Annotated in this window: 58 protein-coding genes (1 of these 58 running past the window's edge); 38 read left to right on the top strand and 20 right to left on the bottom strand. The window is 67.5% G+C overall.

The annotated features are described in order from the left end of the window. From ACWDXS_RS29895 to ACWDXS_RS29820, 16 genes are all read left to right on the top strand, one after another. Positions 1–890 carry the 3' portion of a ketosynthase chain-length factor gene (locus ACWDXS_RS29895; protein WP_449970822.1) on the top strand. 355 nt of this gene lie to the left of the window's left edge, so only the last 890 of its 1,245 coding nucleotides appear in the window; the start codon falls outside the window, past its left edge; its stop codon occupies positions 888–890. Then, the gene (locus ACWDXS_RS29890; RefSeq protein WP_378992514.1) at positions 887–1,144 is read left to right on the top strand and encodes an acyl carrier protein; all 258 of its coding nucleotides are present in this window, start codon (positions 887–889) and stop codon (positions 1,142–1,144) included. Before ACWDXS_RS29895 ends, ACWDXS_RS29890 begins: the two co-directional genes overlap by 4 nt. An 11-nt stretch (positions 1,145–1,155) precedes the next feature. Further along, positions 1,156–1,932 carry a 3-oxoacyl-ACP reductase FabG gene (gene fabG / locus ACWDXS_RS29885; RefSeq protein WP_378992513.1) on the top strand — a complete coding sequence of 259 codons (777 nt, stop codon included), beginning with the start codon at positions 1,156–1,158 and terminating at the stop codon, positions 1,930–1,932. A 13-nt stretch (positions 1,933–1,945) separates the two neighbouring features. Then, entirely contained in the window at positions 1,946–2,896 is a 951-nt protein-coding gene (locus ACWDXS_RS29880; RefSeq protein WP_379312635.1) for an aromatase/cyclase, read from the top strand. Beyond that, positions 2,893–3,750: an alpha/beta hydrolase gene (locus tag ACWDXS_RS29875; RefSeq protein ID WP_449970817.1), complete on the top strand. Its 858-nt coding sequence runs from the start codon at positions 2,893–2,895 to the stop codon at positions 3,748–3,750. Before ACWDXS_RS29880 ends, ACWDXS_RS29875 begins: the two co-directional genes overlap by 4 nt. A 16-nt stretch (positions 3,751–3,766) precedes the next feature. Then, entirely contained in the window at positions 3,767–5,350 is a 1,584-nt protein-coding gene (locus ACWDXS_RS29870) for an acyl-CoA carboxylase subunit beta (RefSeq protein ID WP_378992510.1), read from the top strand. A gap of 9 nt (positions 5,351–5,359) precedes the next feature. Continuing rightward, a complete protein-coding gene (locus tag ACWDXS_RS29865) occupies positions 5,360–5,527 on the top strand; it encodes a hypothetical protein (RefSeq protein WP_379312633.1) in 168 nt (55 codons plus the stop codon). Positions 5,528–5,530: 3 nt separating this feature from the next. Further along, a complete protein-coding gene (locus tag ACWDXS_RS29860; protein ID WP_378992506.1) occupies positions 5,531–5,923 on the top strand; it encodes a lipocalin-like domain-containing protein in 393 nt (130 codons plus the stop codon). Then, entirely contained in the window at positions 5,907–6,659 is a 753-nt protein-coding gene (locus ACWDXS_RS29855) for an SDR family NAD(P)-dependent oxidoreductase (RefSeq protein ID WP_378992504.1), read from the top strand. The genes ACWDXS_RS29860 and ACWDXS_RS29855 overlap by 17 nt, the downstream gene beginning before the upstream one ends. Beyond that, positions 6,652–8,193, top strand: a complete 1,542-nt coding sequence (locus ACWDXS_RS29850; RefSeq protein WP_378992503.1) for a phytoene desaturase family protein — start codon at positions 6,652–6,654, stop codon at positions 8,191–8,193. Before ACWDXS_RS29855 ends, ACWDXS_RS29850 begins: the two co-directional genes overlap by 8 nt. Then, complete coding sequence (locus ACWDXS_RS29845) at positions 8,193–8,744, top strand: pyridoxamine 5'-phosphate oxidase family protein (RefSeq protein ID WP_378992502.1); 552 nt, start codon at positions 8,193–8,195, stop codon at positions 8,742–8,744. Before ACWDXS_RS29850 ends, ACWDXS_RS29845 begins: the two co-directional genes overlap by 1 nt. A 65-nt stretch (positions 8,745–8,809) precedes the next feature. Further along, positions 8,810–9,778 carry an alpha/beta hydrolase gene (locus ACWDXS_RS29840; RefSeq protein WP_449970812.1) on the top strand — a complete coding sequence of 323 codons (969 nt, stop codon included), beginning with the start codon at positions 8,810–8,812 and terminating at the stop codon, positions 9,776–9,778. A gap of 39 nt (positions 9,779–9,817) precedes the next feature. Then, positions 9,818–10,354: a bifunctional adenosylcobinamide kinase/adenosylcobinamide-phosphate guanylyltransferase gene (locus tag ACWDXS_RS29835; protein WP_379312625.1), complete on the top strand. Its 537-nt coding sequence runs from the start codon at positions 9,818–9,820 to the stop codon at positions 10,352–10,354. Between the two features lie 39 nt (positions 10,355–10,393). Further along, complete coding sequence (gene cobT, locus ACWDXS_RS29830; protein ID WP_387447689.1) at positions 10,394–11,509, top strand: nicotinate-nucleotide--dimethylbenzimidazole phosphoribosyltransferase; 1,116 nt, start codon at positions 10,394–10,396, stop codon at positions 11,507–11,509. Beyond that, positions 11,506–12,255 (top strand): adenosylcobinamide-GDP ribazoletransferase, encoded by a 750-nt coding sequence (locus tag ACWDXS_RS29825; RefSeq protein WP_387447645.1) that lies wholly within the window; start codon positions 11,506–11,508, stop codon positions 12,253–12,255. Before cobT ends, ACWDXS_RS29825 begins: the two co-directional genes overlap by 4 nt. A gap of 133 nt (positions 12,256–12,388) precedes the next feature. Beyond that, positions 12,389–13,102, top strand: coding sequence for an MBL fold metallo-hydrolase (locus tag ACWDXS_RS29820; protein WP_378636506.1), 714 nt, complete (start codon positions 12,389–12,391; stop codon positions 13,100–13,102). Between the two features lie 61 nt (positions 13,103–13,163). Here ACWDXS_RS29820 and ACWDXS_RS29815 read toward each other — a convergent pair whose 3' ends face one another. Both ACWDXS_RS29815 and gcvT read right to left on the bottom strand, forming a co-directional pair. Further along, entirely contained in the window at positions 13,164–14,261 is a 1,098-nt protein-coding gene (locus ACWDXS_RS29815; RefSeq protein WP_378992497.1) for a branched-chain amino acid aminotransferase, read from the bottom strand. A gap of 55 nt (positions 14,262–14,316) precedes the next feature. Continuing rightward, complete coding sequence (gene gcvT / locus ACWDXS_RS29810) at positions 14,317–15,417, bottom strand: glycine cleavage system aminomethyltransferase GcvT (protein ID WP_378992496.1); 1,101 nt, start codon at positions 15,415–15,417, stop codon at positions 14,317–14,319. Positions 15,418–15,674: 257 nt separating this feature from the next. Between gcvT and ACWDXS_RS29805 the strand changes: the two genes are divergently transcribed. Both ACWDXS_RS29805 and ACWDXS_RS29800 read left to right on the top strand, forming a co-directional pair. Further along, positions 15,675–17,276: a bifunctional phosphatase PAP2/diacylglycerol kinase family protein gene (locus ACWDXS_RS29805; RefSeq protein WP_449970807.1), complete on the top strand. Its 1,602-nt coding sequence runs from the start codon at positions 15,675–15,677 to the stop codon at positions 17,274–17,276. 83 nt (positions 17,277–17,359) lie between these two features. Beyond that, a complete protein-coding gene (locus ACWDXS_RS29800) occupies positions 17,360–18,016 on the top strand; it encodes a nucleotidyltransferase domain-containing protein (RefSeq protein WP_449970805.1) in 657 nt (218 codons plus the stop codon). A 72-nt stretch (positions 18,017–18,088) separates the two neighbouring features. Here the strand turns inward: ACWDXS_RS29800 and ACWDXS_RS29795 are convergent, their stop codons facing one another. Further along, positions 18,089–19,123 (bottom strand): hypothetical protein, encoded by a 1,035-nt coding sequence (locus ACWDXS_RS29795; RefSeq protein WP_449970804.1) that lies wholly within the window; start codon positions 19,121–19,123, stop codon positions 18,089–18,091. A 114-nt stretch (positions 19,124–19,237) separates the two neighbouring features. On the opposite strand from ACWDXS_RS29795, the gene ACWDXS_RS29790 reads away from it, so the two are divergent. Beyond that, positions 19,238–19,486 carry a hypothetical protein gene (locus ACWDXS_RS29790; protein WP_378992491.1) on the top strand — a complete coding sequence of 83 codons (249 nt, stop codon included), beginning with the start codon at positions 19,238–19,240 and terminating at the stop codon, positions 19,484–19,486. Between the two features lie 54 nt (positions 19,487–19,540). Here the strand turns inward: ACWDXS_RS29790 and ACWDXS_RS29785 are convergent, their stop codons facing one another. Together ACWDXS_RS29785 and msrA are read right to left on the bottom strand one after the other, a co-directional pair. Next, positions 19,541–20,677 carry a hypothetical protein gene (locus ACWDXS_RS29785; RefSeq protein ID WP_449970800.1) on the bottom strand — a complete coding sequence of 379 codons (1,137 nt, stop codon included), beginning with the start codon at positions 20,675–20,677 and terminating at the stop codon, positions 19,541–19,543. A gap of 108 nt (positions 20,678–20,785) precedes the next feature. After that, positions 20,786–21,301, bottom strand: a complete 516-nt coding sequence (gene msrA, locus ACWDXS_RS29780; RefSeq protein ID WP_378992487.1) for a peptide-methionine (S)-S-oxide reductase MsrA — start codon at positions 21,299–21,301, stop codon at positions 20,786–20,788. Positions 21,302–21,473: 172 nt separating this feature from the next. Between msrA and ACWDXS_RS29775 the strand changes: the two genes are divergently transcribed. The 4 genes from ACWDXS_RS29775 to ACWDXS_RS29760 all read left to right on the top strand — a co-directional run bounded on the left by ACWDXS_RS29775 (position 21,474) and on the right by ACWDXS_RS29760 (position 26,167). Next, entirely contained in the window at positions 21,474–21,938 is a 465-nt protein-coding gene (locus ACWDXS_RS29775; protein WP_449970796.1) for a carboxypeptidase-like regulatory domain-containing protein, read from the top strand. Positions 21,939–22,052: 114 nt separating this feature from the next. Next, on the top strand, positions 22,053–24,008 hold the full coding sequence (locus ACWDXS_RS29770) for a GMC family oxidoreductase (protein WP_449970793.1): 1,956 nt from the start codon (positions 22,053–22,055) through the stop codon (positions 24,006–24,008). Between the two features lie 95 nt (positions 24,009–24,103). Beyond that, a complete protein-coding gene (locus ACWDXS_RS29765; RefSeq protein ID WP_378992484.1) occupies positions 24,104–24,571 on the top strand; it encodes a MarR family winged helix-turn-helix transcriptional regulator in 468 nt (155 codons plus the stop codon). Positions 24,572–24,703: 132 nt separating this feature from the next. Beyond that, on the top strand, positions 24,704–26,167 hold the full coding sequence (locus ACWDXS_RS29760) for an MFS transporter (RefSeq protein WP_378992482.1): 1,464 nt from the start codon (positions 24,704–24,706) through the stop codon (positions 26,165–26,167). Positions 26,168–26,176: 9 nt separating this feature from the next. Here the strand turns inward: ACWDXS_RS29760 and ACWDXS_RS29755 are convergent, their stop codons facing one another. The 6 genes from ACWDXS_RS29755 to ACWDXS_RS29730 form a co-directional block, all read right to left on the bottom strand. Continuing rightward, the gene (locus ACWDXS_RS29755) at positions 26,177–26,551 is read right to left on the bottom strand and encodes a DUF742 domain-containing protein (protein WP_379312956.1); all 375 of its coding nucleotides are present in this window, start codon (positions 26,549–26,551) and stop codon (positions 26,177–26,179) included. Further along, complete coding sequence (locus tag ACWDXS_RS29750; RefSeq protein ID WP_449970788.1) at positions 26,548–28,527, bottom strand: sensor histidine kinase; 1,980 nt, start codon at positions 28,525–28,527, stop codon at positions 26,548–26,550. Before ACWDXS_RS29750 ends, ACWDXS_RS29755 begins: the two co-directional genes overlap by 4 nt. 188 nt (positions 28,528–28,715) lie before the next feature. Continuing rightward, on the bottom strand, positions 28,716–30,020 hold the full coding sequence (locus tag ACWDXS_RS29745; RefSeq protein ID WP_449970785.1) for an AAA domain-containing protein: 1,305 nt from the start codon (positions 30,018–30,020) through the stop codon (positions 28,716–28,718). Next, the gene (locus tag ACWDXS_RS29740) at positions 30,017–31,498 is read right to left on the bottom strand and encodes a hypothetical protein (protein ID WP_449970783.1); all 1,482 of its coding nucleotides are present in this window, start codon (positions 31,496–31,498) and stop codon (positions 30,017–30,019) included. Before ACWDXS_RS29740 ends, ACWDXS_RS29745 begins: the two co-directional genes overlap by 4 nt. Next, positions 31,495–32,580, bottom strand: coding sequence for a hypothetical protein (locus ACWDXS_RS29735; RefSeq protein WP_379312959.1), 1,086 nt, complete (start codon positions 32,578–32,580; stop codon positions 31,495–31,497). The genes ACWDXS_RS29740 and ACWDXS_RS29735 overlap by 4 nt, the downstream gene beginning before the upstream one ends. Further along, positions 32,577–33,362 carry a hypothetical protein gene (locus ACWDXS_RS29730; protein ID WP_387447657.1) on the bottom strand — a complete coding sequence of 262 codons (786 nt, stop codon included), beginning with the start codon at positions 33,360–33,362 and terminating at the stop codon, positions 32,577–32,579. The genes ACWDXS_RS29735 and ACWDXS_RS29730 overlap by 4 nt, the downstream gene beginning before the upstream one ends. Positions 33,363–33,499: 137 nt before the next feature. Here ACWDXS_RS29730 and ACWDXS_RS29725 point away from each other — a divergent pair, with 137 nt between their 5' ends. Beyond that, complete coding sequence (locus tag ACWDXS_RS29725) at positions 33,500–35,008, top strand: leucyl aminopeptidase (RefSeq protein ID WP_378992469.1); 1,509 nt, start codon at positions 33,500–33,502, stop codon at positions 35,006–35,008. On the opposite strand, the gene ACWDXS_RS29720 is transcribed toward ACWDXS_RS29725, so the two are convergent. After that, complete coding sequence (locus ACWDXS_RS29720; protein ID WP_378992467.1) at positions 35,009–35,359, bottom strand: oxidoreductase; 351 nt, start codon at positions 35,357–35,359, stop codon at positions 35,009–35,011. 232 nt (positions 35,360–35,591) lie between these two features. Between ACWDXS_RS29720 and sucB the strand changes: the two genes are divergently transcribed. From sucB to ppnP, 6 genes are read left to right on the top strand one after another with little or no spacing between them, the layout of a single operon-like run. Then, positions 35,592–37,355: a 2-oxoglutarate dehydrogenase, E2 component, dihydrolipoamide succinyltransferase gene (gene sucB / locus ACWDXS_RS29715; RefSeq protein WP_378992465.1), complete on the top strand. Its 1,764-nt coding sequence runs from the start codon at positions 35,592–35,594 to the stop codon at positions 37,353–37,355. A gap of 11 nt (positions 37,356–37,366) precedes the next feature. Continuing rightward, positions 37,367–38,260, top strand: coding sequence for a TIGR01777 family oxidoreductase (locus ACWDXS_RS29710; protein WP_449970776.1), 894 nt, complete (start codon positions 37,367–37,369; stop codon positions 38,258–38,260). Positions 38,261–38,264: 4 nt separating this feature from the next. Then, positions 38,265–38,768 carry a GNAT family N-acetyltransferase gene (locus ACWDXS_RS29705; RefSeq protein WP_378992463.1) on the top strand — a complete coding sequence of 168 codons (504 nt, stop codon included), beginning with the start codon at positions 38,265–38,267 and terminating at the stop codon, positions 38,766–38,768. Positions 38,769–38,812: 44 nt separating this feature from the next. Beyond that, complete coding sequence (gene lipB, locus ACWDXS_RS29700; RefSeq protein WP_378992462.1) at positions 38,813–39,562, top strand: lipoyl(octanoyl) transferase LipB; 750 nt, start codon at positions 38,813–38,815, stop codon at positions 39,560–39,562. Next, entirely contained in the window at positions 39,559–40,581 is a 1,023-nt protein-coding gene (lipA, locus tag ACWDXS_RS29695) for a lipoyl synthase (RefSeq protein WP_358127197.1), read from the top strand. The genes lipB and lipA overlap by 4 nt, the downstream gene beginning before the upstream one ends. A 38-nt stretch (positions 40,582–40,619) precedes the next feature. Next, a complete protein-coding gene (gene ppnP, locus ACWDXS_RS29690; protein ID WP_378712674.1) occupies positions 40,620–40,931 on the top strand; it encodes a pyrimidine/purine nucleoside phosphorylase in 312 nt (103 codons plus the stop codon). Between the two features lie 47 nt (positions 40,932–40,978). On the opposite strand, the gene ACWDXS_RS29685 is transcribed toward ppnP, so the two are convergent. From ACWDXS_RS29685 to ACWDXS_RS29675, 3 genes are all read right to left on the bottom strand, one after another. Next, positions 40,979–41,512, bottom strand: a complete 534-nt coding sequence (locus tag ACWDXS_RS29685; RefSeq protein ID WP_378992460.1) for a hypothetical protein — start codon at positions 41,510–41,512, stop codon at positions 40,979–40,981. 80 nt (positions 41,513–41,592) lie between these two features. Continuing rightward, positions 41,593–42,333, bottom strand: a complete 741-nt coding sequence (locus tag ACWDXS_RS29680) for a glucose 1-dehydrogenase (RefSeq protein ID WP_449970769.1) — start codon at positions 42,331–42,333, stop codon at positions 41,593–41,595. 33 nt (positions 42,334–42,366) lie between these two features. Next, positions 42,367–42,780, bottom strand: coding sequence for a DUF5360 family protein (locus ACWDXS_RS29675; RefSeq protein WP_449970766.1), 414 nt, complete (start codon positions 42,778–42,780; stop codon positions 42,367–42,369). 60 nt (positions 42,781–42,840) lie between these two features. On the opposite strand from ACWDXS_RS29675, the gene ACWDXS_RS29670 reads away from it, so the two are divergent. Then, entirely contained in the window at positions 42,841–43,428 is a 588-nt protein-coding gene (locus ACWDXS_RS29670; RefSeq protein WP_449970763.1) for a TetR/AcrR family transcriptional regulator, read from the top strand. Between the two features lie 10 nt (positions 43,429–43,438). Here the strand turns inward: ACWDXS_RS29670 and ACWDXS_RS29665 are convergent, their stop codons facing one another. After that, complete coding sequence (locus ACWDXS_RS29665) at positions 43,439–44,065, bottom strand: hypothetical protein (RefSeq protein WP_379315913.1); 627 nt, start codon at positions 44,063–44,065, stop codon at positions 43,439–43,441. A gap of 475 nt (positions 44,066–44,540) precedes the next feature. Between ACWDXS_RS29665 and ACWDXS_RS29660 the strand changes: the two genes are divergently transcribed. Beyond that, the gene (locus tag ACWDXS_RS29660) at positions 44,541–45,959 is read left to right on the top strand and encodes a WGR domain-containing protein (RefSeq protein WP_378992456.1); all 1,419 of its coding nucleotides are present in this window, start codon (positions 44,541–44,543) and stop codon (positions 45,957–45,959) included. A gap of 250 nt (positions 45,960–46,209) precedes the next feature. Here the strand turns inward: ACWDXS_RS29660 and ACWDXS_RS29655 are convergent, their stop codons facing one another. Then, positions 46,210–46,923, bottom strand: a complete 714-nt coding sequence (locus ACWDXS_RS29655; RefSeq protein WP_449970758.1) for a TetR/AcrR family transcriptional regulator — start codon at positions 46,921–46,923, stop codon at positions 46,210–46,212. A 103-nt stretch (positions 46,924–47,026) separates the two neighbouring features. Here ACWDXS_RS29655 and ACWDXS_RS29650 point away from each other — a divergent pair, with 103 nt between their 5' ends. From ACWDXS_RS29650 to ACWDXS_RS29635, 4 genes are all read left to right on the top strand, one after another. Next, a complete protein-coding gene (locus tag ACWDXS_RS29650) occupies positions 47,027–47,242 on the top strand; it encodes a hypothetical protein (protein ID WP_449970755.1) in 216 nt (71 codons plus the stop codon). Continuing rightward, positions 47,239–48,726, top strand: a complete 1,488-nt coding sequence (locus tag ACWDXS_RS29645) for a hypothetical protein (protein ID WP_449970752.1) — start codon at positions 47,239–47,241, stop codon at positions 48,724–48,726. The genes ACWDXS_RS29650 and ACWDXS_RS29645 overlap by 4 nt, the downstream gene beginning before the upstream one ends. Before the next feature lie 83 nt (positions 48,727–48,809). After that, the gene (locus ACWDXS_RS29640) at positions 48,810–49,121 is read left to right on the top strand and encodes a hypothetical protein (RefSeq protein WP_449970749.1); all 312 of its coding nucleotides are present in this window, start codon (positions 48,810–48,812) and stop codon (positions 49,119–49,121) included. A gap of 5 nt (positions 49,122–49,126) precedes the next feature. After that, a complete protein-coding gene (locus ACWDXS_RS29635) occupies positions 49,127–50,911 on the top strand; it encodes a M91 family zinc metallopeptidase (protein WP_449970746.1) in 1,785 nt (594 codons plus the stop codon). 818 nt (positions 50,912–51,729) lie between these two features. On the opposite strand, the gene ACWDXS_RS29630 is transcribed toward ACWDXS_RS29635, so the two are convergent. The 3 genes from ACWDXS_RS29630 to ACWDXS_RS29620 all read right to left on the bottom strand — a co-directional run bounded on the left by ACWDXS_RS29630 (position 51,730) and on the right by ACWDXS_RS29620 (position 54,903). Beyond that, complete coding sequence (locus ACWDXS_RS29630; protein WP_449970743.1) at positions 51,730–52,434, bottom strand: 2'-5' RNA ligase family protein; 705 nt, start codon at positions 52,432–52,434, stop codon at positions 51,730–51,732. A 268-nt stretch (positions 52,435–52,702) separates the two neighbouring features. Further along, entirely contained in the window at positions 52,703–53,593 is an 891-nt protein-coding gene (locus ACWDXS_RS29625) for a phosphotransferase family protein (RefSeq protein WP_449970740.1), read from the bottom strand. Beyond that, positions 53,590–54,903: an XRE family transcriptional regulator gene (locus ACWDXS_RS29620; RefSeq protein ID WP_449970737.1), complete on the bottom strand. Its 1,314-nt coding sequence runs from the start codon at positions 54,901–54,903 to the stop codon at positions 53,590–53,592. The genes ACWDXS_RS29625 and ACWDXS_RS29620 overlap by 4 nt, the downstream gene beginning before the upstream one ends. Before the next feature lie 215 nt (positions 54,904–55,118). On the opposite strand from ACWDXS_RS29620, the gene ACWDXS_RS29615 reads away from it, so the two are divergent. Both ACWDXS_RS29615 and ACWDXS_RS29610 read left to right on the top strand, forming a co-directional pair. After that, entirely contained in the window at positions 55,119–55,547 is a 429-nt protein-coding gene (locus tag ACWDXS_RS29615; protein WP_449970735.1) for a hypothetical protein, read from the top strand. Further along, on the top strand, positions 55,544–56,017 hold the full coding sequence (locus ACWDXS_RS29610; protein WP_449970732.1) for a DNA-directed RNA polymerase subunit beta: 474 nt from the start codon (positions 55,544–55,546) through the stop codon (positions 56,015–56,017). The genes ACWDXS_RS29615 and ACWDXS_RS29610 overlap by 4 nt, the downstream gene beginning before the upstream one ends. Positions 56,018–56,359 lie beyond the last annotated feature (342 nt).

The following is a 56,359-nucleotide window of genomic DNA, read 5'->3' as shown; positions in this document are numbered from 1 at the left end:
CGCAGAAGGAGCTCGGGAATCTCTGGAGCCGGGGTAGCCGTTTCGTCAGCGCCTATCAGTCCTTCGCCTGGTTCTACGCGGTCAACAGCGGCCAGATCTCCATTCGTCACGGTATGAAAGGGCCCAGCGGTGTCCTGGTCGGCGACCAGGCAGGCGGCCTCGACGCGATCGCCCATGCGCGCAGGCAGATTCGCCGAGGCACCGCGCTGATGGTGTCGGGCGCGATGGACGCCACGCTGTGCCCGTGGGGCTGGGCGGCACTGTGGACGAGCGGCCGGTTGCACGCAGGCGCCGATCCCGACGCCGCCTACCTGCCGTTCGACGCGCGGGCCGCGGGCCATGTCCCGGGTGAGGGCGGCGCGATCCTGATCCTCGAGTCGGCGGCGGCGGCCACCGCCCGGGGAGCGCGCAGCTACGGCGAGATCGCCGGATACGCGGCGACGTTCGATCCCGCGCCCGGAACCGGTCGCGAACCGGCCCTGCGCGCGGCGATCGAACGGGCGCTCGCCGATGCCGGACTCGCGCCGAGCGATATCGACGTGGTGTTCGCCGACGCCGCGGGTCTGCCCGAGCACGATCAGATCGAGTCCGACGCCGTCACCGCGGTCTTCGGTCACCGCGGCGTCCCCGTCACCGCACCGAAAACCATGACGGGACGGCTGTATTCGGGAGCGGGCCCCCTCGATGTCGCCACCGCGCTGCTCGCCATGTCGACCGGCGAGATCCCACCGACGATCAACGTCACCCCGAACGCCGACTCGCCACTGGACCTGGTGGTCGGTGGGGTGCGGCACGCGACGGTGCGTGCCGCACTCGTCCTGGCACGCGGCTACGGCGGATTCAACTCCGCCATGGTCGTGTCCGCACCCGAAGGAAGGGAAATCTCATGACATTCACCCTCGACGACCTGACCCGGATCCTCCTCGAAGGCTCCGGCGAACCCGAGAACGTCGACCTGGAGTCCGACATCCTCGACCTCACCTTCGACGATCTCGGCTACGACTCCCTCGCGATGCTCGAGACCGCCAGCCGCGTCGAACGCGAATTCGGGGTGACCCTCGACGACTCGACCGTGATCGAAGCGACCACACCGCGCACCTTTCTCGACGCGGTGAACGCCCTTCTCCCCGTTCGCACCCCCTAGAAGGAGTCATCATGTCGAAAATGCACGCAGTGGTCACCGGTGCCACCAGCGGTATCGGGCTGGCCGTGGCCCGGCTGCTCGCCGGCAACGGGCACACCGTCTACCTCGGCGCGCGCACCGCGGAGAACGTCGCCACCACCGTCAAGGAGTTCACCGAAGCCGGCCTCGAGGTGGACGGCAGCGCCGTCGACGTGCGTTCGGGTGAGTCGGTGCACGAGTTCATCGAAGCCGCCACCGCCCGGTTCGGCCCGGTGGACGTGCTGGTCAACAACGCGGGTATCAGCGGCGGCGGCGTCACCGCGGACCTGGTGGACGAGATCTGGGACAACGTCATCGACACCAACCTCAACAGCGTCTTCCGGATGACGCGCGAGGTGCTCAACACCGGCGGGATGCGCCACCGCAGCCGCGGCCGGATCATCAACATCGCCTCGACCGCGGGCAAGCAGGGCGTGGTCCTCGGCGCACCGTACTCGGCGTCCAAGCACGGTGTCGTCGGGTTCACCAAGGCGCTCGGCAACGAGCTCGCGCCGACCGGCATCACCGTCAACGCCGTCTGCCCCGGCTATGTGGAAACGCCGATGGCGCAGCAGGTTCGGCGCAACTACGCGAGCCTGCAGCAGAGCACCGAGGACGCGGTGATGGCGAAGTTCACCGCCAAGATCCCGCTCGGCCGCTACTGCACTCCGGAGGAAGTGGCGGGCCTGGTCGGCTATCTCGCCTCCGACACCGCCGCGTCCATCACCGCCCAGGCGATGAATGTCTGTGGCGGACTCGGGAATTACTGAAAGGGGATCGACCATGTCCGCATCCGTATCCGTCACCACCACCGGCCATGCCGAGCATTCGATCGAGATCGCCGCGCCCGCGGCGACCGTCTACCGGCTGCTCGCGGAGGTGGAGAACTGGCCACAGTTGTTCCCGCCCACCATCTTCGCCGACTACCTCGACAACGACGACCGAGAGCAGCGCATCCGGATCTGGGCCACCGCGGGCGAGAGCGTCAAGCATTGGGTGTCGCGCCGGGTACTCGATCCGGAGCAACGCCGCATCGAGTTCCGCCAGGAGGTCAGCAGCGCGCCGATCGCCGCGATGGGCGGCACCTGGATCATCGAGGCGCTCTCGGTGAATCGGAGCAACGTACGCCTGCTGCACGACTATCAGGCCACCGAGGAAGACCAGCTGAGCTGGATCGACCAGGTGGTCGACCGCAATTCGACCACCGAGCTCGCCGCGCTGAAGCGCAATATCGAACTCGGCGACGCGGGCACCGACGCGACGTTCTCCTTCGAGGACACCGTCGAGGTGGCGGGCACGGCCGCCGATGTGTTCGGGTTCATCAGCCAAGCGCAGCTGTGGCCGGAGCGGCTGCCGCATGTGGCGGGGGTCGAGCTCATCGAACCGGGTCCCGGCATCCAGTCACTGGCGATGGACACGGTGGCGATGGACGGTTCCCAGCACCGCACCATGTCGTATCGCATCGTGTTCCCGGACACCATGATCGCCTACAAGCAGCTGACCATGCCCGCGCTGATGACGCTGCACACCGGGTACTGGACCGTGCGGCCGTCCGAGGGCGGGGTGGCGGTGTCGTCGCAGCACAGCGTGGTGATCAACACCGACAACATCACCACGGTCCTCGGTCCCGACGCCGATGTGGCGACCGCGAGGGAGTACGTGCAGCGGGCGCTGAGCACCAACAGCATGGCCACCCTGGCCCATGCCAAGAAGTTCGCCGAGGAACGGTCATGAGCTCCGCGGAGGCGAGCGCGGCACTCCTGTCCCCGGGCGTGCACCGGATCACCCTGGACGCGGCGGGAATTCCGATGTCCGGCCTGCTCAGTACGCCCGCCTTGGCCCTGCCGCGTGCCACCATCGTCGCCCTGCACGGGGCAGGGATGTCCGCCGCGTACTTCCACGGCCGCGCCCACCCGGACGTGTCGCTGCTCAGCACCGCCACCCGGCTGGGCTACGCGGTGCTGGCACTGGACCGTCCCGGCTACGGTGCCTCGGTCGACGCCCTGCCGGACGGTCAGTCGCTGACCGACCAGGCCGAGACCGTGCGTGCCGCGCTCGCCGACTTCACCGCCGACAACGAGGTCGGCGCCGGGATGTTCCTGCTCGGGCACTCCTTCGGCGGCAAGCTCGCCCTCACCATGGCGACCGAGAGCGAGTTCTGCGGCGTCGACGTCTCGGGCTGCGGGCACCTCTACAGCGAGGACACCGAAACCAAGATGTGGCAACGCAATTGGGGCGATCTCCAGTTGTATCCGCCCGGCACCTTCGCCCGGTCGGGCGCGGCGGTGGACTCGACGCCGATGCTGGAACTGGTCGACGCCGCCGCCTGGCCGCAGACCTTCGCCGAACTGGCCGATCGCATCCGGATTCCGGTGCGGTTCAGCTTCGCCGAGCAGGAGAAGTGGTGGCGCACCGACGATGCCGCGCTCGCCGACCTGTCCGCCCTGCTCGCCTCGGCGCCCCGCCGCGGCTTGACCCGCGTCCCGCAGGCGGGCCACAACATCAGCCTGGGCTGGGCGGCCAGGGCCTATCACACGAGTGCGCTGGCCTTTTTCGAAACCTGCCTGCTCGACCCCATCGCGGCCTGAGCGAGAGGACACCGCTGTGACCGAGGAATACACGCTGCCGTTCACCTCCGACGGTGACCTCGACCGGATCGACGAACTGCGCCTGCGTAAGGAACTGGCTGAGCTCGGCCCCGATCCGGCCGCGACCGAGCGCCAGCACGCCAAGGGCAAACTGACCGCCCGCGAACGGATCTCGCTGCTGCTCGATCCGGACTCGTTCACCGAACTCGAACCGTTGCGCAGGCATCGGGCCACCGGGTTCGGCCTCGAGCACAGCAGGCCCTACACCGACGGCGTGGTGGCCGGCTGGGGCACCGTCGACGGACGCACCACCTTCGTCTACGCCCACGACTTCCGGATCTTCGGCGGTGCGCTGGGCGAGGCGCACGCCGAGAAGATCCACAAGGTCATGGATTTGGCGATCACCGCGGGGGCGCCGCTGGTGTCGCTGAACGACGGTGCGGGCGCCCGGATCCAGGAGGGTGTCGCCGCCTTGGCCGGCTACGGGGGCATCTTCCGGCGCAATACCGCAGCCTCGGGGGTGATTCCCCAGATCAGCGTCATGCTGGGGCCCTGTGCGGGCGGGGCCGCCTACTCCCCCGCCCTGACCGATTTCGTCCTGATGGTGCGCGGCACCGCGCAGATGTTCATCACCGGGCCCGAGGTGGTCACCGCCGTCACGGGCGAATCGGTGACCCTCGACGGATTGGGCGGCGCCGACATCCACGCCGAGCGCTCCGGTGTCGCGCACTTCGTCCACGACGACGAGGCGACCTGCCTCGCCGATGTGCGCTACCTGCTCTCCTTTCTGCCACAGAACAACCGGGAACTGCCGCCGGTGGTGCCCACCGACGACCCGGTCGATCGGCCATGCCCCGCGCTCGGCGATCTCGTCCCCGACACCGGGACCACGCCCTACGACATCCGCGCGGTGATCGCAGAAATCGTCGACGACGGCGCGTATCTGGAGATCCAGGAACGCTGGGCCGCCAATATCGTCATCGCGCTGGCCCGGATGAACGGTCAGACAGTCGGTTTCGTCGCCAACCAACCACAGTGTCTGGCAGGCACTCTCGATATCAGCGCCAGCGAGAAGGCCGCACGCTTCGTCCAGATGTGCGATGCGATGAACATCCCGCTGGTCACCCTGCTCGATGTGCCGGGGTTCCTGCCCGGGGTAGGCCAGGAACACAGCGGCATCATCCGGCACGGCGCGAAGCTGCTGTACGCCTACTGCAACGCGACCGTGCCGCGGATCTCGATCGTGCTGCGCAAGGCCTACGGCGGCGCCTACATCGTCATGGACTCGCGCAGTGTCGGTGCCGATCTGGCGCTGGCCTGGCCGACCAACGAGATCGCGGTGATGGGCGCACAGGGCGCCGCGAACGTGGTCTTCCGCAAACAGATCGCCGCCGCCGGCGACCCCGACGCGGCCAGGACCGAGCTCGTTGCCCGGTACGCCCGCGAGTTGATGCATCCCTACTACGCCGCCGAGCGCGGCCTGGTCGACGACGTCATCGACCCGGCCGACACCCGTTCGATCCTCATCAGATCACTGAACATGCTGCGCGCCAAGCATTCCGAGCCGCCGGTGCGCAAGCACGGCAACCCACCCCAGTAGGAGGACCACATGTCCGATTCCCCAGCGCTGGTCGATTCCCGAATCGATCCGAGCGAAGAGATGATCGCCGCCGTCGCCGCGGTGTTGCTGACCTATGACGAGCAGGCCGAAGAGCTGTCGCCGCCCCAGGCGGTGTTGCCCTACACCCGGTTTCGCGATCCGCGCGGCTGGCGCTAGCCCATGGCCCGACCCGACGATCTGATCGGCACCTGGCAACTCGCGTCGTTCCACGACACCGATCCCACGGGCACGCCGACGCCCGGCCCACTCGGCGCCGAGCCCGCCGGGTTTCTCACCTACACCGCGTCCGGCCACCTCTCGGTCGCGATGATGCGCACCGCCCCCGGCGAACCCGCGTTCATGGGATACGCGGGCCGCTGGAGCGTCGACGACGGCGTCCTGCGCCATCACATCCTCGTCTGCTCACGCACCGACTGGGTCGGCGAGGAACAAGTCCGCATCGCCGAGCTGACCGACGGTCTGCTCACCATCCGCACCACCCCCGACAACGGCCGCGTCGTGCAGTGGCGCAGGGCCGAAGCAGCACAGGAGAAGCATGCGATTCGAAGGTAAGACCGCTCTGATCACCGGATCGAGCGAGGGCATCGGCTACGCGATCGCGGCGGCGCTGGTCGCCGAGGGCGCGAAGGTGGTACTCACCGGGCGCCGCGAAAAGGAACTGGCCGAGGCGGCGGACACCCTGGGCGCGGCCTGGATCAGCGGCGACATCGCCGATCCGGACACCGCGCACCACGCCGTCGACCACGCGGTCGAGCAGTTCGGCGGCCTCGACCTCCTGGTGTGCAATGCCGGAATCCTCATTCCCGGTGCGATTTTCGCCCAGCCGATGGCGGAAGTGAACCGGATCATCGACGTCAACCTGCGCGGCACCATCGCCACCGTCGCCGCGGCGGTGCCCGCGCTGGGCAAGCAGACCGGTTCCTCGATCGCGGTCATCTCCTCCGCCATCGGCCGCAAGCCGGGACCGGGCACCGGCATCTACGGCGCTACCAAGGCAGCCCTGCAATACCTGGTGCCGACGTGGGCAAGCGAACTCGGCCCCAGGGGAATTCGAGTCAACGGCGTCTGTGCCGGCATCACCGAGACTCCGGGCTTCCGCGCGGGCGCCGAGGCGATCGCGGGACTGGAGGAAGGCGTCGTCGCCACGAACGTGATCAAACGCATCGCCACCGCCGACGAGGTCGCGGCGCCGGTACTGACCCTGCTCGATTCCGCGGGCGCCGGTTTCGTCACCGGCTCGATCTGGGACATCGACGGCGGCTACGGACTCGGAGCACACCATGGCTGACCATGACGTGATCGTCGTCGGGGCGGGGCACAACGGCCTCACCGCCGCCGCCTACCTCGCCAAGGCGGGCCTGGATGTCGTCGTCCTGGAGGCCAAGTCGGAGATCGGCGGTGGCGTCGTCAGCGAGGCGGTGACCCTGCCCGGTCACCAGCACGACCTGCACGCCGCCGCACACATCTTCATCCACGGCAATCCGATGATCCTCGACGACGAACTGGGCCTGCTCGCCGAGCACGGGCTGAGCTATGTCTATCCCGACCCCAGCATGTCGGTGGTGTTCCCCGACGACGACTTCATCGCCTTCTATCACGACGTGCACAAGACGGCCGAGACGATCGCGCGGATCTCCCCCGTCGACGCCGAGAACTACCTGCGTTTCTACGAATTCGCGAGCCCGCTGCTCGATCAGCTGCTGCCCGCGATGTTCCGCCCGCCTGCCCCGCTCGGCGCGCTGTTCGCGCAGCTGGAACAGTCCGAGATCGGTCAGGAGACGATGCGGGTGCTCATGATGAGCTACCTCGACGTCTGCCACGAATGGTTCGTGCACCCGAAAGTCAAAGCGGCCCTGTGCCGTTGGGTGTCGGAGCTGCTGATCTCGCCGGACGAGGGCGGCACCGGCGCCTTCCTGCTGCTGATGGTGCCGTTCATCCATCGCTACGGCATGGGTTTCGCGGTGGGCGGCTCGCAGTCACTGTCCGACGCGCTCGCCGCCGCGCTGCGCGGCTACGGCGGCACCATCCACACCGGCGCGAAGGTCGAGCGGTTCCGGTTCGACGGCGACCGGGTCACCGGGGTGCGCTGCGCCGACGGCACCGAGTTCAGCGCGCGTCGCGCCGTCCTGGCCGACCTCAATATCAAGCAGCTGCCCGCGATGGTGGAGCACCGATTCGGCGCCGAGTGGGAGCGCAAGGTCGATCGGATCAAGTCCGCCGGTTTCCGCCTGGTCGCCGGGCATCTCGTCCTGAGCGAGGCGCCCGAGTTCCGTGCCGGGCCGGAGGTCACCGAAGCCGGTTTCCAGGAGGTCGCCCTCGATCTGCCCGACCTGCTGCGTACCTTCGACCAGCTCAAATACGGCGAACCGGTGCACACCATCCCGACGGTCTCGACCGCCACCCGCTGGGACCCCAGCAGGGCTCCCGCCCCGCATCACACGCTCTACCTGCTCGGTTACGCCCCGATGGAGCTGGCCGAGGGCGATTGGGACAGCCGCAAGGAGGAGATCTTCGATCAGGTCTTCGCCACCTTCGCGCAGATGACCACGAATATCGGCCCCGATCAGGTGCTGTCACGGGTGGTGCACAGCCCATTGGACATGGAGCGCTACAACGACGCCTGGGTGGACGGCGATCCCGGCCACTTCGGCTGCCAGCTGTTCCAGTTCATGGGTATGCGACCGCTGCCGAACATGGGCTACCGGCTGCCCGCCGAGGGCTTCTATCTCGTCGGGCCGTCCACTCATCCCGGTCAGGGTGTCACCGGTGGCGCGAGAGCCGCCGCGCTGGCGGTCCTCGCCGACCTGGGGATGGGCGCCTGATGAACATCGAACCCGGCCCCGCCGAAGTCCAGGAAGCGATCACCGAGCTCCTGCGCACCGAGGAGCTCGCCGCATTGGCCACCATCGACGAGCAGGGCGCGCCGTCGACCTCGGCCATGCACATCGCCGCCGACGGTCTCATCGCCTACATGCACACCTTCCAATTCAATCGCAAACACGCTCAGATGCAACAGAATCCGAATGTCAGCTACGTGGTGAGCCATATTCCACCCGGCGGTTTCGCGGGTCGCCACGCCATTCGTTCGGTGCAGATCCAGGGTCGCGCCACGCTGGTCACCGATCCCGCCGAGATCCAGCGTGCCGTCACCCTGAGCTTCGAGCAGTTCCCGTGGCTCGCCGATATCTCGCTCTACGACAATGTCAAACTCCCCGACGAAGGCCAGCAGGTGTTCTATCGCATCGAACCGACCCGCGGACTGTGGGCCGATCACCGGGTCCGCCAGCTCTGGCGGGTGTTCCTGGAATTCAGCTACGACGGCCGCACCGTCACCGGTTGCCGCCCTTACCATTCGGCGCGCCGAACCGGGTGAGTTCAGGCTGTGAGGTCGCACAGTCTGCTTGACTCGGCCTATCGGAAACTGATCAGCTGGCTGATGTGTTCAACGTTGGGTGGGGAAGATCTCGTCGGCTGAGCCGAGCTCTCACGATCGTCGCGACGGCCGTGGTCGTGTCGTCCATCGGCACCGCCGCGGCCGTTGCCGCGCCGCCGGTGATACGAACGCCCGCAGGCGGTTTCGAGGATTTGATCGTGCCGTCGAGCATGGGCCCGATCAAGGTCCAGGTGCAATGGGCGGCGCGGGGCGGCAGCTCCGCGCTGTATCTGCTCGACGGTCTGCGCGCCCCCGACGACCACAGCCAATGGACCACCGACACCGATGCCCTGCGCCAATTCGCCAACGACAACGTTACTTTGGTGTTCCCGGTCGGCGGCCACTCCAGCTTCTACACCGACTGGTACCGGCCCAGCAGCACCAACGGCCAGAAGACGACCTACCGGTGGGAAACGTTCCTCACCCGTGAACTGCCCGATTTCCTTGCCAGATATGGGGTCTCGCGTACCAACAACGCCATCGTCGGCGCGTCCGTGGGCGGCAACGCCGCACTCACCCTCGCCGCCCACCATCGTGATCAGTTCCGCTTCGCCGGTTCGTTCTCCGGCTTCGTCAACCCGACCTACCCGATGTGGAACCAGGCCATGCGCGTCGCCATGCTCGACGAGGGCAATTTCAATGTCGACGACATGTGGGGCCCGGCAGGCGATCCCGCGTGGGCACGTAACGACGCCACCGCCCAGGTCGAGCGGCTGCGCGGCCTGCCCCTCTATGTGACCACCGGCAACGGCATCCCCGGCGCCGCCGATGTGCCCTACGGCCTCGGCAACACCCTCAACGCGATGAGCCTCGAGGCGATGACGGTGGTCGCCGCGGGCATCTTCCGCGACCGGGCCACCGCCCTCGGGGTCTCCGCCCGTGTCGACATCGTCAACGGCACCCACAACTGGCCGTACTGGCAACAGGCCCTCACCACCGCTCGCCCGATGATCTTGGACGCGCTGTCGGCCTGACTCCGAAGCCGCGCCGTGGCCGATTGCTACCGTGCTGACATGTCAGACAGGTCCCCCTCGGCCCGCGTCCTCGTGCTCGGCGGCGCCCGCTCCGGAAAATCCGCCTTCGCCGAGGCCGTGCTGACCGACGCACCCTCGGTTCGCTATCTGGCCACCGCCGTGGTCGATCCCGCCGATCACGACTTCGCCGACCGGATCGCCGTCCACCGTGACCGCCGCCCCGAACACTGGACGACCGTCGAGAACACCGAGCCCGCAACGGTTCTCGCCACCGCGGCGCCCGCGACCCTGCTCGACGACATCGGCACCTGGCTCACCGCCCGCCTCGACGCCCGCGACGCCTGGGACGCACCGCGCGGCACCGTCACCCCCGACTGCGACACGCTCGTCGAGGCTGTCGCGGCCTACCGGGAACGGCTGGTGATCGTATCGCCCGAGGTGGGCATGGGCGTGATCCCCGCAACCCGCTCGGGGCGGCTGTTCCGCGACGAGATCGGCGCGCTGAACCAGCGTCTCGCGCGGGCGTGCGACGAGGCGTACCTCATCGTCGCTGGGCTGCCGCTTCGATTGAAATGAGCCGGGTCGGTCGCCGCCGTGCACCGTGATCCGGGCAAGATGGGCGTCGAACACCCCGTACCACCTCCGAAAGGCTTGCCAGTGACGCACGGATTCGACCCGGTCGCGGCCCCGGACGCGCAGGTACGCGCGGCGGCTGAGCAGCGCCAGACGCAGCTCACCAAACCGGCCGGATCACTGGGACGGCTCGAGGAACTCGGCAACTGGGTCGCCGCGTGCCAGGGCGTATGCCCACCCCAGCAGTTCGAACGCGCCAGGGTCGTGCTGTTCGCGGGCGATCACGGCGTGGCGAAGCACGGTGTCTCGGCGTATCCGAGCGAGGTCACCGCGCAGATGGTGGCCAATTTCCTGGCGGGCGGCGCGGCCGTGAACGCGCTGGCCGCCGTGGCGGGCGCGACCGTGCGGGTCGTCGACATCGCCGTCGACGGTGACACCGAACCCTCGGTGGCCCAGCACAAGGTGCGTCGCTCGAGCGGCTCCATCGATCGCGAGGACGCGCTCACCGACGCCGAGGTCACCGCCGCACTGGCCGCGGGTCGCGCGATCGCCGACGAGGAAATCGACGCGGGCGCCGACCTGCTCGTCGCCGGTGACATGGGCATCGGCAACACCACCCCCGCCACCGTCCTCATCGCCGTCCTCACCGGCACCGAACCCGTCGCCGCGGTCGGCCGCGGCACCGGCGTCGACGACCGGGGCTGGATCCGCAAGGTCGCCGCCATCCGCGACGGCATGCGCCGCGCCCGCCCGGTCGCCACCGACCCCGTCGACCTGCTCCGCGTCGCGGCGGGCGCCGACTTCGCCGCCATGACCGGTTTCCTCGCCCAGGCGGCCGTCCGTCGCACGCCCGTGCTGCTCGACGGCGTCGTGGTCACCGCCGCGGCCCTGGTCGCCGAGGACCTCGCCGCGGGCGCGAAAGCGTGGTGGCTGCCGGCCCACCGCTCCACCGAACCGGCTCACGACCTGGCCTTGAAGCACCTGCGCCTGACCCCGCTGATCGACCTCGAGATGCGCCTCGGCGAAGGCTCCGGGGCCCTGACCGCCCTCCCGATCCTGCGGGCCGCGGTCGCCACCCTCGCCGAGATGTCGACCTTCGCCGACGCGGGCGTCAGCACCTCGGCCGAGGAATCGGACACCGTCGACCTGGCCAAGTGAACGCGCTCCGGCTCGCGGTTTCCTGGCTGACGATCGTCCCGATCACCGGCCCGGCAGTCGTCGACCGGCGCACAGCGGGCCACGCGATCTCGCTCGCCCCGCTGATCGGGCTCGCTCTGGGAGCGTTCGCGGCGGGCGCCCTCTGGTCACTGGTCAACGCGGGCCTGACCGCCCTGCTCGCCGGTCTCCTCGTCGTCGGCCTGCTCGCCCTGCTCACCCGGGGCATGCACCTCGACGGCCTGGCCGACACCGTCGACGGGCTCGGCAGCTATGGTCCGCCCCAGCGCGCCCGCGAGATCATGAAGTCCGGCGGCGCGGGCCCGTTCGGCGTGGCCGCGCTCATCTTCGCCGTCGCCGTCCAAGCGGTGGCTTTCGCGACGCTGGCCGATCAGCACCGCTGGCTCGCGCTCGTCCTCGCCGTCACCGTGAGCCGGGTCGCCGTCGTGCCTGCGTGCCGCACCGGCATCCGCGCCGCCCCCGACGCCGGTTTCGGCGCGTTGGTCGCGGGCACGCAGCCGCGCGCCGTCGTGCTGATCTGGACCGCGATCGCCGTCGGCATCGCGGTGTGGGCGGTGCCAGACAACCTCTGGCTCGGCCCCGTTGTCGTGATCGCCGCCCTCGCGGCGACCGTTGTGGTCACCCGGCACTGTGTCCGCCGTTTCGAGGGCCTGTCCGGCGATATTCTCGGCGCAGTAGTGGAGATCACGGTTTCGATTGCCGCAGTGGGCTTCTCGCTGGCGTTATAGCGAAACGCTCAGTTACCGCAAACTCGTACTGGTCACAAGTCCAGGATATCGGCGATTGTGTGCTCCCACAGACCGTCCGGTCAACGGTACTCGGGTGCGTCGCCAGCACACCGGTGGCAATACAGTGGAGCGCATGTCATCCGAGCGCCTCTACTTCCGCCAGCTGCTGTCCGGCCGGGATTACGCCGTCGGCGATCCGATCGCCACGCAGATGCGCAATTTCGCGTATCTGATCGGCGACCGGGAGACCGGCGAGACCCTCCTGGTCGATCCCGCCTACCAAGCGGCCGACCTGGTCGACGTCGCGGAGGCCGACGGCATGCGCGTATCCGGCGTGCTCGCCACCCACCATCATCCCGACCACGTCGGCGGCACCATGCTCGGTTTCACCCTCGGCGGCGTGGCCGAACTGCTCGAGAAGACCAGCGTCCCGGTCCATGTCAACAAGCTCGAACTGGACTGGGTCGCCCAGACGACCGGCATCGCCCCCAGCGAACTGACCGGCCACGACCACGGCGACAAGGTGAAGGTCGGCGCCTTCGAGATCGAGTTACTCCACACGCCCGGTCACACCCCGGGCAGCCAGTGCTTCCTGTTCGACGGCCGCCTCATCTCCGGCGACACCCTGTTCATCGACGGCTGCGGCCGCACCGACTTCCCCGGCGGCGACACCGACGAGATGTTCCGCAGCCTGCGCCAACTCGCCGCTCTCGACGGCAACCCGGTCGTCTACCCCGGCCACTGGTACTCCGAAGCCCCCAGCGCCGCGCTGTCCTCCGTCCGCGAGTCCAACTACGTCCTGCGTCCGAAGTCCCTCGGCGAGTGGCAGGCGTTGATGCCGGGCTGAACGAACAGCAGGAGAGCGGGCCCCTACGCCAGGGACCCGCTCTCGAATGCTGTTGTGACGCTTACAGAGTCCGCATCCACCCGTGGGTGTCGGCGAAGGTTCCGCGCTGGATTCCGGTCAGCGTGTCGCGCAGCGCCATCGTCACCTCACCGGGTTCACCACCGCCGATGGCGAACTCACCCTCACCGGACTTCACCCAGCCGACCGGCGTGATCACCGCCGCCGTTCCGCAGGCGAACACCTCACTGATCTCCCCGGATTCGGCGCCCTTGCGCCATTCCTCCACCGAGATCTTGCGCTCCTCCACCGGGTAGCCGGAGTCGGCGGCCAGGGTGAGCAGCGAGTCGCGGGTGATACCGGGCAGCAGCGAACCCGACAGCTCGGGGGTCACCAGCCGCGCCTCCGAGCCGGTGCCGAACACGAAGAACAGGTTATTGGTGCCCATCTCCTCGACGTAGCGACGCTCGCAGGCGTCCAGCCAGACCACCTGGTCACAGCCCTCGTCGGTGGCCTGCGCCTGCGCGAGCAGCGACGAGGCGTAGTTGCCCGCCACCTTCGCCTCACCGGTGCCGCCGGGAGCCGCGCGCACGTACTCGGTCGACAGCCACACCCGCACCGGCTTCACACCGCGCGGGAAGTAGGCCCCGGCAGGCGAGGCCAGCAGCAGGTACTTGTAGGCCGACGCGGGCTTCACGCCCAGGCCCGCCTCGGTGGAGAACATGAACGGCCGCAGGTACAGCGAGTCCTCGCCACCGGCCGCGGGCACCCAGTCGGCGTCGACGTCGAGGAGCTGGCGCACGGACTCGATGAACAGTTCCTCGGGCAGTTCCGCCATCGCCATGCGCGCGGCCGAGCGGCGGAACCGCGCGGCGTTGGCATCGATGCGGAAGGTCGCGATCTCGCCGCCGGGCTGGCGGTAGGCCTTGAGCCCTTCGAAGATCGCCTGGCCGTAGTGGAACACCATGGTCGCCGGGTCCATCGAGAGCGGGCCGTACGGTTCGACGCGCGCGTTGCCCCACCGGCCGTCGGCGTAGTCGATCGACACCATGTGATCGGTGAAGAATCGTCCGAAACCGGGGGCCGCCAGTACCTCGTCCCGCCGCTGCGCCGGGGTGGGCGCGGGATGCGGGATACGGGTGAACTGTGCGGCGACTGTCATGGTGGGAATCCTATCCGGGCCGATTCGGTGCTGTCTCGCCCCCACTACGGGGGAGTTACTTGGTCTTGGTGTCGACGAAGGGCGGCTTGACGACCGCGGCGCGCAGCTTGCGCCCACGGACGTCGACCTCCACCTCGTCGCCGGGTTCGAGCTTCGCGTCGGTGTCGAGCAGCGCCAGCGCGATGCCGACCTTCAGCGACGGTGAGAACGTCCCCGAGGTGGTCTCGCCGACCGGCTCACCGTCGCGGAGCACGGTCTGGCCCTGGCGCAGCACGCCGCGATCCAGTGCCTTCAGTCCCATCAGCGTACGGCGCGGGCCGTCGGCCTTCTCCTGCTCGAGCGCGGCCTTGCCCCAGAATTCCGGCTTCTTCCAGCCCACGGCCCAGCCGGTGCGGGCCTGGTTCGGGGTGATGTCGAGGGACAGTTCGTGTCCGTGCAGCGGGTAGCCCATCTCGGTGCGCAGAGTGTCGCGCGCGCCGAGTCCGGCCGCCTGGCCGCCCTCGGCCTCGACCTGCGCGATCAGCGCACGGAACAGCGGCTCCGCGTCGGCCCACGTCGGCAGCAGCTCGTAGCCGTGCTCGCCGGTGTAGCCGGTCCGGCACACGCGCACCGGGCGGCCCTGCCACTCGGCGTCGGCGTAGGCCATGTACTCCATCTCGGTGGGCAGGCCGAGTGCGGTGAGCACCTCGGTGGCCTTGGGCCCCTGCACCGCGAACACCGCGTAGTCGCGATGCTGGTCGGTGACGGTGATGCCCTCGGGAGCGACCTTGCGCAACTCGGCGACCACCGCCGCGGTGTTGGCCGCGTTCGGCACCAGGAACACCTCGTCGTCGCTGACGTAGTAGGCGATCAGGTCGTCGATCACGCCGCCGTCCTCGGCACAGCACAGGGTGTACTGCGCCTTGCCCGGCTGGATCCGGCCCAGGTCGTTGGTCAGCGCCGAGTTCACGAAAGCCGCAGCTCCCCGACCTGCGACCGTCGCCTTACCGAGGTGGCTCACGTCGAAGAGCCCGACCGTGGTGCGCACCGCCGTGTGCTCGCCGACCGTACCCGCGTACTGCACGGGCATCTCCCACCCACCGAACGGCGCGAAGGTGGCGCCGAGTTCGACATGAACAGCGTGGATGGGGCCCTCGAGCAGCGCGGTGTCGGTCATGGGCAGAGTTTATCGGGCGGCGCGCCTACCGCTTCCTGCCCCCGTAATTGCGGGGATCCGACCGGTTTCGCGCGTCGCCCGCCGGTGCGAGGATCGCGGGCATGAACCTCCGTCGGAGCGGCGTCTCCGGCTCGACCGGACCGATCGACCTCGGCTGCCTCAGCCAGGCGAACAGCGCGTCCCGCCACCGAGGGGTGCACGGGTGACGCTGTCCGCGTCGAAAGATCGTGACGCCCAACGGCGGTAGTGTTCTGGGTGTGAGTGAGTTGCCCCGAGCACGCTTCGGCCATGTCGCCCGGATGGACGACACGATGAGCCGGGCGGTGTCCCGTATTCCGGAATCGTCGGTCGATCGCGGCATGCTGCGGTTGACCCGGTCTGCCAACACCGGCGGTCTATGGCTGGCCGTGGCGGCGGCGCTCGCGGTGAAGCCGGGTCCCCCGCGACGGGCGGCGTTGCGCGGCGTCATCGCGCTGGGTGGCAGCAGCTTCGTCGTCAACCTCGTGCTCAAGACGCTGATCCCGCGGCGGCGGCCGCCGGCCGAACTGATGCCGCTGGGCCGCAGGCTGGTCGCCGCGCCGGTGTCGTCGTCCTTCCCGTCCGGCCACAGCGCCAATGCCGCCGCCTTCGCCACGGCCGTCGCCCTGGAGAGCCCGCGCGCCGCGCTCGCCGTCGCGCCGGTGGCCGCCGCCGTCGCCTACTCGCGCATCCATACCGGCGCGCACTGGCCGTCCGACGTGCTGGTCGGCGCCGGCGTCGGCACCGCTGTCGCGCTCACCACCCGCCGCTGGTGGCCGATTCGAGAATCCGACGAGGCCGACGCGCACGTCGTGCACGACGCGCCGATCCTCGCCGACGGCAAAGGTCTGCTGCTGCTGGTGAATCCCCGCTCCGGCGACTCCTCCTACGACCCCACGGCGGACATCGCCGAGGCCCTGCCCGCCGCGACCCTGGTACGCACCGAACCCGGCCGTGACGCCGTCGAGGTGTTGCAGGAAGCGGTCGACACCGCTGTCGCGACCGACAGCGACACCGCGGATCGCGCGGCGAGCGACCGCACCTCGGTCCTCGCGGTCGGCGCCGCGGGCGGAGACGGAACCATCGCCGCGGCGGCAGCCGTCGCGGTCCGCAACAACCTGCCCCTGGTCGTCATCCCCGCCGGCACCCTGAACCACTTCGCCCGCGACCTCGGCGTCTACGACCTGCGCGAGGTGGCCGATGCCACCGGCACCGGCGAAGCCGTCGAAGTCGACATCGCCGCAGTCGAACTCGACACCACCGACGGCCCCTACACCCACCATTGGATCAACACCGCGAGCATCGGCGCCTACCCCGAGCTGGTCCGCCTGCGCGAGAAGTGGGAAGACCGCTGGGGCAAGTGGCCCGCCTTCGCCGCCGCCCTCGTCGTCACGCTGCGCCGCGCGGAACCGATCCACATCCGGCTCGACGACCGCTGGCACGACATGTGGTTCCTGTTCATCGGCAACGGCCCCTACCACCCGCACGGCGCTGTGCCCGCTTTCCGCTCCCGCCTGGACGAGGGCCTGCTCGACGTCCGCTGGCTCCGCGCCGATGTGCGGTTCTCCCGGACCCGCGCCGTCATCGCCCTGATGCTCGCCGCCATCGGGCACAGCCGCGTCTACGGCGAACGTCAGATGCACGAACTCACCGTCACCTCGAGAACCCCTGTCACCGTCGCCGCGGATGGCGAAGTAGTGGGTATCGCAACCACTTTCCGTTTCTCGGTGGCGGGCCGGATCCCGGCCTACCGCCGTAACGAGGACAACCCCCGCTGGGAAAACCGCCCACGACCCCACCACCGCCGCCCCCTGGCCTGGCTCACCGACCGCCGACGCTGACTTCCTCACAAACCCGTCTCGTCTCGATCACCATCGCCCACAACAGCCTTGCGCCCCCGGCCGTGGGTACCGAGGATGGGTAGATGAGCTCGCCGGACGGGGGACGTCCGATCACCGCAACCGAAGCCGCCCGCCGCTGGGACCCGTGGACCCCGAGCGTGGTCGCCGCCCGCCTCGCCAGCTGCCCGGCCCCCTGGGCCGTCGCGGGCGGCTGGGCCCTCGACCTCTTCGCGGGCGCGATCTCCCGCGCCCACGACGACATCGAAATCACCGTTCCCCGAACGGATTTCCCCCAGATCGCCGCCGCCTTCCCCGAATACGAATGGGACGTCGTCGGCAGCGGCGAGCTCTGGCCCTATGCCCTGGCCGCGGCCAACCCCGAACTCCATCAAACCTGGCTGCGCGACCCCTTCACCGGCGCCTTCCATCTCGACGTCTTCCGTGAACCGCACGACGGCGACACCTGGATCTGCCGCCGCGACCCCACGATCACTCTCTCCTACACCGAACTCATCCGCACCACGGCCAACGGCATCCCCTATCTCGTTCCCGAGGTCGTGCTGCTGTTCAAGGCGAAAGCCAACCGCCCCAAAGACCACGCCGATTTCCTCCGCGTCCTGCCCCTTCTCCCCGAGTACCGGCTCACCCGGCTGAATTCCTGGCTGACCCGGCTCTACCCGGATCACCCATGGCTGACCGAGATCTACGCGCCCGCCGTCGTCCCCACCACTGCGGAATAGCGACAAACAGGTGGCGCGGAACCAACCACGACCGGGCGATACCGCCGATCCGAAATCGAACGGTCGCCGAATTCATTCGGCCATCCGGCACCATTCTCGTCGATAGTCGGCCCAATCCTGCGGCGTGGCGGCGAAATCCACATACAAGGCCACACCGAAATTCGCGCGGCCGACGTCGGTGTCGGTCAGGCCGAGACGAATCCCCCGTACCGCGGCGGCAACGGTCTCGGCAGTACCGTGATGGCCCGGGTCGTCGGCCCAGAAGGCGGGTGCTCCCATCAACAGATCGACTCCGTCCGGTGTCACCTCGGCGGCGAGTTCGGTCTGCTGCGCCACATACCCGCTGTAGAGGGCTCGGGTAGGCATCGCCGTGTCATAGGACATCACCGCCACCTGATCGGAGCGACGGGCGACCTCGGCGAAATAGGCTTGGCTCCACCATTTTCCGTGATCGGCGACAGCCGAACCCACCGAATGCAATCCGGGCAGCGGATCGATCACCGGCGCCGAGACCGACAGCTGGACGCGCGCCCCCGACGTCACGACCCGAGTCGCGTCGAGCAGCGCGAGAAATCCCGGCGACCCGGACCGAACGGGTTCGAGGTCGTAATGCACTCCGTCGAACCCGTAGGCCAGCACTCGCCGCGCCGATGCCACCACCCGCTCGCGCGAGGCCGCCGATTCCACATCCAGGCCGTCGAATTCGGGCTGCACGATGTCGCCGAGCCACGACTGCACCCGAATTCCCGGTAATCGCGCGTGCACCGCGTCGACGAACCATTGCGCCCGCGGTGCGAGATCGTCGCGCAGACTCCCGTCGTGTTCCAACGGTCCCGTATGGACGTACAGATACCGAACTCCGGTACCTGCCAGCAACTTCCCGAGTCCGTCGATATCGGCGTCGGTCTTGCGTCCGTCCACCCAGGCATGACCGAGCCAGACCGCGTCTCTGCCTCGCGTCCGCGCCTGTTCGGACTGTTCGCCGATGTTGTGCACCAGCAGGGCGGCTACCACCCCCGCCACCGGCAGCGTCACCACAAGAACCAGCGCGAACGCGATCACCGCACCCCGCGCCCACCACGACAGCGCCCGCCATTTCCCCCGCATTCCTCCCCCTTGTCCGAGTCCCCCGATGCTACCGACAGGTACCGACAAGCAAATTTACGACAAATCACCCACCCGTGAAACACTGTGCGCCGCTGAATAATTGAATGGAGCACCATGAAGTACGCCGTCACCCTCGGTTCCGCCGTCATCGCCGCCTTCGCGTTCGCGATCGCCACGCCGGCCGTCGCAACAGCGCAGCCCTCGAACTGCCACGCCTCCTACACCCCGTGCCTGCCCATCGTCAGCGATGTGGACTGCGAAGGCGGTAGCGGCAACGGCCCCGTCTACACCGGCCGCGTCACGGTGATCGGCCCCGACGACTACGGCCTCGACCGCGACGGAGACGGCATCGGCTGCGAGTGAACAGCACGAGGGGCGTGCGATGAACGACATCGCACGCCCCTCGGGATCAACTTCTCAGCGGTTGCCTTCAGGACCCCAGCCCTGGTCATTGGGCTTGCCCAGATCGGGACCATCCGGATGCTCGGGACCGCCGTATCCCGGCCCGCCCGTGCCAGGACCACCGGTGCCAGGACCGCCGTAACCCGGTCCGCCCGTGCCAGGACCACCGTAACCCGGTCCGCCCGTGCCCGGACCACCGGTGCCAGGACCCCCGTAACCCGGTCCGCCCGTGCCCGGACCACCGGTGCCAGGACCGCCGTAACCCGGTCCGCCTGTACCCGGACCACCGGTGCCGGGACCGCCCGCAGGCCCGCCGTAACCCGGTCCACCTTCTGGACCGCCGTAACCGGGACCGCCGTAACCCTGTCCGCCTTCCGGACCGCCGTACCCCGGCTGCCCGCCGAATCCCCCTGCGGGCCCGCCGTATTGCTGCGGGTACCCCGGCTCCGGGGTCTTCGCCGCGCCGGCGACCGGCCCACCGGTGACAAGCCGGTAGGCGTAGGTCGAGGCGATGATCGTCAACGGGATCGTGACGAGCAGGCCGAGGCCGCACAGCAGCGCACCGACGATGTTGATACCGAACAGCGCCAGCGCCAGCAGCAGCAGCGTTCCCGCGTTGCTCGAGATCGCCGAGAAACTCGACTTGATCGCGGTGACACCGTCCTGGTCACGGTCGATCACGAACTGCATCGTCCACCAGGTGAAGAACGCGACGACCAGGCCCGGCAACACACACAGCAGCAGGCCGATGCCGGTCGCCAGACCGACCAGCAGGCCGGCGATGATCACCGCACCCACATTGGTGAACTGGAAGAACGACCCGAATCCGGGCTTGTTGCCATCGGTTTCGTGCAGCGAGCCACGCACGAATGCCGCCGAGATCAGATATCCGATCACCGTGCTCACGATGGTGCCGAGGATCTGCCAGAGCCCGAACCCGAAACTGACACCGCCGTCATAATCGGTGTCGCCGGAGTTTCCGAGCCCGAACAGGAAGCTGATCACCGCCTGGATCAGGAATGCGACGACCACCATCCCGATCCACACGAGCGCGTTGTCTTTGAATTTCGTCCACCCGTAACCGATGGCGTCACCGACACTGAGCGTCGGTCCCGCCGGAGGATAACCGGGTTGCTGCTGTCCATATGTCATCCGAATCGCTTCCCCTCATCGTTCGAGACGGTCGCTGCCGCTCATATGAGTACTCCGATCCGACGTCACGGTCACGCCGACACAGCCGATCATGACATATGGAAAACGCTACTTGCCGGTGTTCTCGCGCTTCGGGAGTTTCCAGCCGGGACGAGGAAAATGGCAGGTGTAGCCGTCGGGGTAGCGAATCAGGTAGTCCTGGTGCTCGGGCTCGGCGTCCCAGAACGTGCTCGCCGGGGTCACCTCGGTGACGACCTTGCCCGGCCACAGGCCCGAGGCGTCGACATCGGCGATGGTATCGACGGCGACGCGGCGCTGATCGTCGTCGAGATAGAAGATCGCGGAACGGTAACTGCCGCCGAGATCGTTGCCCTGGCGATCCTTGGTGGTCGGATCGTGGATTTGGAACAGGAACTCGAGCAACGCGCGGTAGTCGGTCTGCGCCGGGTCGTATTCGATCTCGACGGCCTCGGCGTGGCCCGGGTGATTGCGGTAGGTGGGATTGTCGTTGGTGCCGCCGGTGTAGCCGACCCTGGTGGCCAGTACGCCGGGCTGCCGGCGGATCAGATCCTGCATGCCCCAGAAGCATCCACCGGCCAGAATCGCCTTACGAGTGTCGCTCACACATCCTCCTTCATGAGGGCTCAACGGTCGCACAAAACGGCCACAACCGCCTCTATGGAACACCGGTTTCAGCGCCGGAATTCCCGTCAGTATTGTTGCCGCCCGAGCGTTACCTCAGCAATGTCCACGTGCACTTTCAGGTCAGGCCAGGAAGTAGGAGGAAGACGGCGCGATGCCACGATTTGTCATTTCCCAGTGTTTGGCGATCGGATTGGCGGCAACAGCTCTGATGGGGACGGCGGCGACCGCCACGGGGGCTCACCCCGGCGCCGACGACTCGATCGCGCAGGACGCGGCGCCCTGCGAGGAACTACGACAGGCACGACAGAACGGCCAGGGAGTCCGCGGGACGAGCCCGGCGGCCGCGGGCCAGATCGACGCGGTGCTGATCACCGCGAAGAACCGCATGCCGATCGCGGGCGGCAAGATCGTCCTCACCGGCATCGACGCCTGTGGCGACAATATTCACCGGCACATGTCCACCGGGGCCAACGGGCAGGTGAGTTTCCGCGGACTACAGCCCGGGCGCTACCGGCTCACCGCCTACCGCAACGATTCGGCGACGCAGTCGGTCACCCGCGCCGATGTCGACCTGTCGACTCCGTCGCTCAAAACGATCCAGTTCACCGCCGACTGATCGAGGAGGCCGGGCCGGGCGCTGTCACCGCCCGGCCCGAAACCTGTTGACCCCCAGCGCGGTCGCGTGTCCCGTGATAGAAATCACCCCAGAGTGAAAAGGGGTGGTTTCCGCATGGAACCGACAGCCGAACAGCGGGCCGCGCTGGGCATGATCTGCGATACATTTCTCCCTGGCGATGGGCGCGGACTACCCGCCGCGACCGATATCGGCGCGGTCGACACGATCTTCCGTATCCTCGGGCGCAATCCTCGCGAGGCCGAACAGAAGCAGCTGGCAACGCTGTTGGGACTGTGGGATTCTCGCCTCTTCGGCCTGTTCACCGGCAGCGGCCCACGCCGGTTCTCCACGCTCTCGCAGGAGCAGCGCGAGGCAGCCCTGCTGCGCCTGGCCGACTCCGGCCTCGCCCCCGCCCGGGCGATCTTCCAGGCGCTCAAGCAGGCTTCCCTGCTCGCCTACAACGTGAGTCCCGGGCCCACCGGAACGAATCCGCTGTGGGCGGAGATCGGCTATCCGGCGCCGGCCGGCCGGCTCGAGACCGCACCGAAGCCGCCGCTGTCACCACTGCGATTCACCGAATCCACCGCGCTCGAATGCGATGTGGTGGTGGTCGGCTCCGGCGCCGGTGGCGGTGCCGCCGCGGCGGTGCTGGCCGAAGCAGGCCTCGACGTGATCGTGCTCGAACGCGGAAACTATTACGACGACCAGGATTTCGGTGACGGCGAACTCGACGCGCTGACCAGCCTGTACGCACCGGGACCCGCCGCATCGGCGGAAGGCCAGATCACCCTCGTCGCGGGGACCTGCCTCGGCGGAGGCACCGTGGTCAACTGGAGCACCTCGCTGCCGACGCCCGACGCCGTCCGTGCCGAATGGGCCGAGACCGGCGTGCCGCAGTTCGCCGAGGACGAGTTCGGTGATGCGCTGGCCGCTGTACAGAAACGGATCAGCGTCACCGACAGCAAGTCACCGCTCTCGGCGCGCGACGGCATTCTCGAGCGCGGTGCGCGCGCGCTCGGCTGGGAGGTGGACACCCTGCCGCGCAATGTCAGCGATGCCTGTGACGCCGGAATCGAGTGTGGGCGTTGTGGCTATGGCTGCCGCCTCGGCGCCAAGCAGTCGGCGACCAAGACCTGGCTCGCCGATGCGGCCGAGCACGGTGCGCGCCTGGTGGTCGACGCCGACGTCCGCGCGATCACCGTGACAGCGGGTCGGGCCGAATCGGTTTCGGCGGTCACCGCCGCCGGCGTCGAGATCACGGTGCGCGCCAAGGCGGTCGTGGTCGCCGCGGGCGCGATCCAGACACCGGCGCTGCTGCGACGATCCGGTCTGCGCAACAAGAACATCGGCCGGTATCTGCGCCTGCACCCGGCCGCGGCGGTCTTCGGCGTCTTCGACGACGACGTCCGCCCGTGGGAAGGGGCGTTGCAGGCCCGCATCAGCAGGCACCACGCGAACCTCGACGGCAACGGCTACGGCGTGATCTACGAGACCGGCCCGGTCCATCCCGGTCTGGCCACCGGTTTCATGAGCTGGCGCGGCGCGGCGCAACATCGGGCCACCATGCTCGATTTCGCGCGCACGAACTCCATCGGCATCATCACCCGTGACCGCGACCCCGGCACCGTCTCGATCGACAAGTCCGGCGAGCCGGTGGTGAAATACCAGCTGTCCGACTACGACGCCGCGCACCTGCACACCGGCATCGTCGGCGCCGCCTCCATCCTGGAAGCCGCGGGCGCGCAACGGATCTTCTCCGGTCATCAGGCGGGCATCTCCTTCGAACCGGGCACCCGCGGTTCGCTCGCCGAATTCGACGCCGCGGCGAAGAAGGCGGGCTACGGCCCCGGCCGCTGCTCGATGGGCGCGCTGCACATCATGGGCTCGGCCAGGATGGGCGGTACGCCGGAACTCTCGGCGACCGACCCGGACGGTGCCACCTGGGATGTGCCGAACATCGTGGTGGCCGACGGGTCGAGCTTCCCCACCGCCCCCGGTGTGAACCCGATGGTCACCATCGAGGCGATCGGCTACATGAACGCGAAACGGCTCGCGGCCCGGCTGGGCTAGTGGTGTCGATGTGCAGTGGACACGTAGTGTGGTCGGTACACATATGGTGATCCACCGCGCGGCCGGGCCGGCGCGAATTCGCGGAAAGGGCTGAGATGGACAAGGCGACGCAGTTGGTCGAGTTCGAGACCATGCTCCTGGGTCGCCACAGCCTGAGATCGCGCCGGGGGCCCGACGCCATGGACCGCAGCGCCTATATCTTGCTGAGCCGGCTGCGGATGGGTGGACTGATGTCCATCGGGCAGCTCAGTGACGCACTGGGCTTGGATGCCTCGACTCTCAATCGGCAGACCGCCGCCATGATGCGGACCGGCGCGATCGAGCGGATGCCGGATCCCGAGGGCGGGATGGCGCGGAAGTTTCGGGTCACCTCCAAGGGTGAGCGCCGCTTGAATGCCGAACGAGCCCTGATCGTCGACGCCCTGGACTCGATCCTCGAGGACTGGCCGGCCGAGGATATCGCCGCCTTCGTCGGCTACCTGCGACGATTCAACACCGATATCGAACGCCGGTCAGGGGAGTACTGGCCACGGCCGATCACGGCCCTGCCCGCGGATCACTAGCGCAACTGCGACCTACATCACGACTTCTCGATCGAGTTCGCGCGCTCAATGATGTGTACTATACACATCTGATGTAGTATGCATATCTTGTGCTCTGTACATAAATTGCGTGTTTGTCGATAGGAGCGGTACGTGGGGATCTCGGAAAAGACGGCACGACCCGGGGTGGTCGTCGGCGTCCTCGCCTTCGGCGGCACCGTCGCCGCGATTACGCAGACGGCGGTGGTGCCGATCATCGGCCAACTCCCGCAACTGCTCCATACCAGCGCCGCCAACGCCTCGTGGGTGATCACGGTGACGCTGCTCGTCGGCGCGGTGTTCACCCCGGTCGCAGGCAAGCTCGGTGACCTCTACGGAAAACACCGCATGCTGCTGGTCTCCGGTGGATTTCTGATCGTGGGCGCCGCGATCGCCGCCATGTCCTCCTCGCTGGTACCCATGCTGATCGGACGCGGAATCCAGGGCATGGGGGTCGGTTTGATTCCGTTGGGAATCAGCCTGATGCGCGATGTGCTTCCCGCGGAGCGGCTGGGTTCCTCGATCGCGCTCATGAGCGCGTCGCTCGGGGTCGGTGGCGCGTTGGGTCTGCCGGTGTCGGCCGCGGTCGCGCAGTATGCGAGCTGGCGGGTCCTGTTCTGGGCCGCGGCCGCGCTGAGCGTCCTGATCGTGGTGCTCATCGCAACCCTCGTTCCGGCCGAGGCCACGCGCGGTGACGCGGGTGGACGGTTCGATTTCGTCGGCGCGGCGGGACTCGGCGCGGGACTGGTATTCCTGCTCCTTCCGGTGTCGAAGGGTGCCGGGTGGGGCTGGAGCAGTGCCACCACGCTCGGGCTGTTCGCCGCCTCGGCGGTGACCCTGGCCGCGTGGGGATGGTGGGAATTGCGGACTTCCGACCCGCTCGTCGATCTGCGCACCACGGCCCGGCCGCAGGTGCTGCTGACCAACGCCGCCTCCGTCCTGGTCGGCTTCGCCATGTACGGCCAGGCACTGATCGTGCCGCAGTTGATGCAGTTGCCCGCGGCCACCGGTCACGGCATGGGACAAACCATGCTCGGCATGGGTCTGTGGATGGCGCCGGGTGGCTTGATGATGATGTTGTTGTCACCGGCGGGCGCGAAACTGTCGGCCGCACGCGGACCCAAGGTCACCCTCGCGGTCGGGGCGCTGATCATCGCGGTCGGCTATGGCTCCTCGGCCGTGCTGATGGGTTCGACCTGGGGTCTGATGACGATGGTCTGCATCACCAATATCGGTGTCGGCCTTGCCTACGGCGCCATGCCCGCCCTGATCATGGGCGCGGTGCCGCTGTCGGAAACCGCCTCCGCCAACAGCATCAATACGCTGATGCGCTCGCTCGGTACGTCGGTGTCGGCCGCCGTTGTCGGTGTGGTGCTGGCCAATATGACAACCGACTTCGCCGGGCACGCCGTGCCGTCGGAGGCGGGGTTCCATGTCGGCCTGCTGATCGGCGCCGCTGTCGCGCTCGTGGCGGCCGGGACAGCGATGACCATTCCGCGCCGACCGGCCGAGCCCGCCGATCTCGATTCCGAACTCGCGACACTGTCGACGCGGCCGGTATCGGTGGCGAAAGCCTGACGAGCCGGCCTAGGACCGTTTGATCCCGGCGAGCACCGCCCGTAGGACGTCCAGGTCCGGGGCGGTGCTCATCTGGTTTCGTGGCGCCCTGGCATGGAGCCTGCCCTCGTCGATCAGGTCGCCGATGAGCAGCTTCGTCGAGGTCAGGGGCAGGTGCAGGTGGGCGGAGACCTCCGCGACCGACAGTGGCGTGCGGCACAACTCGACGATCGCGTCGTATTCGGGCGCGAGCAGACGTGAGCGGGCGCCCGAGCGCGCGTCGACCAGCAGGGTGGTGAGCTCGAGGTCGGGGCGCTGCGCCTTGGCGCGCCCGCCGGTGACGGCGTAGAGGCGCACCAACGGACCAGCCTCGTCCTCGTACCAGTGTTCGCGCTCGTCGCTCATGGTCGCGGCGAGACAGCGGGGAACTGGCCGGAGATCGCCGACTCGGGATCGGACGCCTCGGCCAGCGCCGACGGGATCAGCACCACGACCCGCACGCCGCCGTAGACCGATTCCGACAGCCGCACCGAGATGCCGTGCCTGCCCGCCAGCGTGGCCACGACGAACAGTCCGAGCCGCGAGGTTCCGGCCAGCATGCCCACGCTGAACGCGGGCGGGTCGGCCAGCATCGCGTTACGTTCGGCCACATCGCTTTCCGACATGCCCAGACCCTGGTCGACGATCTCCACCGCGACCCCACGACCGACCACGATCCCCGACACCGCCACCTGGGTCTCGGGTGGGGAGAAGGCGGTCGCGTTGTCCATCAGCTCGGCGAGCAGGTGGATCACGTCCGCGACGGCGTGCCCCGAGACGCGCACATCCGGCATCTGCTTGGCCGCGATCCTGGTGTAGTCCAGGCTTTCCGCGATCGCGCCGCGCACCAGCTCGAACAGCGGGACCGGTTTGCGCCACCGACGGCCCGGCTGTTCGCCGCCGAGGATGATGAGGTTCTCGGCGTTACGCCGGGCACGGGTGGCCAGATGGTCGAGCTGGAACAGCAGATCGAGCTGATCGGCGTTGCTCTCGTCGCGCTCGGCACGGTCGAGCAGTGCGAGCTGGCGGTGCACCACCACCTGGCTGCGGTGCGCGATGTCGAGGAAGACCGTGCTGATCCCCGCCTTCGTCTGCGCCTCGGCGACCGCGGCCGACATCGCGGCCACGTGGGCGCGGTTGAACGCCGCGGCCACCTGGCCGAGCTCGTCGGTACCGAAGTCCAGGCTCGAACCCTCCGCCGCGGTCTCGACGGTCTCCCCCGTCGCGACCCGGCGCATCACCTCCGGCAGCCGCTCGTCGGCGAGTTCGAGGGTGTCGTGGCGCAATCGGTGCATCCGCGCGATGAACCGATTCGCCATCACCAGCGCGACGAGGAAGGCGGCCACCGCGGCGAGCGCGATCAGCGCACCGCCGAGCAGTGCGCTGCCGGTGTCGCGTTCGCCCTGCTCTCTGGCGATGACGTGGGCGTCCCCGCTCTGGTCTTCCCACAGTTTCTGCAAGGCCAGGCCGACGTGTTTCGACGCGTCCTGCCAGTCGGCCAGACCGATCGGGAGCCCGGCCTCCCCGTCGCGTACGGATATCGGTCCGCGCAACAGGATGGCGTCCTGCATCGCGAGGACCTGCTGCCACTGCGGGCCTGCGGTGATCTCCGAGAGCTGCGCCAGGCGGCGGCCTTTCAATACCGTCGCGGAATAGGCTGCCTCGCCGCGGAATTCGCCGATCCGACGGCCGAAGTCGACCAGCTGGGCAGCGCTCATCTCGCCGGTGGTCACTGCGACGGAACCGAGCGAGTCGGCTTGTGACAGCGCTTCGGCCGCACGCAATTGTTCTACGGCGTAGCCCAATTCGATGCCGACCTTCGCCTCGGGCGCGACCCGGGCCGCCAGCATCGACGCGGCGATGATCGTGCCGATCACCCCGGTGTAGAACCCGAAAACCTCATCGGGGGAAATCCGCAGGAATTCCACGCCGGTGCGCACGGTCGGCACCATGGAGAACAGCTTGTTGTATCCCTCGATGTCCTCGCGGGAACCCTCGGGATTCAGCGCGCGAGCCGCGTCGCCTTTCGCGATCACCGCCGCGAGCGCCTCGTCGGAACGCTGTTTGGCAGTGGCCAGCGCGGGCGCCGACGACACGTCACCGGCCAGCCGCAACAGCGACAGCCTGCGCTCTTCCTGGAATGCCGACACCATGAGAATCGCGGGCCCGGTGGTACTGCTCGCCAATTCGGCCCAGTCGGTGGAATCCCTGGCCGAATTCACCAGATAGACAGCTCCGCCACCACCGACCACCAACAGCATGACACTGGAGATGAGCACCATCGACAACAACCGGATACGCACACTGACCCGGCCACGAACACCGGTACGCCTGATCTTCAAATCTGAAATCTTTCCGCTCCCCGGAGCGCCCGGGCGCCCCGCTGCGTACCGGTGCCGCCAATGGGCCACCCACCACGCGTGTCTCGCCGTGAGACTAACCGACGGCCCGACCGTGTGCGCGAAGTCGCGAATTGTCGAAAAACACGGTGTATCAGGCTAACTCACAGCATCTGAACGCCAGGTGCGGTTTACAGCGCCGCCGCTCGCACCCGATGGCTCGACAGATGACTCAGCACCGCTTGATTCGCCTCCCAGCCGTCGGGGAACTTCACCGGCACCCCGAGGTGGACCGGGTCCGCGGAGGGGTGGGCGTCGAGGAGTTCGGGGATGCCCGCGCGGCCCACGAGGATGCAGGCGTGGCGGTGCCGGGAGGCCAGCACACACAGCCGGCCCGCCTCCAGGTGGAAGGCGCTGGCGTCGCGGCGGCCCGAGAGCGGGTGCAGCACCAGGGTGACGTCGTATTCGCGACCCTGGAGCCGGTTGGCGGTATCGACAGTGACGGGCTCGGCACAGGTACCGCGCAGGGCGGTGCGGATGGCGTCGGCCTGGTCGCGGTGCGCGGTGCCGATCGCGACCCGCTCGGTGGTCACCGGGCGGCTGCCGGATTCGGAGTGGGCGGTAGCGCCGCGTTCGATCAGCCGGGCCGCGATCGCGGCGAGTGCGGCGACGGCGTCACGGTCGGTGCGCAGGGTGTGCCGGGCAGGCAATTCGTACCAGCCCCATCCGGATTCGGCCGCCTCCTCCAGCACCGCGTCGACCGGCCCACCCAGACCGCGGGTCGTGAAGTCCAGGCGCCGGTCCCCGAATCCGGTGCCGGACTGGAATTCGGTGAAAGGGTAGAACGCCTTCGACACCACCGGTGCGGCGGTGGCGGGCAGCCGCCAGGACACCGGCAGCCGGTGGGTGGGAATGTGATCGTTGTTGGCCAGCATCACGCTGACCGCGCTCATCGTCGGATCCCAGGTGAGACCGGCCCAGCGCGCGGTTTCGACGGTCGCGAACGGGTCGAGCTGTCCCGGGTCGCCGACGAACAGCCCGCGATCGAACCGATTCGCGATGCGCAACAACATGTCCGAGCGCATCTGGTACGCCTCGTCGATGATCGCGTGCGACCAGCTGCCCTCGGTGATGGTGGCCCACTTGGCCGCGGTGCCGATGACGATGGTGCGGTCGGCGAGGTCGCCGGGTTGCTTGGCGACCCGGACATTGCCGTGCCGATCCACCCGATCGCTCACGACGTAGGCCGCGCTGGACAGCCGCCCGATCCGCAGCGCGGGATCGGCGGCGGCCAACCGGTCGATGAGGTCGTCGACCTGCTCGTTGGTCTGGGCGACGATCATCCGCTGGTCGCCGTCCTCGGCGAGCTGGCGAGCCGCGCGCACGACCAGCGTGGACTTGCCCGCCCCCGGTGGGGAGTCGACGACGATCGCGCGATGGCTCTCGTCGCGCAGGTCGGTGAGAATTCCGGCGACGGCCTCATCGGGTGTGGTCACTGGAGTTCGTCCCCTTCCTCGTCGGTCGGCGGGGTCCATTCCGGCGGCGGGCCCCCGTGGGTCCACGGCGTCTCCTCGCGCGCGGGCAGGTTCAGCATCCCGTTGAACGGTGCCGGTTTGAAGCGGGCGAAACCGAGGTCATCGCCTTCCTCCGGAACGCTGCCCTGGTCGGCGACGAGTTTGCGCCCCATTCCGCCGGACAGTTCGAGAACGATCGTGTCACCGTCGATCTCGACGACGAGCCCCGACTGTTTCGGCCGCTCGACACAGGTCAGTTCCTCCCCGGCCACGGCGATGAAGGGGTCGGTGGTGCGAATGTGGATGTGCGGGCGCAGTTTCGGACGCGATCCCGAACGATCGAGGCGCTCCGGCTCACTGTGGGTGACGATGCCGCGGAAAGCCGCTCCGCTGACACGGTGCTCGAGCATGCGCAGCGGATCATCGAAAGCGCACTGCCCCTGCAAGGCTTCCAGCGCCCGTTCCCGCTCCAGCAGTCTGCGCACCGCGGGAACGGCGGAATCGCGGCGGGCCTGCGGAATACCCTCCGCGACATCGGCGGCGAAGCGGGAGAACGCACCGCGATCATCGATCCACCGGTTCTCGACGCTGGCGCCTTCGGGCAGTGCGCTCAACAGCTCGATCGAACGCCACATCAGCTGCCAGGTGGGTTCGAGCTGGCCACGCAGCGAGCGCTCGAGCCGTTCGGCCGCGACAGATCTGGCGGAGTCGTCGAGTGCGGCGTTGTAGGCGGCGATCAGCGGCGCGAGTTCCTCGTTGTCGAATCCGGGATCGGTGGCCGGCCCCGCGGGCGGCGACAGCAGCGGGTCCTCGGCCAAGGCAGCGGCTTCCGCGCCGGTCGACCCGGGCGGCGGATCGATCCAGCCGAGCAGGGCCGCGAGATTGCCGTCTTCGAGGCTGGATTGGCCCGACGCCCAATGCGACGACAGCGCGGTCGTCATCGCGGGCAGCACCGCCGAACCGGGATGTTCGGCGCGATCACCGAACCAGGTGAGCCAGCGCCCGAGCAGCGGAATCGACTCCGGCACCGGGTTGTCCCCATCGATCCGGTGAAATCGCACCGAACGCCCCAGCAGTTTCAGGAAATTCACGCCGCCGGGGTTCGGTGTCCACATCTGGGGCGCGTCGAGACACCGCGTGTAGGTCTCACCCGCCTTGCTGGTGAGCTCCTCGGTTTCGACGAGAAACGTCGAAAGATAGGGCAGCACAACATCAGCCAGTTGCTCGATGAACCGCAACCGCAGCACGCGGTCGCGCGGCTGCGGCACCGTCAGCACGTTCTGGTCGCCGGCCGAGGTGCCGATCATGATCGCCACCGGCGCCGCCGCCTCCCCCGCCAACCGCAACGGCACCGCGACCAGCGGCCGCTCGGCGAGGTGGATGTGGCGCACCGCTGCGGTCGCCTGCGCGCGGCCGGCCCGCACGGCCTCGGCCTTGGCCAGGGCCGCCAGGACGCTCATCCGGCGATCTCCCACCGCAGCCGATGGGCGGTCCGCAGCATGGCCGTGATGTCGGCGTGCTCGGGGCCGGGTTCCAGCGTCCCGTCGGCCAGGCCCAGGACCGTGTGGATGTTCTCGATGCCACCGACCACATCGCACACCCCGCGGCCCAGCGCGTCCACCGAACCGCAGGTGCGGGCCTCGTCGCGGCAGGCGAACGCGAGCTCGCAGCTCGACATGCACTCGGGCGCGTAGCGGGCCGGGATGGCGGCGATCGTCTTCTCGAGGTTCTCCCCCGGCGCGAAGGTGGCCTCGGGTGGCAGCAGGTCGAGCAGGTCGGGAATCGCGGTGAGCCTGGTCAATTGGCGCGAGACCGTGGCGAGTTGCTTGCGCAGATCGACGAGTTCGGCGGTCGGCCGATTCGAGAAGTCCTTCGCGCAGACCAGAATCACATTGTGCGACACGATCTCCGGTGACTCACCGATCTCGGCCATCAGCTCGCGCAAGGCGATCACGTACACCGCGGACTGCCGCGCGGCGGCCGCCACCTGCGCCGGATCGGCCTGCCCGTCGATCACGGGGAAGGCCTTGACCTCCACCACATGGAATTTGCCGTCCAACTGCACGGCCACCACATCGGGTTCCAGATAGGCCGTCGCACCGGCGATATCGAGCCGCAGCATGGGGTGGTCGAAGAGGGTGCCGTCGCCCGCCGCGATCGCGCTCTTCAGCAATTGCCTGGTGCGTTGATACCGCACCGCGTTGCCGGTGTTCTCCCCCACCGAATTCAGATCGTGGTAGGCGACTTCGGGAATCGTGAGTCCGAGTTTGTCACGCAACAGGGCGAGCAGTTCCGCGCAACCGTTCGCCTTCACCATCGCCTCGAAAGCGTTGCCGCGCGTAATGGCGAACTGGGACTGACCGAATTGTGGCGGGAACCCCAGCGATTGGGCGATCACAGTCTTGTCCACCGCGGCCGCGTCGAGCAGGGCGCGGCGGGCACATCCGGGATTGGCCGTCAGCGCGGCGATGGTGCGGGCATTGTGTCTGGTCGCGGGGGCTTCGCCGCGCAACTCGTCCAACTGTGCTGCGAGAGTGCTCATTTCACCTCGATTCGTCGCCGATCGGCTACGCCGAGCCGAACACCGAATAGTTGTGCGGCCGGATCCGCCAGCTGATCCGCCGCCCGACACGCGGCCGAATTGCGCTGCCTCGCGTCCTCGTCCTCGTGCACCGCGAGCTCACGCCGCGCGGCCTCGATCACCTTCGCCGGGTCGAGCGAATCCGGGGCGGTGGAGATGCCAGGAATCGACACGGCGAGCCGCCACAGTACGCGCAAACCCGACGTTTCCCCCGCAGGCTGCGCCGAAAGATGTTCGGCCAAGCGAATAGCCGACACCAGCAGCCCGACCCGGGGACTCAACGGGCCGACCATCCGCCGTTCCAGTGGCCACGAACTCACCGCCATCAGACCGCGCGCGGGGGCCAGCAGATCGGTGGTGAGGGCCGCGCACAGGTAGTACGGGCGGGCATACGGCGCCGACCGGAAGGAACGCTCCTCGTCACGGCGCAGGCTGGTCAGCCGGGCGGGCAGCAGCTCGCCGGAGAAGAACGCGTCATGGGTGGCGAGCACCAATTTCGGCGACGACGGCACCGACAGCAAGGTCAACGCGCGATGCACATGTTCTCGCACCGGCACCCCCGGCGCCTCCGACGCCTCTTCCGGCATCGAACCGAGAACCGCCGCGTCCCAGGCCAACTCGGCCCGGCGCAGTTCGGCGCGCAATTGCCGCGCCCCGGCCCGATCCCCACCGGCGGCCGCCCGTCGCACCTCGGCCCGCAAACCGGAGATGCGCACCTCCAGCTCCTCGGCCGAGTCCGTCACGAGTCGGAGCGTATCCACAGCTACCAGTATTGTCCAGTAATTCCCAGTATTTTCGGGACAGCCGAACCGATGTGCCGCACACCCGTCCACCCGGACTCGTGATGCGAGCACCGATAGCGACCGAATAACCTGGGGCAATGACAGCTGTTGCAGATCGTTCACTCGGACCGGAATTGGCGCGCACCGAAACCATCGCCGCGGACACCGACGTGCTGGTGATCGGGTTGACGTCCTCGGAGAACGGACCGGCCATCGTGCCCGCCGACCTGTTCGGCGACGTGCTCACCGCCGAGGTTCGCGCGGAACTGCTGGACGCTCTCGGCTCGGTCGGCGCCAAGGGCAAGCCCGAGGAACTCACCCGGGTGCCCGCGCCCGCCGCGCTGGCCGACGTCACCAGTGTGCTCGCCGTCGGACTCGGCGCGGCCGACAAGGTCGACGCCGAACAGGTACGCCGCAGCGCCGGTGTGGCCGGGCGCGCGCTCAGCGGCACCGAACTCGTCGCCACCACCCTGTCCGGCATCGATCTCGGCGCGGCGGCCGAAGGGTTCTACCTCGGCGCGTACACCTTCTCGTCGTTCAAGTCCAAGAGCGCACCCAAGCCGGACGAGCGCCCGGTGGTGCGCCTGGAATTGCTGGTACCCGGACCGGAATTCGGCACGCTCGAGCTACTGCGCGCACAACTGGTCGCCGAAGCGATCGCCACCGCACGCGATTTCGTCAACACCCCGCCGAGCGCGCTCTACCCCGCCGAGTTCGCCGAGCGGGCCCGGATCCTCGCCGTCGGGGCCGGCCTCGAGGTCGAGGTGCTCGACGAGAACGCGCTCGCCGCGGCAGGCTACGGCGGCATCATCGGCGTCGGCCAGGGTTCCTCGCGTCCGCCGCGCCTGATCCGGATCACCTACGCGGGCGGCCCGAAGAAGATCGCGCTCGTCGGCAAGGGCATCACCTTCGACACCGGCGGCATCTCGATCAAGCCCGCCGCCAACATGGAGAACATGACCTCCGACATGGCGGGCGCCGCGGCGGTCATCGCCACCGTGCTGCTGGCCGCGCGGCTCGGCCTGCCGGTCACCGTCACCGCGACCGTCCCGATGGCGGAGAACATGCCCTCGGCTACCGCGCAGCGCCCCGGCGACGTGCTCACCCAGTACGGCGGCACCACCGTCGAGGTCATCAACACCGACGCCGAGGGCCGTCTCATCCTGGCCGACGCGATCGTGCGCGCGATCGAGGACGAGCCCGACTACCTGATCGACGTCGCCACCCTCACCGGTGCGCAGATGGTCGCGCTCGGCACCCGCACCCCGGGCGTGATGGGCACCGACGAGTTCCGCGACCGCGTCGCCGCGATCTCGCGCTCGGTCGGCGAGAACGGCTGGGCGATGCCGCTTCCCGCGGAGCTGCGCGCCGACCTCAACTCCAAGGTCGCCGACCTGGCCAATGTCGCGCCGCACCGCTGGGGCGGAATGCTCTCGGCCGCACTGTTCCTCAAGGACTTCGTGCCCGAGGGCGTGCAGTGGGCCCACCTGGACGTCGCGGGTCCGGCCTACAACACGGGCGGCCCGTTCGGCTACATCGGCAAGGGCGGTACCGGCGTCCCGGTGCGCACGCTCATCACCGTGATCGAGGAGATCGGCGCGGAGTAGTCACTCCCCCAACTCGGCTTCGCGAGCCCGCCGCTCCTCGATGCGGCGGCGGGCATCGAAGTCGCGCATGCGTTGCGGGTAGCCGGTGCGGTTCACGTCGTAGACGGGGATCTTCAGCGCGCCGGCCAACCGCCGCGCGCCCTTCTCACCGACGATGCGACGGGTCCACTCACCGTCCGCGGCCACCAGCACTGCTGTGACATCGGTCACAGTCGTTTTGGGTTCGACGAAGGCTTCGACGCCGCGCCGCGTCCGCGCCCAGTCCGCCAAGGCGCTCACTTCCGACGCGGTCTCGCGAGCGCCTGACCTGCTCGCACCGCGCCCACCACGGAAACGATCCAGCAAACCCATCCGGCTCGACCTCCTACATTCCGGCGGAATTCTGCTCACCGCCGTACATTCCATGGTGCCAGCTTCGCCCGGATCGCCGCCCTGCGCTACACCCGCGACGGACGAGTGCAAGGATGGTTGCCGGAACAAGAACCAACGTTTCCCGGGTGCTCCGCCGAGACCGGCGGGGTGGACGAAAGCCGCGACCCGCGACGGATGTCCGCCGGGTACACACTCAGAGGAGTCAGAGGACATGGCCTTCTCCGTCCAGATGCCAGCCCTTGGTGAGAGCGTCACCGAGGGCACGGTGACCAGGTGGCTGAAGCAGGAAGGAGACACGGTCGAGGTCGACGAACCGCTGCTCGAAGTCTCCACCGACAAGGTCGACACCGAGATCCCGTCGCCGACCGCGGGCGTGCTCTCCAAGATCGTCGCCCAGGAAGACGACATCGTCGAGGTCGGCGGTGAGCTCGGCGTGATCAGCGATGCCGGCGAGACCCCCGCCACCGCTCCTGAGCCTGCTGCCGCACCCGCCGCGCCTGAGCCGGCCCCCGAACCCGCGCCCGCGCCCGCCGCGCAGGCACCTGCCGCCGAGGCCCCCGCCCCGGCCGCCGCGCCCGCCGCGTCCGCTGCTTCCGGCACGCCCGTGAAGATGCCCGAACTGGGCGAGTCGGTCACCGAGGGCACTGTGACCCGCTGGCTCAAGGCCGTGGGTGACACCGTCGCCGTCGACGAGCCGCTGCTCGAGGTGTCCACCGACAAGGTCGACACCGAGATCCCGTCGCCGGTCGCGGGCACGCTGCTCGAGATCACGGCGCAGGAAGACGACGTCATCGATGTGGGTGGTCAGCTGGGTGTGATCGGTAGCGGCCAGCCCGCGGCCGCCGCGCCCGCACCGGCTCCCGCCCCGGCACCTGAGCCCGCCCCGGCGGCTGAGCCTGCCCCGGCACCCGCGCCTGCGCCCGCCGCCGCGGCCCCGGCACCCGCGCCGAAGCCCGCTCCTGCACCGGCTCCCAAGCCCGCCCCGGCACCCGCGCCTGCCGCGGCCGCTCCTGCCCCGGCGTCGTCCAACGGCAGCACCCCGTACGTGACCCCGCTGGTCCGCAAGCTGGCCGACGAGAACAACGTCGACCTGTCGACCCTCACCGGTTCCGGTGTCGGCGGCCGCATCCGCAAGCAGGACGTGCTCGCCGCCGCCGAGGCCAAGAAGGCGCCCGCCGCCGCTCCGGCTCCGGCCGCTGCCGCCGCACCCGCGCCCGCGGCCAAGCAGTCCGCCGCCCCGAAGCTGGCCGCCCTCGTCGGCACCACGCAGAAGGCCAGCCGGATCCGCCAGATCACCGCGACCAAGACGCGCGAATCGCTGCAGGCCACCGCGCAGCTGACCCAGGTCCACGAGGCCGATGTCACCAAGATCGCGCATCTGCGCCAGCTCGCCAAGGCCTCGTTCAAGGCGCGCGAGGGCGTCAACCTGACGTACCTGCCGTTCTTCGCGAAGGCCGTCGTCGAGGCGCTCGGTGTGCACCCGAACGTGAACGCGTCCTACAACGAGGACACCAAGGAGATCACCTACCACGCGTCGGTGCACCTGGGGATCGCGGTCGACACCGAGCAGGGTCTGCTCTCGCCGGTCATCCACAACGCCAGCGACCTGTCGCTGGCCGGCTTGGCCCGCGCGATCGCCGACATCGCCAACCGCGCGCGCACCGGTGGACTCAAGCCCGACGAGCTGTCCGGTGGCACCTTCACCATCACCAACATCGGTAGCGAGGGCGCGCTCTTCGACACCCCGATCCTGGTCCCGCCGCAGGCGGCCATGCTGGGCACCGGCGCGATCGTGAAGCGCCCGGTGGTGGTGACCGACGAGGCCGGTGGCGAGTCCATCGGCGTGCGCTCGATGGTGTACCTGCCGCTCACCTACGATCACCGTCTCATCGACGGTGCCGACGCGGGCCGGTTCGTCTCCACCATCAAGCACCGGCTGGAAGATTCGGCGTTCGAGGCCGATCTCGGCCTGTAGTCGAGGAATTCATGAAGGTGGTCATCGCCGGTTCGTCCGGCCTGATCGGGACGGCGCTCGTCGCGGCACTGCGCCGCGACGGGCACCAGGTCTCCCGCCTGGTGCGGCGCACTCCCGCCGCACCGGACGAATTCGCGTGGGATCCCGCGCGCGCCCAGCTCGACGAGCGGGCGTTGCGCGGGGCCGACGCGGTCGTGAACCTGTGCGGTGCCGGCATCGCCGACCGTCGCTGGGACGGCGGCTACAAGCAGTTGCTGCGTGACAGCCGCATCACTCCCACCGATGTCCTGGCCACCGCGGTGGCCGCCACCGGTGTGCCGACGCTGGTCAACGCCAGCGGCTCGCACTACTACGGCGGCGGGACCGCTGACGCGATCGTCGACGAGACTTCGCCCGCCGGAACGGATTTCCTGGCCACCCTGTGCCGGGACTGGGAAGCCGCCACCGAACCGGCCGCCGAAGCGGGCGCGCGCATCGTGCTGCTGCGCAGTGCCGTGGTGCTGGCCCGCAACGGCGGCATGCTCGGCAAGTTGCACCCGCTGTACTGGGCAGGTCTGGGCGGACGCCTCGGCAGCGGCCGCCAGTACCTCCCGTGGATCTCCCTCGACGACGAGGTCGGCGCGATCGTCTTCGCGCTCACTCACCCCGAGCTCTCCGGCCCGATCAATGTGGCCGGTCCCGCCCCCGTCACCAACGCGGAATTCAACCGCGCGTTCGGCCGCGCACTACGCCGGCCGACCCCGTTCATCGTCCCCGGTTTCGCCCTGCAAGCCCTGGTCGGCGAGCTGGCCGACTCGATCCTGCACGGCCCACGCGCCATCCCGGCGGTGCTGGAAGAGGCCGGGTACACCTACCAGCACCCGACCATCGGCGCCGCGCTGGCCGCCGCTGTCGGCAGAGGGTGAGCCGATGCTGATCCGCGACGCCGACAAGGCCGACCTCCCCGCCGTCCTCGCCATCCACAACACCAACATCGCCGAGTCGACGGCGATCTGGGACACCGACGAAGTGGACCTGGACGACCGCCTCACCTGGTTCGCCACCCGTACCGATGCCGCCATGCCGATCCTGATCGCCGAAATCGACGGCGAGGTGGCCGGCTACGCCTCCTACGGCCAGTGGCGTCCCAAGTCCGGCTACCGCTTCACCGTCGAGAACTCGGTCTACGTCGACAGCGGTTTCCAGCGCCGCGGCGTAGCCACCACCCTGCTCACCGAATTGATCGCGCGCGCCATCGATTCCGGTCGCGTGCACGCCATGATCGCCGCCATCGAGTCCACCAACAGCGCGTCGATAGTCCTGCACGAACGCTTCGGTTTCCACACCGTCGGTGAACTCCCCGAGGTCGGCCACAAATTCGGCCGCTGGATGGACCTGACCCTGATGCAGCGCAACTTCCCGGTCGAACCCTGAGACCCTCTTTGGCCGCACCGGACCCCCGGCGTAACGTCAGAACGGTGAACGACACGCGCCCCACCGCGTCCGCTCGATTCGATACGACCCCGATCGTGGTCGAGGATCTCGGACTCATCGACTATCACGCCGCCTGGGAACTGCAACGGCAGACCGCCGATCAGCGCGCCGCAGGCGAAGGTTCCGACCGGCTGTTCGTGCTCGAGCACCCGTCGGTCTACACCGCGGGCCGCCGCACCGAGACCGAGGATCTGCCGATCGACGGCAGCCCGGTGGTGCAGGTCGACCGCGGCGGCAAGATCACCTGGCACGGGCCCGGCCAGCTGGTCGGCTATCCGATCATCCGCCTCGCCGAGCCCGTCGATGTCGTCCACTACGTCCGGCGCCTGGAAGAGGCCCTGATCCAGGTCGTGTCCGGGCTCGGCATCACCTGCGGCCGCATCGACGGCCGCTCCGGGGTGTGGCTGCCCGCCACCGAGCTGCTCGCCGAGCGCAAGATCGCCGCGATCGGGGTGCGCGTGCAGCGCGGTGTCGCCCTGCACGGCATCTCCCTGAACTGCAATTCCGCCCTCGACGGCTTCCAGGCGATAGTGCCCTGCGGCATCAAGGACGCCGGCGTCACCACGCTGACCCGCGAACTCGGCCGCGAAGTCACCGTCGCCGAGCTCAAGCCCCTCGTGTCCGCCGCGATTGTTGCCGCGCTCGACGGTGAAATTCCCGTTCAGCCCCATGACATTGATCGCACCACCGCCCCGGCGAACGCACAGGCCCCGAGCGTAGAGTCGGTCCGGTGACTTCCGTCGACGCCTCTGCCCCCGCCGGACGCAAGCTGCTGCGCATCGAAGCGCGCAACGCGGAGACACCGATCGAGCGCAAACCCAAGTGGATTCGCACCCGCGCCACCATGGGCCCCGAATACACCGAGCTCAAGAGCCTGGTGAAGTCCGAGGGCCTGCACACCGTCTGCGAAGAAGCGGGCTGCCCCAACATCTTCGAATGCTGGGAAGACCGCGAGGCCACCTTCCTCATCGGCGGCGAGCAGTGCACCCGCCGCTGCGATTTCTGCCAGATCGATACCGGCAAGCCCGCCGCCCTCGACCGCGACGAGCCCCGCCGCGTCGCCGAGAGCGTCCAGTCGATGGGCCTGCGCTACTCCACCATCACCGGCGTCGCCCGCGATGACCTCGACGACGGCGGCGCCTGGCTCTACGCCGAGACCGTACGCGCCATCAAGGCGAGCAACCCGGCTACCGGCGTCGAACTCCTCATCCCCGACTTCAACGCCGACCCGGCCCAGCTCGCCGAGGTCTTCTCCTCGCGCCCCGAGGTCCTCGCGCACAACCTGGAAACGGTGCCGCGCATCTTCAAGCGCATCCGCCCCGCCTTCCGCTACGAGCGCTCCCTCGCCGTGATCACCGCCGCCCGCGAGGCGGGTCTGGTCACCAAGTCCAACCTCATCCTCGGCATGGGCGAAACCCCCGAAGAGGTCACCGAGGCGATGCGCGACCTGCACGAAGCGGGCTGCGACATCCTCACCATCACCCAGTACCTGCGTCCGAGCCCCCGCCACCACCCGGTCGACCGCTGGGTGAAGCCGGAGGAATTCGTCGAGCATTCCAAGGTCGCCGAAGAACTCGGCTTCGCCGGTGTGATGGCAGGCCCGCTGGTGCGCTCCTCGTACCGGGCAGGCCGTCTCTACGCCCAGGCGATGGCCCACCACGGCCGCGAGATTCCCGAAGCGATGGCCCACCTCGCCAAGGAAGGCACTGCCTCCCAGGAAGCCAGCTCGGTCCTGGCCCGCTTCGGCAGCTGACCTAGACTAAGGGTCCCCTCACCCCCTCGGAAGGACCCATGTCGAAGTTCGAGAACGTCTCCGTCAATAAGAAGGCCAACGTCTACTTCGATGGCAAGTGCGTCAGCTACAGCCTCGAGTTGCCCGATGGCGCCTCGGTGTCGGTCGGCGTGATCCAGCCGTCGTCGCTCACCTTCTCCACCAACGCTCCGGAGATCATGGAGCTGGTCGCGGGCGAGGCCAACGTGACCTTGGCCGGTACGACCGAGGCCATCACCTACCGTGCGGGCGAGTCGTTCAAGGTCCCCGGCGACAGCTCGTTCGACATCGAGGTCGTCGACACCCTGCACTACGTCTGCTACTACGGCTGACGAACCGGAGCCGGGGCGACCAGATCGGTCGCCCCGGTTCGCCGGGTCTACTTCACCAGGAACTCGTCCTTGTACAGCCGGTTGGGCCGCGGGGCCGTGGCCTCGCTCAATTCCACCTGAAAGTCACTCTCGCGCTTGGTCCTCGGTCGGTAGCTGCCACCGAAGGTGACCATCACCGACCCACCGACGCCGGTCGTCCCGCGAGCCGACGTCGTTTCCCGGCCGGCGTTGAACACCGTCGCCACATCGCGGCCGTCGTTGCCGACCGCGATCTTGCCGTCATGGAAGAACTGCACGAACGTCCCGTTGTCCGCGCCGACGGTGGCAGCCACCGTGTGACCCTTCTCCGGGTCGAGCTCGAACTCCGCGTCACACTGCTGGCGCCGATCCACGGGGCCGGGCTCACCGAGGGTGCGCCCGATGCCGAGCAGCACGGTCTCGCCGAGGGCGTTGTGCCGCACGCGAGCTTCTTCGGTCCACAAATGGGTGGTCGACCAGACCTTCACGCGCCCGTCATCGAAAAGCGACACCCGGTCGTCGGTGCCGTTGCTGATCAGATATTTCGCACTGTTGGGGGCCATACCTTCCATCTTCCTCGCTTTCGCGCGCCGAAATCACCCGTTCGGGCGAGTAGATCGCCCGTAACGCTCTGCGCGCCAGGTCAGAAGCTTTTGTGCGGTACACCGACGGTGAGACCGCCGTCCACTACGAACTCCGCGCCGGTCGAATACGAGGACTCGTCGGAGGCCAGATACGCCACCAGCGCCGACACCTCATCCGGCTCGGCCGCCCGCTCGAGCGGAATCTGCAGGAAGTCCGCCGGGATCCCCTCGGTCATCGGCGTGGAAATCAGGCCCGGATGCACCGAGTTCACCCGAATTCCCTGCGGCGCGAGCTCCAGCGCCGCCGACTTGGTGAGCCCACGCACCGCGAACTTCGTCGCCGTGTACCCGTGCAGACCAGGACTCCCCCGCATCCCCTCGACCGAGGAGATGTTGACGATCGACCCGCCACCGGCTTCCTTCATCGCCGGAACGGCCGCCTGCATCCCGAGAAACGTCCCGGTCAGATTGATATCGATGATCCGCTGCCACTCGTCCAACGCGAAGTCCACCAACAGATTCCCATTGACGATCCCCGCATTGTTCACCAGCACATGCAGCCCACCGAACTCCTCGACCGCGGCAGCCACGATCCCCGCCCACTGCTCCGGCTCACGAACATCGAGATGGCGATAGGCCACCGCGTCCCCGAGTTCCTTTGCCACCGTGGCGCCTTCGTCATCGAGCACGTCCCCGATCACCACCGAGGCCCCCTCGGCGACGAACCGCCGAGCATGCGCCGCCCCCATCCCGCGCGCACCACCACTGATCACCGCAACCTTGCCGGCCAACCGTCCCATATCCGCATTCTCCTTCGTAGAAACCGAACCTCCTCACACCGTAGGAGGACAGCCCACCCGACGGACAGTATTGCTAGAACGCGTTCCAATTTCGCTTCCTGCGCGGACGATCCCGGCGAGCGCCACGACCGGAAACAGAAACAGCCAGAGGTTGGGAATCCACCACATCAGGCTGCACTCGCCCCGAATCACGTAGAAGTTCAGCGCCATCAGCCCTGCGGCGGAGGTCAGCGACAACGACACGATGATCAGCGGGATCGAGTAGGCCGAGCGCCTGCCGAGCGCGAGCCCGGCCAGCCCCAACCCGATCGCCGCGGCGTCGAGTCCGAGAAACGACCAGTTCCACTGCTGGAGAAACTCATCCGACCCGACGCTGATCAGCCCCAGCGCGGTGACGACCCAGTAGGCGAGGAAGCCCAGGTCGGTCACCAACATCACTCGCTTCACCACTCGCAGTTTTTGCATAACCACGGTTACATAATACCGGGTATGTAAACTCTCGTGTCAATGCCGAAAATCGTCGATCACGAAGAGCGTCGCCGCGCGATCAGCGCTGCGGCGTGCCAGGTCATCGCCACCAAAGGCTTGGCGCACACCACCGTCCGCGACATCGCGGCCGAGGCCGGATGCACCACCGGCATGGTCGTGCACTACTTCGCGGACAAACGCGCCGTGCTGCGAGCGGCGCTCGGCGCGGCATCCACCGCTGTCGCGGACCGTGTGACCCGCATGGCCCCCGAGTCCGCCGATCTGTACGAGCTGCTGAGCCAGTGCCTGCCGATGGACCGAACCCGTCGCGTCGAATGGCAGGTGTGGATCGCCTTCTGGGACTGGGCCACCCACGACGCCGAGCTCGCCGGCGAACAGCGAGTTCGTTACCGAGCCTGGCGCGAGGCACTCGAGCTGGTCCTGACCTCCGTCGGCTACCGACCGGGCCCCGATCTCGGCAACGCGGCCGAATCCCTCACGATCCTCATCGACGGCATCGGCATCCAGGCAGTCTTCGACCCTGAACGATTCCCCCCGAAACGTCAGCTGGAACTCCTGCGAAACCAGGCCGAACCGATTCTGGCCGAGCTCGAGATGAAATCCTGACTTCGCGCAATCAGCAGGCGATGTTGGTCGCGCCCGACGACTCGAACGAAATGTGCACGTGGTCATAGTGGTTCTGCGTCGGGCTGCCGCGATCCTCCATGTAGGACCAGCCGTTGCCGTCGTTGTACCGCTGCTGCCAGATCACGTAGGTGACACCGAAGCGCGCCTTGTTGGCCAGCACGAAGTCGGCGATGGTGTTGCCCAGGGCCAGGTTGCCCGTCATCACATCGAGTGCTTGCCCCGCGCCATGGTCACCGTCATAGCGACCGTGCGCACCACCGATGTCGGAGACCCCGAACATCTTCTGCAGCAGGTTACCGACCTGCGCCACATGCGGCAGAGTCCCATTGAACTCCGTCCCGCACAACACCTTCACCTTCAGCGCCGACAACGCCGCCATCTCGTCATCCGCCCGAACGATCGGCCCCGGCTGCGGCGCATCGTGCGTCGGCGCGGCGGCGATCGGGTCGAGCTCGATGGCCGACGTCGACAGCGGTTCGACCGAAGCCACCGCCTCGACCTGCGCACCCGGCCGCATCACCATCATCAACATGCCGGGAACAGTCGCCGCGAGACTGCATACGGCCAGCGGCAGCCGACTCTTGGGAGCCGACGGTTTGCGATGCGAAGCAGTCACGTTGTCTATCACCAGTCATTGTCGAGAGCAGGTCACCGTAAGATTACGAAATGGTCGCGGAAAAGTCACGCCCAGATACGCACCAACAGTTGGACCAGCATCTATCACCCAGCGCGATCCCGCAATCCTTTCGCCGCGTGTCGTTACGAAGACGGCCTGTCGCGATGATCGGCGCAGTGGTTTCCCACCTCTCCGGGACCAACCCGTCAAGGATCGGCATCGCGAGGCCCTCCGCGATCCCGCGTCTGCGTGGAAACCCGTCGATCCCACCATCTGGGAGCCGGATTCTGTAGTCGGGTCGAACTGCCGACGCGCGCTATCAGCTTGTTCGCCGGGCAGCGGTCCAGCGCACTCGGACTGCATCCGTCCACCCCACCGGCTGCCGGACATACCACCTCTGACGAGCACCGCACCGAATGTCGGTGCCCCTTGCTACTTTTCGTGCATTCGATCTCCACGAGCTCAGCGAGGACGCATGACCGCCGAAACCACCTATCTCGAACTGTCCGACGACGCGGGCTCCTCGCACAAGTTCTACGAGGTAGTCGTCACCGGAACGAACGTCAACATCCGCTACGGACGCATCGGCGAGCAAGGTCAGTCCAAAGCGAGCTCCTTCGCCACCGAGGACAAGGCGAAGTCGGCCGCGCAGAAAAAGATCGGTGAGAAGGTTCGCAAGGGCTACGCCCCCGCCGTCATGGGCGCGCGCGAACGCCGCACCGTCACCCGCCGCAGCATCACCAGCCAGCGCTCCACCGCCAAGTCGGCCCCCGTGCTGTGGCGTTTCGATTCCGGCGCCGCCGCCTTCGGCATCTTCGTCGACGAGCAGCGCTGCTGGGTCGGCAACGAGGACGGCGAGGTCTTCACCCTCTCCCCCGCCGGCGTCGTCACCAACAGCTACAGACTGCCCGACGCGGTCAAATGCATCGTCGCCGACGACTTCTGGATCTACGCGGGTTGCGACGACGGCCGCGTCTACGACCTGTCCGGCAAGGTCCCCCGCGCCGCCTACGACGTCTCCGCCGACGACGTCTACTGGCTCGACATCCACGACGGCATCCTCGCCGCCTCCGACTCCGCGGGCGGCCTGACCGTCATCGACCACGAAGAGGAATCCCTCTGGTCCGCGCGCAGCAAGGGCAACTCCGGCTGGATGGTCCGCGTCGACCCCACCGGCGTCTACCACGGCCACAGCGCCGGCGTCACCAAGTACCACCTGGAAACCGGTCGCTCCCAGTGGAATTCGTCCACCCGTGGCGCGGTCCTGTTCGGCTGGCAGGAATCCGACACCGTCTACGCGGGCACCTCCCACAACCAGGTCGAGGAAATCACCAAGCAGGGCACCGCCACCCGCACCTACCAGTGCGACGCCGCCGTCTTCTCCTGCGCCGCCTCCCCCGACGGCCGCTATGTCTTCGCGGGCGACTCCCACTCCTCGGTCTACTGCTTCGACGCCACCGGCACCCGCCTGTGGAAACTCGCCACCGGCTGCGGCTCCGCCTACTCCATGCAGTACCACGACGAAAAGCTCTACCTGGTCACCACCTCCGGCGCCCTGTCCTGCCTAGACGTCAGCGAATCCGCCATCCGCGACGCCGACCAGGGCGTCCTCCCCACCACCCGCTCGGTGAAAGCCCCCGAATTCTCCGCCGTAGCCCCCAGCACCACCCTCGAACTCACCACCGACGTCGGCACCGGCGTCATCGTCGAATGCCTCCAACACGGCGACTCCCTCCGCGTCCACGTCATCTCCCCCGGCTACGACCCCGGCTGGAACGTCCAATTCCCCCGCGACATCCGCCTAGCCGGCGCCCGCTACGTCGTCGACGCGGTCTCAGAATCCGCCCGCGGCGGCTTCTACCGAGTCCGCGGCGACATCCGCCGCCTGGGCTGAGTCCCCCAGCGGCCCAACCCCGACAGGTCACCACCCATCCCATCGCCTAGCCGACGACGATGACCTGGACTCCGATCACCGCATCTGAACGCACGCCCGACGTCGCAGCCTCACCGCCAGCCACGAACGACTACCGTCCGCCAGTCACGAGGTGACGGCTGCGGCCGGCGGCGGGCTGCGTAGTCGGACCGGTCAGCTATAACGCCGAGTGCCGATGCCGCAGGTTGTATCCGGTCTCGTGTCGCGTGTCTCAGGCTTCGTCCGGGCTCAATGCCGCCAGAGTGACGAAGATCGGTACCCCCGGTTCCGCCGTGACCCCCCGCCCGCGCAGAAACGCATCGATCATCCCCCACACCAATTCGTGCACCCTGCTGACGAATTCTGCGGAATCCGGTTTCGCGTCACTCAGCCACAGATCGGTCAGCACGATCATCACACCGACGATCGCCCGCGCCAGATATTCGATTCCCTCGGCATCCAGGGGAATCGAGTCCGCCACCGCCCGAGCCCTTTCCGCGAAGCGACCCGCCACCGCACTGGCGAGGTCGTACTGGCCTGTCGCGCCCTCACGATTCGCACTAGTCTGCGTCAGGAAACGGAAAACATTGGGGTGGGCCAGAATTCCGACGGCATAGTCAGAGAGCGCGCGATCGATAGCGACGTTGGGCGGCTGCAACAGCAGGGTCAGATCGGTTCCCGTCGCGGCGAACGCGGAGTCGGCGAATCGACCACCGATGGCCGCATAGAGGTCACCTTTGTCGGTGAACTGCCGATACAGCCGCGGCTTCGTGATCCCGGCCTCGACCGCGAACGCATCCATACTCGGATGAGGCCCGTCTCGATCAAGCACCCGAATCGCGGCGTCGACGATGACATCCCGGCTCACCGGCGGAGGTCGTCGACTGGCGCGGGTCACGGTCGAGAACGATACACGTACCAGCAGTACGATCGGGTTTTTCCACACAACACAGGTGAACTGCTCTTTACAGAAGGCACCGCGTACCGGCAGTATCGTTGTCCGTACCGGCAGTACGAACTTCCGGACATCGCATCGAAGGAGACGGTCCGTGTCGGATGCCCTGCGCCAACTCACCGCAACACTCGGCGCCCCACCGCCACCCGACTTCGCCGCCCTCACCCCCGACGAGCTGGCCCTCCTCGACAACTACGTCAGCGCCGCCCTCGACCACCGCAAGGCCGCCCTCGACGACGCCCTCGACACCGGCATGCGCCTCATCCCCCGCCTGGCCCGCCCCGCCGTGAAGAAGGTGCTCGGACTATGACCGCGACCCACCACACCACCGTCGAACTAGCCAAACTGACCCGCGTCCTCGACCGCGACCCCGCCGACCTGGCCTTCCTCGCCACCCTCCCACCCGCGGCCCTCCGAGAATTCCGCGACCAGATCACCGATCTCACCGCCCGCCGCGAAGCCCGCCGCATGCAGCGAGTCGGCGCCGCCGCCAAACTGGTCCCCGCCCCCATCGCCGCCAAGATCACCGAAGCCGCCTTCGGCCCCGTCCTCGCCGCCGCACTCGCCGGCTCCGTCGACCCAGCCCGCGCCGTAGCCATCGCCAGCGCCCTCTCCCCCAGTTTCCTAGCCGACGCCACCCTCACCCTCGACCCCCGCCGAGCGGTCGAACTGATCGCCCAGGTCCCCGGCCCGATGGCCGCAGCCGTCGCCAGCGAATTGATCAGCCGCGGCGACTACCTGACGATGGGCAACCTCGCAGGCTCGGTCCCCGACTCGGTCCTGCGCGCAGCCCTCCCCCACGCCTCCGACCTAGACATCCTCCAGGTCGGCTACTACCTCGAGGAAACCTCAGCAGCCGACCGCCTCCTCACCATCGTCACCGACCGAGTCCCCGGCGTCATCCGCGCAACCCACGACGCAGGCGAATGGCCCAAAGCAATCACCCTGCTAGCCCTCCTCGGCCCCACCGAACGCTCAAAACTGGCAGATGTCGTAGCCGCCCAAGACGACGAAGTCATCGACGGCCTAATCGCCGCAGTAGAAGAAGTCGACGCCTGGGACACCCTCCTCCCCGTAGCAGCAGGCATGTCCCCGCAACCCCTACAACGCCTGGCCCAACGCCCAGCCATGCAAAACCCCACCCTCCTCACCAAAATCGCCGACCTAGCCCTGATCCAAAACCTCTGGCTCTCCCTACTCCCCCTCGCCACCCACCTCTCCCCCACCCAACTCCACGTCGTCGCCGCCCGAGTAGCCACCGAACCCGACGACTCCCTCACCACCCTCATAGAGCAAGCCCACGCCGAAAGTCATTGGCCCACCCTCCTCCCAGTAGCCCTCGCCCTCTCCACCCCAGACCGCAAACGCCTCGCCACCCTCCCTGTAATGCACCGCCCCGCCTACCTCACCGCCGCCATCGAAGCCACCGCCACCCACAACCTCTGGCCCGAAGCCCTCCCCCTCCTCAACGACCTCCCCGCCACCACCCACGACACCCTCGCGACCACCATAAACACCCTCACCGACAACCAATTCCGCGCCGCGATCCAAGCCGCCCCCGCAGCCGATTGCACCACCACCCTGATACAAATCCTTCTCCGCCAAGACTTCTCCGCTCGATCCCGCTCCCTTGTTCTCCTCAGCGAATCCGACAACGTGGAAGCGCTCGTCACGACGATCATCACGCAAGATCCCGACATCTGGCGAGGCTTGTCCGACATCCGCACAGAGATCCCAGAACACCTCCGCAACCTGCTCGAGACGCAGGCGACTCGAACCGGACCGGTCCATTGACCGGTCGACCGACCAGGCTGCGAAGTACCCTGCGTGGTTGACCACCCCCCGCTCCCTCACTAACCTGCCAGTGAGGGGGAAGTATGAGTGACACCGGCAATCTGAATCTACCTATCGCTGAACTGGTTTCGGCTATCCAACGAATCAACGCCGAGACCGAGATCGTTAGGTACGACTGGACCTCGCTCGCTGCCGAGATGCAGGGAGCGACAGAAGGTTGGGGCGGTGACTCGGCAGCTGCTGCTACCTCCCTCGGCACCGCATTGGATGCGGTCGGATCTGCGGTATTGGCCGCGCTGGACGGATGCGCCGACGCTGTCACAAAAAGTATCGCGTCATTCGGCGCAGTCGACGGCGCCGCGGCGGCGGCGCTCACAAACCAGACGGGGATCTGATCACCGTGAAGTGGTCCGACGTGACCTCATGGGATTCTGAGAAGCTGGCCACAGCGGCCAGAGCGATTACACGACGCTGCACGTCGGTGCGCGACTTCGAGGACTACATCGAACGTGCCTCCGCGCTCACCGGCTGGACCGGCGCCACCAAGGATGCCGCGCAGCAGAGCCTGGTGAAGTCGAAGACTGAACTCGGCCGGATCGCGACGATTATCGAACCGCTCACACAGGTAGCGATCGGCCGCGCCGACACCATGGACCAGCTTCGAACGCGGGCCCGTGATCTCGAAAGCTGGGCGGCGACAGAAGGGTTCGAGATCGCCGCCGATGGTTCGGTAAACGACAGCTGGCAGCTTGATGGACGAGATGCGGCCCTGACTGACGCCGAGCGCGCCCGACGTACGACAGTGCGAGCAGAGATTGTCACCTCGGTGGCAGCCATCGTCTCCGACGCGACTTCGGGCGACCAAGCCACCGCCGCTGCTCTTCGGGCCGCAGCCACAGAATTGGGTGGCGGGCTGGATCCCGCTGGGCAACCCGATGTCATCACGACCGGCAACTCTGTGGTGATCAAAACAGGGGACGGCGACGACAAAGTCGACGTCCACGAAGACCCCGCAACCCATGCCGTGACCGTGACTGTGAACGGTAAGGAACATAAATTCGAAGGCGAGCAAGCACGGAACATCACGATTTTCACCGAAGGCGGTAATGACACAATCTCCGTCGACCATGGAACTCAGGTCGGGTTGAAACTCGAAGGCGGCGCGGGAAACGACAAGATACAGGGCGGCGGCGGTAAGGACTACATCAACGGAGCATCTGGCGATGACATTCTCGGTGGCGGCACAGGTGACGATGTCATCTACGCCGGGGACGGCAACGACACCGTCTTCGGCGGCGACGGCAACGACTATCTCGAAGGCTCAGCCGGCGACGACAGCATCTTCGGCGGCTTCGGGAACGACACGGTGTCCGGCGGGGTAGGCAACGACCGGCTGCAGTCGGGCAACGGTGATGACAAGGTCTATACCGGCGAGGGCACCGATTCAGTTGGCAACGACGGGGGCAACGACACCGTCTACGCGCAGGTTGGCGAAGACACCGTGTCCGCGGCAAGCCCAAATGGCAGCAACAACGTCGTGAATGTTGTGCTCACCGACATTCCCGACAATGTCACCGTCACCGGGACACCTGAATTCCAGGAGCGCGTGCGGGCTGACTTGGAGTTCATGCGTTCGTCACCGACGGGGCAACAGATGCTGGCTGGGCTCGGGGAAACCCCGCACAATGTCACAATCATCGAGGGCGCGGTCGGAACGGACTCCGCGAGAGCATCGGTTCCCGCGGCAGCGGACCTGGGCGCTGATGGCAAACCCGGCGCCGGCACATCATCGACGATCACCTACAACCCCCGCGGCACAACGTTTTCCGAGGCCTCCCCCGCCTACGCAGGCGCGGCCTACGATCATCACCCACCGATTACGACGCTCTACCACGAAGCCGCACACGCCTACGACGAAACCCACGGTACGATGCGGCCCGTTTCCGATGTCTATACCGGCACCGACCCAGTGGACAGTAAATACCCGAACGATTACTCGCCCACCGGAACAGGTATGTTCGAGCGCGAACGCGTTGCCGTCGGTCTGACCATCGACCACGACAACAACCCCAGCACACCGGAACAGCTCGCCGACGAGAACGAACACCCCTCCGCACTGACAGAGAACGCGCTGCGTGCCGAGCTGGGAATCGCGCCGCGAGACCACTACGCACCAGGGAAATGATCGAGCTGACACGATGAACCTGGGTAGATTTCTCCTGGCCACATCGATACTCGCCATCACCGGATGCACCAGCGGGCAGGACGAATCGGTGTCCCGATTCGTCGCGATTACGAGTACCTCGCCGCAGCCGCCGGCCAACCCGACAACGGAGAATCAAGACCAGTGGTGTGAACCCATGCCGGCGCAATGGGATGAACGACTGGGAATGACCGTCGATTTCGAGAAAACCCCGACGACGCTGACTATCCACTACACAGCCACAAACAACCGCACCAGTCCCGTATACGCGATCAATCGCATCCAACAAGACACAGATTCGGACTTGCCTCGTGATCGGCATTTCCTTGTTCCCCGTTCCGACGGCGTGATCGAGATCAGTCAGCGAAAATTCATCTACCGATCACCGAACTGCATCGTGCCGAGGTCAATGCCCTTGCCACACCCGCTCGCAACCCGGATAGAACCGGGCTCCGCGCTCAGCGGCACCGTCAACGTTTCGCTGCCACTCCGAGTGCAACACCCAGAAGGGCCGTCGGCGACTGAATACCTACCCCCACTGACCGGTCCTCCGTACTCGGTATCGTTCTGCCTGGGATTCTCGTCAACCGCAGCACCCGACCCCGTGGACGTCGATGGACAAGCCTTATACGGCGGCCTCGCGCCGGGCCCGGAGACCGTAGCGTGCAGTACTCCCGTCCAGATGCCTTGAGTGCGAGTTATCCGGAACGGCTCGAGCGCAGTGCCGCGAACGGTTCGAACTGCTGGTCCCAGCGTTGATAACAAGGAGCTCGACGATGGCTCGGCGGCGGCCCGCGCCGCTAACCGCCGAGAGCAAGGACCGCGCGGGTGTCCCAACGGTAGGTTCGGTCTTCTCGTCTGAGAACAACCAATTCGACGTGGTTCACCCGCACATTCACGGCCTCGGCCCCGCGCAACTCTGCGATGGAGTCGAAAACCTCAGCAGCAGTACGGTCAATGTTGTTGTAAGCGATACCCAGATGCGGCCGGAATCGTGCAGCACTCGGAGCGCTCACGGCGCTCCGCAACACTTCCCCGGTACAGGTCGACAACAGCTGATGCAGATCGAGGAGCGGGTCCCACGGTGCGACGGAGAATCTGATCGCGCTGCGCGAGCCACTCAGCGGACCTACGGTTAGATCGAACGGCGTCACATTCGAAAGATGTTCACGCGCAACGGAGATCAGCTCATCAATCTCCCCGACGGCGACATCGTCCGTGGAGCCTATCCCCATCATGGTGATGTGCAAGGCATCCAGTGGAACTGGATCGACCCCGCCGATCGCCAGGGCCTGCTGGTATTCGGCAGCGCGTTCGATCAGATCGGCGTCATCGAAGGTCAGATACCAGTAGTAGCCCGTGCGCCCCGGTGACCACTGTTTCACGGTCCAGTGGTCACGAAGGACGTCGATTTCAGAGAAAGCACTCCAGTCGTTTCGCGCGATGGCTTCCGGGTCCGATGTCGAGTCCGGCAGCCATCGCGGGAACGGGCTGTTCGATGTCATGACCGGTTGCTCAACCTTTCCCGTTGACGTGCTTGTAAGCGAGTTTACGGACCACCGGCTGGACGCAGCACCGAGGTGCTGAACACCTTAGCCAGGTAGTCACATTCGTTGCGGTGCAGCTATTTACTGCCCCGCACCCCGCTCCGACGTACCGGGCAGCAATGACGTGGCCGCCGCGGTGGCGGCCACGAGTCATATGAGTCTCACCGCGCGGGCGCCACTAGTCGCGTCGCGTGGTGGTGGGCATCTCCAGCCGCGAACGAGTTCGTTAGAGCGCGTTCCAGCGCCAAGGTCGGGCAATTTCGCCCCGCAAGCAAGCAAGACGATGGCGCACCTCATCCGCTGCGCCATCGCTGGCTTCTGACCGCGACAGCGCGAAAACAGTCCAGCGAAGTTCTTGGATGTCGGCAAGCAGCCGGAATGCCGGATCCGTGGTGACATCAGCGCCGTAAGCATCGACGAATGCTAGGTAGTCGGCCTCCGATAGACGGTCGAAATCGGTGTGATCAGCTGCAATCTGAATGAGGTCCCACCCGGGTCGGCTCAGAGAGACGCGGTCCAGATCAACGAGTATCGGCCTTCCTCCAACCGGAACGACTAGGTTGCCTTGCCACGCGTCGCCGTGAATGACGGTCTTCCGAGCAGGAGGCTCGAGCTGGGAATACTGTTTGTACAGCCCGTCGTGGTGGTCGAGGAGCCAAGCACGGTCCTCAGCGGCGAGGTGGCCTGCCGACGTGATTTCTCGGCGAAGACCGGCGAATGGTTCGTGCTCCGGGAGCACAAACGTTATCGGCGGCGCGAGGGCGTGAAGTTGGCGAAGCGCGGTCGCGAGTTCGGCAGTTGTCGCCGCGCGGTGGTCTGGAATCCGCTGCCACCAGGTGATCGGACGATCGTCTACCACGGCTAAGGGAGTGGCGACATCGGCAACGTGAACGGTCGGCAGCCCAGAGGCATTGAGCCACTGCGAGATTCGCAGTTCTCGTTCGGCTGCATCAGCCGTTCCGGTCTTGCCTACCCGTCCAATGATGTCGCCCACACGATAAATCGTGTTGGACCCCGCCCGGACGAGTTCCGCACGGGTCGGATCGATGCCGCTGATAACCGCCGCTTTTTCGAGAATGGCCAGCGAGCTCGCCTCATTAGGCTCGGGGCTGCTCATGAAGCTGAGTCGCGCGGTGTCGCTGCGACGATGAGGGCGCGTAGCTCACCAACCTCGGTGATGCGGCGGTGTGTGCTCGCAACCGCCGCCAGCCCACGAAGCTCGGTCGCGATACGTGCCGATTGCAATGCGCGGCTACGAACCACCGCTTCCATTCCGATCGCGGCCGCGTCGCGGGGGTCTCCGACCTTCATCGTCAACGCTGCTAACCGAATCTGTGAGAACGTCCGCGATCGGGGATATTCGGAGCCTTGCATGTCGATGGCGTAGCGCAGCCGAGGTGCGGCGACGTCGATCGAGTTGAGTGCCTCGGCGGCCAAAGCGAGCGCCTTTCCAGTACTTCCGAGGTGTTCGGCTGTGTCGTAAAAACACATCCAGGGCGGGTCCGCGTTCGGTTCGCGGGCTTCGAATAGCTCATCTGCGCGGGCGACCTCCGCAACGACCTCATGGGTACGTCCCGAAGCGGCCAGATACTGCGCGCGCATGGCGCTGAGCATCGCACGAACGGTGAAGGTCAGGCGGTCCGATCGGACCTGGGCGAGTTCGATGAGGGAGAGTGCGCTGTCCGGGTCACCGACGAACGCCGATCGTCGCGCCATATCGGCGAGAGCGCTAGCGCGAAGGTCCCACGATCCCGCGGAGTCCGCGCACCACAGCGCGAATTGGAAGTATCGGTCGGCATCTAGGAACTCACCAGCGTCAAAAGCGGTGTACCCCACGACACTGCTGAGATTGCCGACCGCCTCGAACAACGAGCGGCGCAGACTGGCGCTGACCGAACTATGCACCATCGGCGCGAACTTCGTCAGCGCTCGGTTTGCGGCCACGATCGCCGAGGAGCCGCCGCCGTGTAGGTTTTCGGTCGATGCGGCAGTCTGGGTCGCGGCACGGACAGCGTCGATCTCGGTATTGCCTACCCGGCAGGATCGCAATTCGGTGCCACCGGCACCGGGTAGGAAACCGATCGCCCCGGTTGACGGGCCGAACGGACTGAACAGATTCACCGCCAGAGCGCGGTCCGGTTGCTTCTCGGTGGGCTGGCGCCGGCGTGACCGAACAAAGCCGAGTTCTGAATCTGACGCCCCGAGGACATGGTTCATAGCGCGGCGATAGTCAGCGTTCGGCCACCGCACAACTCCGCGTTCGTACCTGGCGATCGCGTGCGCGTCCAGGTCTCGTCGGACGCCAGTCGTTCGCCACACGTGCTCATTGATCGCGTCGGCGAGTTCAGCGCGGCTCATCGTCGTATTCGGGACGACCCGCGACGGCATCCCTTCTCGACGTTGCTGCAGCTGGATGTTAGGTGACACGCCACCTCCGCACGATTACGGGACGTGCCCAAGTGTAGTCGGCTGTCCCGTCGTGAGTGGCGGTCCTTTTTGCCCCATAACCTGCCCTCTTCCTTCAGCTTTCAGCGGCGGATGCTTGGACGTGCCCTACCTCGAACACCGGGGTTTCACGCAAACGCTCGCGACAACGACTGCTACGACATGCGACGTCGCCGCTGTACCGACCAGGGGGAATGATGAGCACGGCGAACCTGACCGATATCGACCGACAAGCGCTCGACGCCCCTGAACCCGGTAGCCTGATCACTCCCGACACCCGCGCCCTCCAAAGCCGGCCGGAGGGTGCAGAAGCGGCGCGCCACCACGTCTCGGCGGCCGAGGAACCCTTTGTCTGCGAATCGGCGCGGGCAGTAGCGCGCCCGGCGACCGGCACGTCCGGCCGATCCGGAGACGGTCGATATGTGGCGCTGCTCGGTGCCTTGTCCGGACTAGAGAACGAAGGTTTGGTCTGTTCTGTGCCACTGTTCCCGGCAGAACTGAACCAGCGCGCCAGCGATTGCGCCCGACCCAGACCAACAGCCCTGGCCGAGGGCGACCCCACGCCGTCGCGCGCCGACCTCGTCAGGGCGTTCGATGCGATGAAACAAGCCGGTTGGTTGCGATGACCCAGACCAACCCGCCCACCGCCGCCTTTGCCGAGACACCCCGGACACGGTGTGAGTTCTACCGGGGCATGTGCGCGCTGCCGACCGTCGTCGACCCGGCAACGGGGCGGATCACGATGCGGGCCGGGTTCGTCGGGGCGGTGATGATGCCGATCGGTTTGGCCCAGCAGGTCAAAACCAATCTCGACGTGCGCGGTGTCGCGCCGTTGTCGATCATCGGGCACCCGCGCGCCAACACGTGGACCTTCCTAGCAAGGGCCGATATACGGCCGATCGGTGACCCCGACGAGGTGGCGAGACTGTGGAATGCGCGGGTGATGGTGATCCGCGATGGTGATATCGCGTTGCCATCCCCGGTACCCGACCCGATGATGATCCGCACGTGGGTGTCTCCGGCTATCAGCGCGTTCCGCCCCTCGGGGGCCGTGGTGATCGAATGCGCGCTATCAATCTTGAGGCAGACACGATGATGAAATACGGCGGCCAGTCACCATGCCCCAACGAACCCGACATTCGCCTCTCTATCGAATTAGCCCGTGTGCAAGTGCATTTCGCCGCGTGTCTTACCGCCGCGCTGGTGTGCGTCTGCGATGTAGCCACCAGCCGCCCGGCACCGTCACCGCCTACCCCGGTCACTGCGCCGGATTACGCCGCCTTCCAACGAGCGCCTGTTCCTACAGCCCTGACCAAGGCACAGCGCGCCTATCGACCACACGAATGACCTTGGGCACGGCCAAGTGAGACCACACGACTTCTCGCTCGGCCTTTCCTGCAGATTCAGTACCCGTCACCGCCTCAGCACCCTGCCGCCT

The organism is Nocardia sp. NPDC003183, from assembly GCF_053590715.1.
The sequence above is the reverse complement of the archived record's forward strand: the minus strand, read 5'-3'. Positions and strand labels throughout refer to the sequence as shown.

Coding starts and splice junctions, on each gene's coding strand:
- ACWDXS_RS29890 (WP_378992514.1), top strand. CDS start 887: ATGACATTCACCCTCGACGACCTGACCCGGATCCTCCTCGAAGGCTCC.
- fabG (WP_378992513.1), top strand. CDS start 1,156: ATGTCGAAAATGCACGCAGTGGTCACCGGTGCCACCAGCGGTATCGGG.
- ACWDXS_RS29880 (WP_379312635.1), top strand. CDS start 1,946: ATGTCCGCATCCGTATCCGTCACCACCACCGGCCATGCCGAGCATTCG.
- ACWDXS_RS29875 (WP_449970817.1), top strand. CDS start 2,893: ATGAGCTCCGCGGAGGCGAGCGCGGCACTCCTGTCCCCGGGCGTGCAC.
- ACWDXS_RS29865 (WP_379312633.1), top strand. CDS start 5,360: ATGTCCGATTCCCCAGCGCTGGTCGATTCCCGAATCGATCCGAGCGAA.
- ACWDXS_RS29860 (WP_378992506.1), top strand. CDS start 5,531: ATGGCCCGACCCGACGATCTGATCGGCACCTGGCAACTCGCGTCGTTC.
- ACWDXS_RS29855 (WP_378992504.1), top strand. CDS start 5,907: ATGCGATTCGAAGGTAAGACCGCTCTGATCACCGGATCGAGCGAGGGC.
- ACWDXS_RS29850 (WP_378992503.1), top strand. CDS start 6,652: ATGGCTGACCATGACGTGATCGTCGTCGGGGCGGGGCACAACGGCCTC.
- ACWDXS_RS29845 (WP_378992502.1), top strand. CDS start 8,193: ATGAACATCGAACCCGGCCCCGCCGAAGTCCAGGAAGCGATCACCGAG.
- ACWDXS_RS29835 (WP_379312625.1), top strand. CDS start 9,818: ATGTCAGACAGGTCCCCCTCGGCCCGCGTCCTCGTGCTCGGCGGCGCC.
- cobT (WP_387447689.1), top strand. CDS start 10,394: ATGGGCGTCGAACACCCCGTACCACCTCCGAAAGGCTTGCCAGTGACG.
- ACWDXS_RS29820 (WP_378636506.1), top strand. CDS start 12,389: ATGTCATCCGAGCGCCTCTACTTCCGCCAGCTGCTGTCCGGCCGGGAT.
- ACWDXS_RS29815 (WP_378992497.1), bottom strand. CDS start 14,261: ATGACAGTCGCCGCACAGTTCACCCGTATCCCGCATCCCGCGCCCACC.
- gcvT (WP_378992496.1), bottom strand. CDS start 15,417: ATGACCGACACCGCGCTGCTCGAGGGCCCCATCCACGCTGTTCATGTC.
- ACWDXS_RS29800 (WP_449970805.1), top strand. CDS start 17,360: ATGAGCTCGCCGGACGGGGGACGTCCGATCACCGCAACCGAAGCCGCC.
- ACWDXS_RS29795 (WP_449970804.1), bottom strand. CDS start 19,123: ATGCGGGGGAAATGGCGGGCGCTGTCGTGGTGGGCGCGGGGTGCGGTG.
- ACWDXS_RS29790 (WP_378992491.1), top strand. CDS start 19,238: ATGAAGTACGCCGTCACCCTCGGTTCCGCCGTCATCGCCGCCTTCGCG.
- ACWDXS_RS29785 (WP_449970800.1), bottom strand. CDS start 20,677: ATGACATATGGACAGCAGCAACCCGGTTATCCTCCGGCGGGACCGACG.
- ACWDXS_RS29775 (WP_449970796.1), top strand. CDS start 21,474: ATGCCACGATTTGTCATTTCCCAGTGTTTGGCGATCGGATTGGCGGCA.
- ACWDXS_RS29770 (WP_449970793.1), top strand. CDS start 22,053: ATGGAACCGACAGCCGAACAGCGGGCCGCGCTGGGCATGATCTGCGAT.
- ACWDXS_RS29765 (WP_378992484.1), top strand. CDS start 24,104: ATGGACAAGGCGACGCAGTTGGTCGAGTTCGAGACCATGCTCCTGGGT.
- ACWDXS_RS29755 (WP_379312956.1), bottom strand. CDS start 26,551: ATGAGCGACGAGCGCGAACACTGGTACGAGGACGAGGCTGGTCCGTTG.
- ACWDXS_RS29740 (WP_449970783.1), bottom strand. CDS start 31,498: ATGAGCGTCCTGGCGGCCCTGGCCAAGGCCGAGGCCGTGCGGGCCGGC.
- ACWDXS_RS29735 (WP_379312959.1), bottom strand. CDS start 32,580: ATGAGCACTCTCGCAGCACAGTTGGACGAGTTGCGCGGCGAAGCCCCC.
- ACWDXS_RS29725 (WP_378992469.1), top strand. CDS start 33,500: ATGACAGCTGTTGCAGATCGTTCACTCGGACCGGAATTGGCGCGCACC.
- ACWDXS_RS29720 (WP_378992467.1), bottom strand. CDS start 35,359: ATGGGTTTGCTGGATCGTTTCCGTGGTGGGCGCGGTGCGAGCAGGTCA.
- sucB (WP_378992465.1), top strand. CDS start 35,592: ATGGCCTTCTCCGTCCAGATGCCAGCCCTTGGTGAGAGCGTCACCGAG.
- ACWDXS_RS29710 (WP_449970776.1), top strand. CDS start 37,367: ATGAAGGTGGTCATCGCCGGTTCGTCCGGCCTGATCGGGACGGCGCTC.
- ACWDXS_RS29705 (WP_378992463.1), top strand. CDS start 38,265: ATGCTGATCCGCGACGCCGACAAGGCCGACCTCCCCGCCGTCCTCGCC.
- ppnP (WP_378712674.1), top strand. CDS start 40,620: ATGTCGAAGTTCGAGAACGTCTCCGTCAATAAGAAGGCCAACGTCTAC.
- ACWDXS_RS29685 (WP_378992460.1), bottom strand. CDS start 41,512: ATGGCCCCCAACAGTGCGAAATATCTGATCAGCAACGGCACCGACGAC.
- ACWDXS_RS29680 (WP_449970769.1), bottom strand. CDS start 42,333: ATGGGACGGTTGGCCGGCAAGGTTGCGGTGATCAGTGGTGGTGCGCGC.
- ACWDXS_RS29670 (WP_449970763.1), top strand. CDS start 42,841: ATGCCGAAAATCGTCGATCACGAAGAGCGTCGCCGCGCGATCAGCGCT.
- ACWDXS_RS29660 (WP_378992456.1), top strand. CDS start 44,541: ATGACCGCCGAAACCACCTATCTCGAACTGTCCGACGACGCGGGCTCC.
- ACWDXS_RS29645 (WP_449970752.1), top strand. CDS start 47,239: ATGACCGCGACCCACCACACCACCGTCGAACTAGCCAAACTGACCCGC.
- ACWDXS_RS29640 (WP_449970749.1), top strand. CDS start 48,810: ATGAGTGACACCGGCAATCTGAATCTACCTATCGCTGAACTGGTTTCG.
- ACWDXS_RS29630 (WP_449970743.1), bottom strand. CDS start 52,434: ATGACATCGAACAGCCCGTTCCCGCGATGGCTGCCGGACTCGACATCG.
- ACWDXS_RS29625 (WP_449970740.1), bottom strand. CDS start 53,593: ATGAGCAGCCCCGAGCCTAATGAGGCGAGCTCGCTGGCCATTCTCGAA.
- ACWDXS_RS29615 (WP_449970735.1), top strand. CDS start 55,119: ATGAGCACGGCGAACCTGACCGATATCGACCGACAAGCGCTCGACGCC.
- ACWDXS_RS29610 (WP_449970732.1), top strand. CDS start 55,544: ATGACCCAGACCAACCCGCCCACCGCCGCCTTTGCCGAGACACCCCGG.